The following is a 47648-nucleotide window of genomic DNA, read 5'->3' on the forward strand; positions in this document are numbered from 1 at the left end:
AAAAATAGAGTGGTGAAGTTTTCATATCATATATGAAGACCTTAGTGACGAGAAAAAAGAGGAGAAAAGTCTTCATAGCCGAGATGAATAGCTCATTGAGCAGAAAAAAGTAGTAGCGAAGGTTTCAAAGCCGATATGAAGACCTCATAGACGAGAAAAAAAGAGTAGCGAAGTCTTCTCCGCAGATACGAAGACATCAGTGACGAGAAAAAAAGAGTAGCGAAGTCTTCATATCCGAGATGAAAACCTCAGTGACGAGAAAAAAAGAGTAGCGAAGTCTTCATAGCCGAGATGAAGACCTCAGTGACGAGAAAAAAGAGTAGAGAAGACTTCATAGCCGAGATGAAGACCTCAGTGACCAGAAAAAAGTAGTAGCGAAGTCTTCATAGCCGAGATGAAGACCTCATAGACGAGAAAAAAAGAATAGCGAAGTCTTCATAGCCGAGATGAAGACCTCAGTGACGAGAAAAAAAGAGTAGAGAAGACTTCATAGACGAGATGAAGACCTCAGTGACGAGAAAAAAAGAGTAGCGAAGTCTTCATAGCCAAGATGAAGACCTCAGTGACCAGAAAAAAGTAGTAGCGAAGTCTTCATAGACGAGATGAAGACCTCAGTGACGAGAAAAAAAGAGTAGCGAAGTCTTCATAGACGAGATGAAGACCTCAGTGACGAGAAAAAAGTAGTAGCGAAGTCTTCTCCACAGATACGAAGACCTTCAATCAACAGCGGAGCATAACCAAGCAACTAAATATCCATATAAATAATGAAACCTTCCCTCCCCTCATACGTATAACTTATGGAGAACATAAAAAGGGGAGAAGACAACTTTGATGAGTTTAAAGCGAATTTACACGACCGTTTTTCTTGTAATACTTGCTGCTGTCATAGGGTCAGTTGCTTTAACGTCATGGTACACGGTAGATCAATCAGAACAAGCTGTGATTATGACATTTGGAAAAGTAGAAGAAGGAATCAGTGAACCAGGACTGCACTTTAAGATGCCTTGGCCTATACAAACAGTAGAAACAATGTCCAAGGAGACCTTCAGTTTACAGTTTGGCTATCAAGAAAAAGATGGAGAGATAGTTGAATACACAAATGATACAAAAATGATAACAGGTGATGAAAATATCGTATTGGCAGATATGGTAGTCATGTGGAAGATAACCGATCCAGGAAAATACTTATTCAATAGTGATGATCCTCAGGCTGTCCTTTATAATGCTACATCCGCTTCGCTACGAAGTATTATCGGTAGCACTAAGATAGATGAAGCATTGACTTCAGGTAAAGCACAAATTGAAGTGGAGGTCTATGACTTACTTACTTCCTTAATGGAAACCTATGATATTGGTATTTCCATTACATCTGTCAATCTTCAGGATGTGGAATTACCCAATGATGAGGTTCGTAAAGCTTTTACAGATGTAACAGATGCACGTGAAATGGAAAACACGAAGAACAATGAAGCGAAAAGGTATCAAAACCAACGTCTAAATGAAGCAGAAGGCGAGAAAGACGCCATTATTTCTAAAGCAGAAGGGGAAAAGGCTGCAAGAATTGAGCGTGCTCGTGGAGACGTAGCTAAATTCAATTCCTTGTACAACGAATATGTGAATGCTCCGGAATTAACGAAAAAGCGTCTTATTTTAGAGACAATGGAAGAAGTCTTACCGTATGCCGAGATCTACATTATGAATGATGATGGCAATACGATGAAATATTTCCCGCTCCGAACCGAAAATTCAGCTCCAAAACCACCAGCGAACCCGGAAGGAAGTGGGAACAATGAGTGATCAAAACATTATCAATTTAGAAAAGAAAAAACCTGACTTGCAATGGAAAACCATCATTCGCGGAGGAATATTTGGAGCGGTGATGCTTATCGTTCTTGGTGTAATCCTTGCAAATGTATTTGTCGTAAAAGAAGGCGAATATAAGGTTGTTAGACAGTTTGGAGAAGTAGTAAAGATAGTGGAAGAGCCTGGTTTGAATTTCAAAACTCCATTCATTCAATCCGTAACGACTGTTCCCAAATATCAAATGCTATATGATGAAGCCGGTGCTGAAATAAACACTCGCGACAAAAAGCGGATGCTAATTGATAATTATGTGGTATGGCGAGTGGAAGATCCTGAATTGATGATCAGTAACCTAGCGAGTCTTGTGAATGCAGAAACCAAGATGTCCGAGTTTGTATTCTCTGTTGTCAGAACAGAACTTGGACAACTGAATTATGATGATATTATCAATGATGAAAAGTCATCAAGAGGAAGCTTGAATGACAGAGTAACAGATAGAGTAAATGAACTTTTGGCAAGAGATAATTACGGAATTGTCGTGACGGATGTGCGTATGAGAAGAACGGACCTGCCACCTGAAAATGAAGCTGCCGTGTTCACACGGATGATTTCAGAGCGTCAATCAACTGCTCAAGAATACCTTTCTCGTGGAGATGCCGATAAAAACAGAATCATGGCAGATACAGATCGAGCAGTGAAAGAAATACTGGCGAAAGCCGAAGCGGATGCAGATACAATACGCGGTAAAGGAGAAGGAGAAGCGGCTAAAGTCTACAATGAAGCATTCTCTAAAGATGCTGAATTCTATGAGCTTTACCGCACACTTGAGTCCTATAAAAAGACCATTGATGGAGAAACCGTCATCGTCCTTCCTTCCGACTCCCCATACGCCAAACTCCTAATGGGTGGAATGGAATAAAAGAGTAAAGTTTTAATGTTATAAGATGAGTGAATTGGAGCGAAAGGCACTCGACTGCAGCGGAAAGGAACTTCCAACTTTAAAGTAAACCTCCAGTCATAATAACAAAGCCACAATTTTTGTTTCTGTTCTTATCCATGATAGAATAGAAGAAGAATTGTGGCTTTTTATAGTTGGGATTTTACATAAGAAATATGAAAAAGAAACAAAGGAGGAGTTAGGAATATGGCAAAAAACAAACTAGTATTGATTGATGGAAACTCCATCGCCTATCGTGCTTTCTTTGCACTTCCGCTATTAAGCAATGAAAAAGGAATACATACCAATGCTATCTATGGATTTACCATGATGCTGATGCGCATTTTAGAAGAAGAAAAACCTACCCATATGCTTGTGGCATTTGATGCAGGCAAAACAACATTCCGCCATAAAACGTTCGGAGAATACAAAGGGGGACGCCAAAAAACTCCGCCTGAACTGTCCGAACAATTCTCCTTCCTTAGAGAGCTACTGGACGCATACAACATAAAAAGATACGAACTGCCTGAATATGAGGCGGATGACATTATTGGGACATTGGCTCAGCAAGCTGCAAAAGATGATTATGAAGTGAAAATCATTTCAGGTGACAAAGATTTAACACAGCTAGCCACAGATAAAATCACGGTGGATATCACAAAAAAAGGTATTACAGATGTAGATTCCTACACACCTGCATTTATTGAAGAAAAATATGGATTGAATGTGGACCAGATCATCGACATGAAAGGTCTTATGGGAGATTCTTCGGATAACATCCCAGGTGTACCTGGAGTGGGAGAAAAAACAGCCATCAAACTGTTAAAGGAATTTGGCACAATCGAAACACTTCTTGAGTCCATTGACCAGGTCAGTGGGAAAAAGCTGAAAGAAAAGCTGGAAGATAATAAAGAACAGGCAATCATGAGCAAGCAGCTCGCAACTATCATGACGGAAGCACCAGTAGAAGTTACCGTGGAAGAGCTAATTTATGAAGGTTACGATAAAAAGAAAGTGGTCGATATCTTTAAAGAACTTAGTTTCAACTCTCTGCTGGACAAGCTCGGAGAAGAAGGAGAAACGGTAACAGAGGATTTAGAGGATATTTCCTTTGAAATACTGGATGAAGTAAAAGAGGCGCATTTTGCAAAAGAAAACTTCTTCATGGTAGAAGTGTTAGATGAAAATTATCACCGTGCAGACATTCAAGGAATTGCACTCGTGAATGAGACCGGGAACTATTTTATCCCTACAGATGTAGCTTTGCAGTCAGAAGAATTTGCAGCATTTGCTTCAGATCATAAAAGAAAAAAGACAGTTTTTGACGCGAAAAGAGCAATCGTAGCACTAAAGTGGAAGGGGATTGAACTGAACGGGATTGACTTTGACTTTATCATTGCATCTTATATCGTGAATCCGTCTGAGACTTCTACGGACCTTGCGGAAATTGCCCGCAAAAAAGGCTATTATCAGATTGAAACAGATGAAGCTGTCTACGGCAAAGGTGCCAAGCGTGCTATACCGGATCAACAGAAGGTTGCAGACCATCTGGTGAGAAAGACTTTCGCCATGCAGGAAATGAAAGAGTCCTTCATTCATGAATTGAAGGATAATGAGCAGTTGGAATTATTCGAGGAACTGGAAATGCCATTGACATTGGTACTGGCCGAAATGGAAGCGCTCGGTATTAAAGTGGATAAGGCACGATTGGAAGAAATGGGAACAGACCTTGGTGAGAAGCTAGAGAAAATAGAAGAGAAAATTTTTGACCTGGCAGGCGAAAAATTCAATATTAACTCTCCAAAGCAGCTTGGTGTCATTCTTTTTGAAAAGCTTGGACTACCGCCTGTAAAGAAGACAAAAACAGGGTATTCGACTTCTGCTGACGTGTTGGAAAAATTAGCAGAAAAGCACGAGATCATTCAACAAATCTTACACTATCGTCAATTAGGCAAACTGAAATCAACCTACATTGAAGGGTTATTAAAAGTGATTCATGAGGATTCGCATAAAATACACACACGCTTTAATCAAGCGTTAACACAGACTGGGCGCTTGAGTTCTATTGATCCAAACCTGCAGAATATACCTGTTCGCCTAGAGGAAGGTAGAAAGATAAGGGAGGCATTTATCCCATCCCATGAAGATTGGGTTATCTTTGCTGCCGACTATTCCCAAATTGAACTAAGGGTTCTTGCCCACATTGCTAATGACGAAAAGCTGATTGAAGCATTTAAAGAAGATGCGGACATTCATACAAAAACTGCAATGGATGTATTCCATGTTTCAGAAGAAGAAGTCACTTCGAATATGCGCCGTCAGGCCAAAGCCGTAAACTTTGGAATTGTCTATGGCATTAGCGACTACGGCCTTTCGCAGAGCTTGGGGATTACAAGAAAAGATGCCAAGACATTTATCGACCGGTACTTGGAAAGCTTCCCTGGAGTGAAAGAATACATGGAAGATAGCGTCCTTGATGCAAAGGATAAGGGATACGTTACAACCCTTTTGCATCGCCGCCGTTACCTGCCAGAGATAACAAGCAGCAACTTTAACTTGAGAAGTTTTGCAGAAAGAACCGCGATGAACACCCCGATTCAAGGTAGTGCCGCTGATATCATAAAAAAAGCAATGATTGATATGGCAAATAAACTGGAAGAAGAAAATATGAAATCTAAAGTCCTACTTCAAGTACATGATGAACTTGTATTTGAGGCTCCTAAAGATGAAATCGAAAAGTTAAAGAAAATTGTACCAGAAGTGATGGAGCAAGCAGTGGAATTAAAGGTCCCGTTGAAAGTGGATTACTCTTATGGCTCTACATGGTACGACGCGAAATAATTGTTTTTATGAGGATGTGTTACCATGCCAGAACTTCCTGAGGTTGAAACGGTTAGAAAAACACTGGTTCAGCTTGTACAAGGTAAAAAAATTAAACAGGTGAAAGTCCTATGGCCAAAAATGATTAAAGAGCCGGATGATGCTGCTCTTTTTGAGGAGATGCTGATTGGCCAAGAGATTGTGGAAATAGGAAGAAGAGGGAAGTTTCTCCTCTTCTACCTTAATGATTATTGTATGGTCTCTCACTTGAGAATGGAAGGCAAATATGGCCTCTATCAAAAAGATGAACCAGCAAATAAGCATACACATGTTTTTTTCTATTTTGAAGACGGTACCGAACTTCGCTATCAGGACGTTCGCAAGTTCGGCACGCTTCATCTTTATAAAAAAGGGGAGGAAATTGGAGCGAAATCGCTTGCGAGTTTAGGACCAGAGCCTTTTGAGGACGAGTTCAACCTTGACCTCCTTAAAGAGAGACTCGCTAAAACTAATCGAAACATCAAAGCGGTCCTTTTGGATCAAACAGTTGTTGTCGGTCTTGGGAATATTTATGTAGACGAGGCTTTATTCAGAGCGGGAATACACCCCGAAAGAGTCGCAAGCAGTTTGAACGAGGAAGAGCTGATCGAGCTGCAACGTGAAATAGTTCTGACCCTTCAAGAAGCCGTCGACAAGGGTGGGAGTACTATCCGTTCCTATGTAAATTCACAAGGTCAGATTGGCATGTTTCAGCTCGAGCTTTTCGTCTACGGCCGAAAAGGAGAACCTTGCAGAAAATGCGGCCAGGAAATCGAAAAAACAGTCGTAGCCGGCAGAGGCACCCACACCTGCCCAAATTGCCAGCCAAAGCCACAGGAGTTGAGTAAACTCAAAATCCCCCCTTTTTGCCTAAAGAGGAGGGAATGAGGCTCCTTAAGCGTTGAGTTGCCACTTAAATATCTTGTACTTAGTGATTTCTAGCTGTGGATTGGAGCAAAGGCGAAGACTCCTGAGGGAGATAGCGCTAGGTGGAGACCCCGCAGGCTAAGCCGAGGAGGCTCCACCAGCGCCCCTAGGAAAGCAAAGCCATTTGCGGAAATCCACAGCGGAGTCTAAACAATATCTAAACTCGAAGACTTTTTCAATAGCCTTCAACGAACACATTGTAAGGCAAAAGAAAGTTAGAGCAAAAAATAAATAGAACACATCGAATGGGCTCCTGCCATATACTATCGTAGTGATAGTTAGGGAGGAGCTCTTAATGATTCCATACATCTCACTTATCCTACTAGCCTTTGCCGTTAGTCTGGATAGCTTCAGTGTTGGCTTGACATATGGCCTAAGAAAAATGCATATGCCGCTTAAATCAATCACTATCATTGCGTGTTGTTCGGCCGTCTCGCTTTTGCTTGCCATGTTAGTAGGCACCATACTTATGAAATTTCTCTCCCCTGCTTTTGCAGAGACAGTTGGTGGAAGTATTCTCATTCTTTTAGGAATGTGGGTTCTCTACCAGTTTTTCCGTGCCAGTACAGCCGAAGATAGTACTTCTTTTGCAGACGAACGCATACTGTTCAATCTTGAAATCAAATCCCTAGGTGTAGTCATCAACATTTTGAGAAAGCCAACAGAAGCTGATTTTGACCGTTCCGGATCCATCACTGGATTAGAGGCTTTTTTTCTAGGTATTGCTCTTTCCCTTGATGCTTTTGGTGCCGGTATCGGTGCAGCTTTGCTTGGGTACTCTCCCGGGGTAATGGCGGTTTCAGTAGCCGTGATGAGTTCGTTATTTGTAATTACCGGAATAAAATTAGGAAGGGTGTTTTCCACCGTTTCGTGGATTAACAAATTCTCCTTTTTACCGGGAGTATTACTTATCGTTATCGGGATTATTAAAATGTAAAAAGAAACACCAGAGGTTGTCTAGCACAGCCTCTCTTTTAAAAAAGGAGGAGTGGACATGCCTTTGATTATAGGACTTACCGGTGGAATTGCTAGTGGTAAAAGCACAGTGGCCAATATGCTGAGGGATAAAAACATACCGATTGTGGATGCTGACGTGGTGGCTAGGGAAGTAGTTGAAATTGGTACGGATACATATAAGAAACTAGTAACTGAGTTTGGAACTGACATACTTAACGATGACAAAACGTTGAACAGACCAAAGCTCGGCAGCATTATTTTTCAAGATGAAACGAAGCGGCAAAATTTGAACAACATCATGCACCCAAGCATCAGGACAAGCATGAAAGAAAAGACAAAAAACTACATAGAAGAGGGACATGATGTGGTAGTCATGGATATCCCCTTACTTTTCGAAAGCAAGCTAACCCATCTTGTAGATAAAACATTACTCGTTTATGTAACGGAAAAAACACAATTGAAACGGTTAATGGAGAGAAACGACTTAACTGAAAAGGAAGCGACAGACAGAATTCAATCACAAATGCCTCTTTCTGAAAAAGTAAAACTCTCCCATGCTGTCATTGACAACAACGGCTCCCTCGGCAAAACAGAGCAACAATTAAACCAAATACTAAAACAATGGCATATCCAGTAACCCGGTTGATCAAAGCGCCTCGAACGGAGATCAACTGAAATTCCAAAAACTTACTAGGTTAATAGTACTAAGGGCATATCCAAAAATAGGGAAATGCCCTTTTTTTATTTTTCACATGACATATAGATTTTAATTATGTTATACTAATTGCAGGATAACAGATTAATAAGTATAACATATATACAGAAATGGGGAATTTTCATGAAGGCAAAGGTTGCAATTAACGGGTTTGGACGAATAGGGAGAATGGTATTCAGACGCGCCATCCAAGAAGAAGGCTTAAATATCGTTGCAATCAATGCGAGCTATCCAGCGGAAACGCTAGCTCACCTTATTAAATACGACACAAACCATGGACGTTTCGATGCGGATGTTTACGCAGAAGACAATGCCTTAATCGTAAATGGTAAGCGCATTCAATTAGTAAGCAACCGTAACCCAGAAGAGCTTCCTTGGAAAGAAATGAATATAGATATCGTTATTGAAGCAACAGGGAAATTTAACTCTCGCGATAAAGCGGCACTTCATCTTCAAGCAGGTGCTAAGCGGGTAGTACTGACAGCTCCTGGAAAAAATGAAGATGTAACGATTGTCATGGGCGTAAATGAAGAAGTACTAGATATGAATGAGCATTTTGTCATCTCTAACGCTTCTTGTACGACCAACTGCCTAGCTCCAGTTGTGAAAGTGTTAGATCAACAATTTGGAATTGAAAACGGACTAATGACTACCGTTCATGCTTATACAAATGATCAAAAAAATATTGACAACCCGCATAAAGATCTTCGCAGAGCAAGAGCTTGCGGTCAGTCCATCATCCCAACATCTACAGGTGCGGCAAAAGCATTATCTCTCGTTCTTCCACACTTAAAGGGGAAACTTCATGGAATGGCGCTACGTGTTCCAACACCTAACGTATCGCTTGTTGACTTAGTGGTAGACTTAAAGAAACCGGTAACGGTAGAAGACGTGAATGATGCGTTCCAAAGTGCTTCCATCGGTTCTATGGATGGTATATTAGGGGTTACAATGGAGCCGCTTGTATCTGTGGACTTCAACACTAACCCGCATTCTGCTATCATCGATGGATTATCCACAATGGTGATGGGCGATACAAAGGTAAAAGTATTGGCTTGGTACGATAATGAGTGGGGTTATTCTTGCCGAGTGGTTGATCTTGTTCAATTCGTGGCTGAAAAAATGGTAGAAGCTAAAGAAGTAATGGCTGGTTAATTTTGACCTGAAACCATATTATAATAAAATAAATGTAAGCGGTTAACATTTTGTGTTAACCGCTTTTTTGCATGTGTCGGAAAATGGAATTATTTTTACCTTTTTCCTAAATTAATAGATTTCAAGAAAAAAAGTCTTAAATGCCTGTTGCAAATCTAAAATAAAAGCATTATACTATTTTTCGTGAACTTCTTGAAACGATTATGTGGCTACTTAAAGGGTTAGGACCTCTCTGGACTAACTTTCCCCCGTGGTAGTAATACATCAATCACTCTTCACCTTTGAGGAATTCATGTATTTTAAAAAATGAAAAGGGGGAACGTGAGATGGAAACAGTAGGTCGTCACGTTATTTCAGAATTATGGGGTTGCGATTTTGACAAATTGAATGATATGGATTACATCGAAAGAACTTTTGTCGATGCTGCATTAAAATCAGGTGCAGAAGTAAGAGAGGTAGCTTTTCATAAATTTGCTCCTCAAGGGGTAAGCGGAGTTGTTATTATATCCGAATCCCACTTAACAATTCATAGTTTCCCAGAGCACGGATATGCAAGTATCGATGTTTATACATGCGGAGAATTAGATCCTAATATTTCAGCTGACTATATTGCAACTGCTTTAAATGCTCAGACGCGTGAAACAATCGAACTTCCACGTGGAATGGGTCCTGTTCAAGTAAACAAAGCAAAAGCTCTTTAAAATTATAACTAAATGCATTAAAATAAAAAGAGGTGTATAGCATGCACCTCTTTTTATTATACTCAAAAATATATCATACATAAAAAACACAAGTTAAGGGGTTGTCAGGCTAAAGTGGGAGCGATGCAAAAGCTGAAAGGTATATTGACCAATCACTCGGAAACACGGGAAAATCATACAGAAGAATCCCTGCGTAGCCGGTATTATAAAACTACCAATAAAAACGCAATGAAGGCTTTACAAGAATTGTTTAACAAGATGGAAGGCGTAACGGTAAAGTCTGTTTCTGAAGAGCACGGGGAAATTGCATTGCAAGTGAACAAAGGCAGAAAAGCATTTGTCATTGTCACGGTAATATCTGTCCGACCTTTTGAAACGGCAGTTGATTTTTCCGTTACAACAGAAACCAAGCTACCTTTCGATTTTGGATACAGTCGTCAGCTGATCAAACAGATGTATGAACGGATTGATAAATCGATGATCTATATTGGATCCGGGCTGAATTCGGGGAAAAAGTAGATTGGAAACGGAGTGGAAACCATCATGAAATGTCCTGCCTGTCACCATAATGGGACGAAGGTGCTAGATTCACGCCCTGTAGAAGAGGGAAAATCCATTAGAAGAAGAAGAGAATGCGAGTCATGTTCCTACCGTTTTACGACATTTGAAAAAGTGGAAGAAATGCCGCTTATCGTTGTGAAAAAAGAAGGAATACGCGAAGAGTTCAGCAGAGAAAAAGTGCTGAGAGGCTTAATACGAGCATGCGAAAAAAGACCAGTTGCCCTAAAGCAACTCGAAGACATTGTGATGGAAGTAGAAAAAGAATTAAGAAATATCGGCATATCTGAAGTGAAAAGCGATATGGTCGGTGAAATGGTAATGGAAAGATTGTCAAAAATAGATGAAGTGGCATATGTACGATTTGCTTCTGTTTACCGTCAATTTAAGGATATCAATGTCTTCTTGGATGAATTAAAGGAAATTATTGATAAGGAAAGAAAATAAGCAACCCTAAGTGAGAGAGGAAACATATGCCTCTCTTTTTCGATTATTTCTTTAAAAGAAAGGTTTGGATGTATCATGTCTGATCGCCATTGGAAAGAGCTGGTCCCTGTAGACCGGTATATTGTCCGTTCAAATGGAGTGCTCCAGCAGTTTGACCGAAAAATTCTTACCATGCTTTATCAGCCGTTGCTTGGTTTCAGGGGATTCAGTTTATACATGACCCTTTGGAGTGAACTGGACCAAGATCGCTTATGGGGCGGAGAGACTACGCATCATGGCATCATGACAACGATGCAATGCAATTTAAAAGATATTCATCAGGAAAGAATAAAACTTGAAGGCATCGGTCTTTTAAAAACGTGGGTCAAGGAAGATGATCAGCTTCGCACTTTCATTTATGAACTTCAACCTCCACTTTCCCCAGAAGCATTCTTTTCAGAACCAATGCTAACTATTTACTTATATAATCGACTTGGCAAGAATAAATACGCAAGTGTAAAGAAATACTTTTCGGACAAGGTACTCCCTGTAGATGAATACCAGGAAGTGACACGAAGTTTCAGTGATGTCTTCCAATCTGTTCAGTCAGAAAATATGGCATATGCAGCGAACGAGGAGATGATGGAAGAACTGCCGTTGGCTGAAGGCGAAGAGTGGATGGACCGTAAAAAAGGAAGCGAGCCAAAGGTAACCCAAGAAACTTTTGACTTTGATCTGTTTTTTGCTGGACTGTCTGAGGTGGTCATCCCGAAGAAATCCATCACTGCTAAAGTGAAGGAAGCGATTGTCAAGCTATCCTTCATCTATACCATTGATCCAATATCTATGCGCGACCTAATGATGAATGTGATTGATGTAGAGGAAAAAGTAGATCTAGAAAAACTCCGCAAGGCGGCAAGGGATTGGTATCAGCTGGAATATCAAGATACATTGCCAGGACTTGTGGAGAAAACACAGCCGCTGAACTTAAGGCAGTTTACGGACAAAAAGCCTGCCACAAAGGATGAACAGCTCATTCAACAGTTGGAAAATGTTTCTCCAAAGCAAATGCTAACGGATCTCTCCGGCGGATCGGAACCGTCTGCCTCTGACCTTCGAATTGTCGAGGACGTCCTGTTCAAACAACAACTGACACCTGGAGTCGTAAATGTGTTGCTTTATTATGTGTTGTTGAAAACAGATATGAAGCTTAACCGTAAATACGTCGAAAAGATAGCAAGTCACTGGGCACGGAAACAGGTGAAAACCGTCAGTGAAGCCATGGAACTTGCAAAAGAAGAGCACCGTCAGTACCAGAATTGGGCGGATACAAAGCCAGCTTCTAACGGTACTGGTGGAGCTAGCTCCTCTAAAGCCCAAGCAGGGAAAGTAGTGCGCAATCGTTTTGTCAGTCCGGATGGAGCTGCGACTGAGTCGGATGCTACAAGTAGTCAGTCTGATAAGTTTAAGCAAGTAGAAGAAGACGAAAAGCAGAAGCTGATGGAACGTTTGGCGAAAATGAAAGAGAAAAAAATAAGGTTGGATCCATAAAAAAAGGCTGCATGTACCTTCTTGGGAGATGCGGCCTTCTTTTTTTGGTGCTATATGTTAAAAAGATGTTAATACTACCAAAAAAGGGTATCGTCTATTATAAGACTAAAGAAAAGGGGAAATAACCTTTGAAGAGAGTAGCGGTGATCGTTAATCCAAATGCCGGGAACAAGAAATTAATTAATTCCATCGAACAGATAGAAGAAATGTTATCGAGCACATTTGAGGAAGTCACCATCCATCCGACCGAAAAAGAAGGTGACGGTGCCAAACTCGTTGAGGAGCTGGCAGGGCACGTAGATCTTATTATTGGTGCTGGCGGGGACGGAACCATCTTTGAATTAATTAACGCATTGGCACCTCTTAATAAAAGACCGATATTTGCAATCATACCAGGCGGAACGTGTAATGATTTTTCTCGAACGCTAGGAATCACGCAACACCCGTTAAAAGCAGTGGAGCAAATACTAGAAAAGCGAACAGAAAAAGTGGACGTCGGCAAAAGTGACAATCAGTATTTCTTGAACTTCTGGGGAATCGGTTTAGTCTCCAAGGTTTCAGGCAACATCGACAGCGGAACAAAACAGCTTCTCGGAAAACTATCCTACTACATCAGTGCCGGACAAACGGTAATGGAAGAGGAACCGTTTCAGCTTACCTTAGAAAGTGAAACACAATCGTATGAAGGGGATGCTGTCATGCTGCTGATTGGTAATGGTTCTTTTCTGGGCGGTATTCAATCGTTTTTCCCTTCTTCAAGCGTACAGGACGGTGAACTGGATGTGTTGATCATAAAGCAAACCTCCATTGCCCAACTTTGGACATGGATGCAGACCAGGCTTCAAAAAGAATTCCCAACAGAGGGAAACGACGACCTTGTCTACTTCCGTGCAAAAGAATTGAGAATACAAGCAGCTCCAAATCAGGAAATCGATACAGACGGTGAAAAAACCTACCATACACCTTCTACTGTCTCCATTCTTCCCAATCATTTGGAAGTCATTGTAGGTGATTATCCATTTTCATAAGAGTTATGAGATGCGCTATTCCTGTCTATAGGGGGGATGGCGCATATTTTTTTATATTTATTCATTTTTCCATCCCCCTTCCCATATACATTGAATTAGGTGTACCAAAGGGGGGACAAACTTGTTTGAGATTTCCTTTCGAAATGAATCGGACGCAACTGCGATATATATGAATGTACTAGAGAAAAATCCTGAGAGTGATTCTATCCTTTCTTTACATAAAGAAAAAATCGTCGTGGAATCAAAGGATGTTCATTTTTACAGAAATACCATTGTCCCGGTGCTGAAGTATTACATTCACCGTACCAAAGAGAAGGAATGGATATTGTCGGTATTGGAAAATACGTTTTACTATAAAGAGGAAGAAGAACAGGAACAGATTCTCTGTATTCTGCAATCCATTTTGCTCGGAGAACGGTCTGATATTCCCAATCTCCCGGCTGTAGAACAGCGTGATGCCCAGTTGGAATCTGTCATGCAGTCCTTTTTTCAAAAACCCATATCGTTTTCATTTGACTCCTTTATTACGTTCCGGTTGAAAGAATATTTTGAAGGATTGCAAGTATTTGTGGAAGCGGCAATCGATGAGTATAAGCTGGAACAGGAATATCAATCGTTTGTCCATCAACTACGGGAACTACTGACGACGACAGATTCAAAGCTGGACGAATTGCACCTTGTTTATCAATATCAATTCGATTTTTATGATAAGTCTTTCTCGCATATCCCAAAAAATCAGCTCATCAAGTTTATGAACCGCACTCATTTTAACAATTATTCGTATTATATAGACTCAGTCGTTCTTGCTCCACTGGTATCTATCGCACCTAAAAAACTGTTTCTTTACACGGATAATACAGAGCATCAGCTTGTGGAGACAATCCGAAATATATTTGAAGAGCGTGCCGTTGTTTTACCTTTTCACTATTTTGGGCAAAATAAAAGTAAAATTGATTAAAGTGACCACTTGATTTTCCTGTAACAGGAGAATATAATAACCTACATAATCAATTTTAACTTCATAGCTCAAAAAGTATCGATGAGGACATGAGTGTTTTAAAAACGGATTTTAGAGAGGGAAGTCACCGGCTGTAAGCTTCCTATCACGATTAAAACCCTAACCACCTCTGAACTTCAACGGTGAACATAGCAGTAGCTGTTGACGGGGAAAACCCTCGTTATCCAATAATGAAGCCGTCTTTTAGTATTTTTAAAAGATGGGAACTTGGGTGGAAACACGGATATTAAACTCGTCCCTTATTTTATATAAGGGGCGGGTTTTTTTATTTTGGTTCAGTTAATCTCTAGCTGTTGATTGGAGCAAAAGGCGAAGACTCCTGAGGGAGATAGCGCTAGGTGGAGACCCCGCAGGCGAAGCCGAGGAGGCTCTCGTCAGCCCCTAGGAAAGCGAAGCCATTTGCGGAAATCAACAGCAGTGTCTAACAGAACCTAAAAAATTCTAAAGAAGAGGTGACAGAGATGTCGGAATTAATGAAGATCACATTTCCAGACGGAGCGGTAAAGGAGTTTGAACGTGGTACGACAACAGAAGATATCGCTGCATCCATCAGTCCGGGTCTGAAAAAGAAAGCAATCGCTGGAAAGCTAAACGGAGAACTCATTGACCTGCGTTCCCCGATTAATATAGACGGAGAGATCAGCATCATCATGCAAGACTCCGACGAAGCGCTTGGAATCATGCGACACAGTACTGCCCACTTGATGGCACAAGCGATCAAACGCCTATACGGCAACGTGAAACTAGGAATCGGTCCTGTAATCGAGAACGGGTTCTACTATGATATTGACATGGAAGAATCTTTAACTCCAGAAGACCTTCAAAAAATCGAAAAAGAAATGAAAAAAATCGTTAGCGAAAACTTGGATGTTGTTCGTGTGGAAGTGAGCAGAGAAGAAGCATTGCGCCGCTACGAAGAACTGAATGATGAGCTGAAGCTAGAATTGATTCGTGAATTACCTGATGGGGAAACTATCTCCATCTACGAACAAGGAGAATTCTTCGACCTTTGCCGTGGAACTCACGTACCATCCACTGGAAAAATTAAAGAATTCAAATTATTAAGCATCGCCGGAGCATATTGGAGAGGCGACAGCAAAAACAAAATGCTTCAACGTATTTACGGAACTGCCTTTTTCAAAAAAGCAGAGCTTGATGAGCATCTCCGCCTGCTAGAAGAGGCAAAAGAACGTGATCACCGTAAAATCGGAAAAGAGCTTGACCTTTTCTTCAACTCACAAAAAGTTGGGCAAGGCTTGCCGCTATGGTTACCAAAGGGTGCAACAATCCGCCGCGTAATCGAACGCTATATCGTGGACAAAGAAGTGGAGCTTGGTTATGACCATGTGTACACTCCTGTAATGGGTAGCGTGGAGCTATATAAGACTTCCGGTCACTGGGACCACTATCAAGACGGTATGTTCCCTCCAATGGAAATGGATAACGAGCAACTTGTTCTTCGTCCGATGAACTGTCCGCACCATATGATGGTGTACAAAAACAGCATCCACAGTTACCGTCAGCTTCCTGTACGTATTGCTGAACTTGGGACTATGCACCGTTATGAAATGTCTGGTGCGCTTGCAGGACTACAGCGTGTACGTGGAATGACTCTGAACGATGCCCACATCTTCGTTCGTCCTGATCAAATCAAAGATGAACTGAAGCGTGTTGTTAACCTAGTTCTTGAAGTATATAAAGATTTCGGCCTGGATGACTATTCTTTCCGTCTATCCTACCGTGATCCTGAAAATAAAGAAAAATATTTTGATGACGATGCAATGTGGGAAAAAGCACAAGGCATGTTGAAGGAAGCGATGGATGAGCTTGGTCTTGATTATTTTGAAGCAATCGACGAAGCAGCATTCTACGGTCCTAAGTTAGACGTTCAAGTGCGTACTGCCCTTGGAAAAGAAGAGACATTATCTACAGTGCAACTTGACTTCTTATTACCAGAGAAATTCGACCTAACTTATGTTGGGGAAGACGGCAAACAGCACCGTCCGGTTGTTATCCACCGTGGAGTAGTTTCTACTATGGAACGCTTTGTGGCATTCCTGATCGAAGAGTACAAAGGTGCGTTCCCTACTTGGTTGGCACCAGTACAAGTCCAAGTGATCCCTGTATCACCTGACGCACATTTCGACTATGCTAAAGAAGTGCAAGACCTTCTGAAATCTAAAGGTATCCGCGTGGAAATGGACGAAAGAAACGAAAAGATCGGCTACAAAATCCGTGAAGCACAAATGCAAAAGATCCCATACATGCTAGTGCTAGGAGACAATGAAATCCAAGAACGCGCAGTAAATGTCCGCAAATACGGCGAACAAAAATCCGAAACAATCTCACTAGAGAAATTTGTGGATGAATTGGTGAAAGAAGCGAAGAGATAAGTATTTTGTGATACGGAGGGAATGCTTTGGCTAAGGCATTCCTTTCTTTTTTTGTAGGGGTTGATATCAAAAATTGACTGTGTTTGTCGTTTAGCATGTACTTCAGATAGTTTGGACAGTAAATGCCTCACTTTCGCTCGTATTCTTAAATTTTGGACAGTATTACCCTCCGAATGGACAGTAAATGACTAGTTTCCGACAGTAAGCTGAGTGAAAATGTTTATACAAACTCCCCTTGTCGACTGGAGTGCAAGGTGTGAGACTCCGGAGGGAGATAGCGGTAGACTTGAGACCCCGCAACGCAGTGAGGAGGCTCAAGCACCGCCCCTCGGAAAGCGAACACCTGGAACGAAAGGAGACAAGGAGTTAACCCAAACACCGATCTTTTATACCCCTTTAAAAAAACTATTGCACAATCTCAATTTATCTGATATCATTTAAAACGTTGTTTCATTTGATACGAATTCTTGACAATCAATCATCATTAATGATATATTATACAAGGTCAAATTGAATACTTGTTTGAGGACAAGAAGAAGCACCCGCTTCTCACCTGATTGACGCATCACATGCAGTTGGCAGGTTTTACGAGAAAGATTTTATCTTTTACTTATGTAATCGTAAAGTGTGGGTGTATGTGTACATCCACACTTTTTTGTTTGTACAAAAGAGTAAATTGTTCGTCAAACGGTGTTCGGAATAAACCTTGGAGGTGGCTAATTATTAGCAAGGACATGATGGTAAACGATGGCATTCGTGCCCGTGAAGTACGTCTAATCGGTCAAAATGGAGACCAGCTAGGAATCAAGTCAAAAGTCGAAGCTCTAGAAATAGCAGCACGTGCTAACCTTGACTTAGTAATGGTTGCGCCTAATGCGAAACCTCCTGTATGCCGAATCATGGACTACGGAAAGTTCCGTTTCGAGCAACAGAAGAAAGAAAAAGAAGCGCGTAAAAACCAAAAAGTAATCAGCTTAAAGGAAGTTCGTTTAAGCCCTACAATTGATGAGCATGACTTCAACACGAAGCTTCGCAATGCAATCAAATTCCTTGAAAAAGGAGACAAAGTAAAAGCATCGATCCGATTCAAAGGACGTGCGATTACGCATAAAGAAATCGGTCAGCGTGTACTAGATCGTTTCTCTGCTGCATGTGCAGAAGTATCAACAGTTGAATCCCATCCTAAAATGGATGGACGTAGCATGTTCTTAATTTTGGCACCTAAAAACGAAAAGTAATTCATATGAGGAGGAACTCCAATGCCTAAAATGAAAACTCATCGCGGATCAGCGAAAAGATTCAAGAAAACTGGATCTGGTAGCTTAAAGCGTTCTCACGCATACACAAGTCACTTATTCGCTAACAAGTCTCAAAAGCAAAAGCGTAAATTGCGTAAATCAGCTATGGTCAGCAAAGGTGATTTCAAACGCATCCGTCACATGTTAGACAACTTAAGATAATATTTTTTATAGGAGGTATTCATAATGCCAAGAGTTAAAGGCGGTACAGTAACACGCCAACGTCGTAAAAAAGTCATTAAATTAGCCAAAGGTTATTACGGTTCTAAACACACTTTATATAAAGTAGCTAACCAACAAGTAATGAAATCCCTAATGTACGCTTATCGCGATCGTCGCCAGAAGAAGCGCGACTTCCGTAAGCTTTGGATCGCTCGTATCAACGCAGCGGCTCGCATGAACGGTCTTTCTTACAGCCGTCTAATGCACGGTTTGAAAGTAGCTGGTATCGAAGTAAACCGCAAAATGTTAGCTGAGCTAGCAGTTAGCGACGAAAAAGCATTTGCTGAATTGGCAACTGCTGCGAAAAACAGCTTAAATAAATAATTACCCAAACAAAAGAGGCTAACATTTGGTAGCCTCTTTTGTGTTTTGATAGAATATTGATGAGACTGAGAGTAAAGTCAGTCTACAAAATGTGTGCACACATTCGAACGTCGGAGGATATGATGGAAGTACTCGTCGGTTATTATATCTTTATCAACATTGTAGGCTTTATTATTATGAAAGTAGATAAACAAAGGGCCATCGAGCATCGCTGGAGAGTGCCAGAATTACACCTTTGGGGAATTGCGCTGTTAGGCGGTGCACTTGGTGCTTGGATGGGGATGCAAACCTTCCGTCATAAAACAAAGCGTCTGTTATTCCGGATAGGTCTACCATTCATAACGTTGTTACATATCGGGTTTTGGGGATATTTCCTGATAGCCTGATAAGTTAACATAATTTATTGATAGGTGAATAAGCTTTATTAAAAACTAGGAGGCAAGCCAAAATGGACGAAAAAATGAACGTACTCTTTGTCGTGATTGAAAGTCACTGGTGGCTGGCTTCTCTTGGTTTTATTCTTTTTCATATATTAAGACAAGTTTTATTTATTCCGGTGGTCATTATCTGCATTGCCGGAGGAGCCCTGTTTGGTGGAGTAATCGGCAGCATTTACTCTGTCGCAGGCTTAACCTTATCCAGTTTATTTTTCTACTTTTTGTATCAACAGTTTCCCGGCATATTTGGGAAAATACTAAAAATGAAAGAAAGGCTCTTTGGCAACCGCGCAAACTTTTCGGTTGGACAGATCACTGTCATGCGTCTGGTTCCATTCATCCATTTCCACTTACTTTCTCTCTGCTTGATTGAAACGACAAAAAGCTTTTCCAACTATGCAAAAGCTTCTCTCCTGACTAATATTCCTCTCGCAATTATCTATACCATTTTTGGCCAATTTATCACGGAATTTTCTCCAACTGCCATGGTTGCAGTGCTCATTGGACTCTTGCTTCTCATGCTGGTAATGAGACAAAAAGTCGTCGTTATGAAATGGGAACAATTCTTTCATAAAGAAAAGCAATATAAAAGAGGATAACGCATAATAGCGTTATCCTCTTTCATCTTTTAAACTCTTTAATTGGACTTTTTCAACAGACCCTGTACACAACCCAAAGGAAGTACGAAAACCGAACCGTATGCGTGGTCTCCATGAAACTTAGTTTAACCCTCAATAATCGTTGAAAGGTCTCTTCCGGCACCGATTTCTTTTGGTTATTTATTTAATGTGCATTTTAATTAACTTAATTTTCTCCTTTGCTGCTGGATGTGACACCGAGAGTTGCTGTGTGGTCACTAGAAATGATGGGATTGTTTGTGATTTTTATTGTTTAGTGAATACAATTAATGCCCAAATGGCAATGAAGAGAAAAACAATCAACAGATAATGCTTCTTACTCATCAAAAAGTTACCACGTTAAAGCCCATAAGGAGCACAAGTAATAGCACCAAGAATAATAGGAGTAAGATTCCTCCATTTTTCTGTCCCTTCTTTCTTCTTACAAGAAGGACTTCCATTAGGGACACTAAGATAACAGCCAGTAAACCTTTTAGAATATAGTTGAACGGATAGCCCATCAAATTGAGCATAGAAATGCCAGTACCTAACATCACAATGTAAAAAAGTCGTAAAACCATGTGAGCTATTTTCTTTTTGTTAATAAAATAGGTGATAAAAAAACTTATGACAAGTAACAGCCAAACACTGGCATGAATGGAATATAGAGTTTGAAACATCAATGAATTCTCCTTTGTTTATCATTTTGAGGTAACATGGTTGTATGTGCTGAGCGTATTTTCTCAAAATAAACCATGATTAAAATACTAAAAAACGTGATGATACTTAACACAATGAATGTCGTGACAGCATGTATGTCCAATAGGAATGTAAAAGCTAATGGTCCAATAATTCTACCGAGACTGTCCAAGGAATAACTGATACCCGAAGCCAGACCTTGTTGATGCTTAGCCTGCAGGGTAATTAAGGAAATGGTGCACGTACGCACTAGTGCGTTACCGGCCGAGAATAATGCTAATGCTGCCCCAGCTATCCACAGTTCTTGGGTAAAGGGGATTAATAATAAGGCCGCACCGGATGCTATTTGCCCAGCAATTATCCACCTAGCCTCCTGTCCACGCTTTATAAATGGAATGATTGCGCCTTGGACGATGGCATCAGCGAAACCGCTAATCATAAAAAGAAGTCCTATCTGAACAGGCGTGATACCAATATTCTTAATTTCGAAAAGTTGGAAGGTAGACTCAAGTCCTGCCATCAATAAGGTAGCGATGAAGGTAAAGTTTAATAAGGCAATCATTTGGTTACTGCGAAGCATCCCCCATTGCTTCTTGGACAGGAACCTGTGCTTCATAGCGTTTTCTCCTTTTCTTATTGAATCTGGGAGAAGCAGCCATGTGAGAAAAAATAGGAGAAGAAGCAGGCCAGCTGAGGAATAAAAAGGAGCCGTCAGACTAAGGGTGCTGAGAAACCCTCCAATGGATGGGCCCAAAATAAAGCCAACCCCAATACTGATTCCAATAAACCCCATGTATTTCGTTCGGTTATCTTCATTTGTATTGTCGGCAACATAGGATATGGTCGCAGAATACAGGGCACCCGAAAATATTCCACCCAATACCCTTGATGCATAAAGTCCGGCTAAGCTATTAAGGAATAAACCGAATAGGACAAAGGAAAAAGAATAGCCCATTAATCCAATAAGTATCATGCTTTTTCTTCCAAATCGATCGGACAGACCTCCCCAGAAGGGTGCTGTGATAAATGAGGAAAGTGAATAGATTGCCAGGAGCCCCCCTAAATGAACCGAGCTTGTGTCTAGCTTGCTAACAATCTCTGGTATGACAGGGATAATAATTCCAAATCCTAAATAAATAAAGACTTGTATCAACATGAGTAATACGATACGTTTATTCATATGTCACCTCCTCCTAAATAGATATATGTCATTATTGACATATTAATCTTAAAGGGGTCTTTGATTTTACACAATACATAACAGGTATCTGTAACAAACTGTTCATAGATGGAAAGGAAGATGCTACATGAGCTTAAAATATGCATTGCTTGGTCTACTCTCACAAAATCCACAGACTGGTTACGAAATATATAAAACATTTAAAGAAAAAATGGTTTATTTTTGGAGCTCCACACATTCTCAAATTTATACAGAGCTAAACAAAATGGAGAAGGACGAATTGATTGAGTCGGAGTATATTTATCAAGAAGGAAGCCCTAATAAGAAGCTGTACTCCATTACCAACCATGGAAAGAAAATGTTAGTGGACTGGCTAGTAAACGAAGCTCATAAACCAGCGAAGATTAAGGATGAATTTCTTATAAAGGCGAGCGCTTTTCACCTCCTTACAAAAAAGGAAATTCTCACGCTGTTAGATTCCATCATCTCGAGGGAGAAACAAGTTTTAGATGGTACCTTGGCATGGCAAAAAGAACATCTGGAAAATTCTATTGGTATGATAGGAGATTTTGCCACTTCTGAATATGGGGTCATGTATGCAAAAATGTATATAGAGTGGTGTGAGAAGGTGAAAGATGAGGTAATTACCCGTATGAAAGACTAGTAAAAGTACCCTTTTGGCACAAGTCCCTTAATGAAGTGTATTAAGGTGAGGATGATTTTGTACAGAAGAGGATAACTCCAGGAAGCGTTATCCTCTTTCATCTTTTAAAAACTCTTTTATGGGACTTTTCCAATCAATCAAAGCATCTGGGTATTGCTTTCGTACCTCTTTTTGCATAAATTCAAAGTCATGCTTCTTTAATCCTTGCAACTTTTCGGGGTTCTTCGGCCAGATGAAAATGGAAATGACCTCAAATGCTCTGTCAGTCGTCCCCAAATATTTTTCCCCTTCAAACATGACCCCTTTGTAGGTCAGAAGAAAGTTTTTCCGTACATTGCTTTTCTGATCTAGAAGATAGAAGTTCTTCTGTTCATGCGCAATCTCGAGCTTCCTTTTCGGATTCAGGAGATACTTGAAAATGGAATAAATAATAAAAGCAAAAAGTGCAAGTAAAGCAAGACGAATGAGAATCATAAACATATTTGCTACTCCTTCGCAAAAATACAGTTTGTGTTATAAAATACCTTATATACGGGTGTAGGTATCAAAAGGTTTCATTTTTTATAAATTTTTTTAAAAAGAAGGCGATATTTTTGAATTTAAGACGTTTATACGACATGCAAAGAGAGCTTGATGCAAAAATCGAATCACAACATGGGTTGCGGAAAGAAGATTTGGTTGAAGAAAAGATATTGGCCTTGCTTGTAGAGATTGGTGAATTGGCCAATGAAACTCGTTGCTTTAAATTTTGGAGTGTAAAGCCACCGGCAGCACGCGGAGTAATACTTGAAGAGTATGTGGACGGGGTGCATTTTATTTTATCCCTTGGGCTGACGTTTGGGTATGACGGTCCGGAAACTTCTAGAGGACTTGCGGAAGAAGCAGCCACGCTAACTGAGCAATTTAATAGAGTTTATCAGTTGGTTTCTACTTTTAAAGACGATCTTTCTGAGGGAAATTATTATCTATTACTGGATTCCTATACACAATTAGGTGAAATGCTTGGTTTTGAATGGGAGGAAGTAGAGCAGGCCTACTTGGAAAAAAATCAGATCAATCATGAAAGGCAACAGCAAGGTTACTAATCCTTTTTACATTAATAAGAGTTTTCTGTATAATAATTGTTGGATTGATATTTATTAAGGGGGTCGAAATACATGACAAAGCTAGATGAAACATTAACAATGTTGAAAGATCTAACAGATGCCAAGGGTATTCCCGGCAACGAAAAAGAACCACGCGACGTAATGAAAAAATACATAACGCCATTCGCTGATGAAGTATTCACAGACGGATTGGGAAGCTTAATTGCTAAAAAAGTCGGGAAAGCGGACGGACCAAAAGTAATGGTAGCAGGTCACTTGGACGAAGTGGGCTTCATGATTACACATATCGATGACCGCGGATTCCTTCGCTTCCAAACGGTTGGCGGCTGGTGGTCCCAAGTAATGCTAGCACAACGCGTTACAATCGTAACTTCTAAGGGCGACGTTACAGGTGTAATTGGTTCTAAACCACCACACATCCTGCCTCCGGAAGCACGCAAAAAACCGGTAGACATCAAAGACATGTTCATCGACGTCGGTGCATCCAGCCGTGAAGAAGCACAAGAGTGGGGAGTTCGCCCAGGCGACCAGGTTGTTCCTTACTTCGAATTCACGGTAATGAACAATGAAAAAATGCTGCTTGCAAAAGCATGGGATAACCGCATCGGCTGTGCCATCGCCATCGACGTGATGAAGCAGTTAAAAGACGCTGACCATCCAAACGTGGTGTACGGAGTAGGAACAGTGCAAGAGGAAGTTGGCCTTCGTGGTGCGAAAACTTCCGCTAACCTAATCCAACCTGACATCGGATTCGGTGTGGACGTAGGTATCGCAGGAGACACTCCAGGCGTAACCGAAAAAGAAGCACTAAGCAAAATGGGGAAAGGCCCGCAAATCATCCTTTATGATGCATCCATGGTCTCCCACAAAGGTTTACGCGACTTTGTAACAGGTGTAGCTGACGAAATGGAGATTCCATATCAGTTCGACTCTGTAGCAGGAGGCGGAACAGATTCCGGTGCTATCCACCTGACAGCTCAAGGTGTACCAGCACTATCTATCACGATTGCAACACGCTACATCCACTCTCACGCAGCAATGTTGCACCGCGATGACTATGAGAACGCGGTGAAGTTGATTGCAGAGGTTATTAAGAAGTTAGATGCTGATACTGTAAGCAGATTGACGTTTGATTGATATTTATTTTGAAGGCCTGCCGTAGCGGGCCTTTTGTTTTTAAATTGGAAATTAGGGGTTATCTGTCTCTTTTTTTATATATTTTTGGTATAAATTAGGTGGAGAATCTTTTTGGCACGAACTCAGTGTGTTTTGGCACGAACTCAAGTAATTTTGGCACGAACTTGGTCCATTTCCGCACGAACTCACAATAAAACGGCACCAACTCGGGTAGATTCCCTGCACTTCATTGTTATATGATGGTAACGTTAACTCGATTAAACTTTTTGGAGGGAAAAATGATAATAAAACCACTCGAAAAACCGTTAACAATCCGAAAGTTAGAAGCATTGTTGAGAAGAATTGATAAAAATCATCCAAAAAGACCGAAAATTGAGCAAGATCTTGCCAAAAGAATAGCAGGCTACAAAGGTGAGGAGTCCATGGAGTATCATTTATCGTTTTTGGATGAGCGCAAATACTATATCTTTCATGCATTAAGACTAAAATCAGCTAGTAACTTCTGCTTTCAAATGGATGTCCTCCTCTTAACCTCAAAATATTTCCTCATCATTGAAATTAAAAACATCATTGGCCAAGTCACATTTGAAAATCATTTCGCTCAATTCATTCGGACATTAAATGGCATAGAAGAAGGTTTCTATAATCCGTTAGATCAAGTGAAAAAACAGAAACTAAGACTAGATTCTTTTATAGAAAGTCAAAAGATGAAGCGTCCTCCAATAAAATCCCTTGTTTGTTTTACTAATCCTCAAACCATTATCAGATCAGATTCACGAGTGAAAGCTTCACAATCTGTCATGCATGCACATAATCTTTTTTCAAAACTAGAGGAGTTAAATCAACAATTCGACTCGTCCATATTTACTGAAAAAGAACTACTAAAGATTTCGCGAAAATTATTAAAGCAGCATTGCGAGGAAGATGTTAACATCCTTGAACGATATGATATAAAGCCTGAGGTTATTATTAAAGGAGTAGCATGCCCTGGTTGCTTGAACTTTACCATGAACAGGAAGAGTGGATCGTGGCTTTGTGAAAAATGCAATTTGAAATCTAAAGATGCCCATTTAGGAAACCTGGAAGAATACCGCTTACTTTTCGGTCAAAACATCACCCATCAAGAGTTAAAAGAATTTCTAGGGCTAGCAACGAATTCAACCACGTCTAAAATTATCTACTCTCTAGGACTAACACACTGCGGCTCAAAATACAGGAGAACCTACAAACTGAAATAAAAAAAACAGCCCCCTCAAAAAGGAGCTGTCTTTGGTCCAATACTATTTCAATCCATCCTCTAAAGTTGAGAGCATTTCAGCTTTGTCCTGCTCAGAAGAATTCTCCCAAATTACTTCAAACAACACGCCTAAACCTGGAAGCATTTTTTCTTCGCCTTTATTAATGGCATCTAAGATTGTCTCTCTAAGCTGGTCTTGAGAATTTCCTTCCACATTCTGACGGATCGCATGACGTAAATTCAAATTCATCCTTATCACCTCGTAGGGAAAATAGTATCAACACCTAGCATGTCCAATAGATGGTTTAATTATGTGAATAAAATGCGTATAATAACAGTAATGAGTAGCGGAAAAGGAGAAACAAGTATTGAAACATATAGAATCCATCAAGAATAATAAAGTGAAACAGTGGAAAAAGCTGCAGAAAAAGAAAGAACGTGAACAATCCGGAACTTTCATCATTGAAGGATTTCACCTGGTTGAAGAGGCCTTGAAAGTGGACAATCTTGTGGAAGAAATCATCATTTCAGAAGATCGCACCATCCCGAATGAGTGGGACCTTAACCATGTGGAACTAATATATGCCGTTCCCAATGTCTTAAAAGAAATTAGTGAAACAGAAACACCACAAGGAGTCGCAGCGATTTGCCGCATTCCGGAGCAAAACGCACTTACACTGCAACCTAACCAAAAAATTCTTTTGCTAGATAATGTTCAAGACCCGGGAAATGTGGGCACAATGATAAGAACTGCGGATGCTGCCGGAATGGACATGGTTATTTTAGGAGAAGGTTGCGCTGATCTATATAGCTCAAAAGTGATTCGTTCCACACAAGGATCGATATTTCACCTGCCGATAGCAAGAGGTGATCTCAAGAGCTATATTCAACAATGTAAAGAACTCAACACACCTGTTTACGGAACCTCCCTGCAAAATGGATTGCCGTTCCAACAAGTACAACCATCCCAATCTTTCGCGCTGATACTTGGCAATGAAGGAAAAGGGATGGCCAAAGAACATCTCGATATGACAAACCAGAACCTTTACATCCCTATCCATGGACAAAGTGAATCCTTGAATGTAGGTGTAGCAGCGGGAATTTTAATGTATTATTTACGTGGATAGAGTTGCATCTGCCACATGTTTTCAATATAATATAAAAATAGTTACATACTGAACAAAGCAATGAGAGAGGCAAGTAGCTCGTTTCAGACCTTATCAGGGAAAAGGTGCCGCAGACTGAAAGCATCTTAAAGGAAGAAAGAGTGAACATTTCACCTCTTGAGTGACACTTGGACCAGCAGGCATAAGCGATGCTGTAAAGGTGGACCGGTTAGATAGCCGTTATCTGGAATAGAGCGAACAAAGAGTAATTATGTCTTTGTTAACTAGGGTGGTACCGCGAATATCTCGTCCCTTTTTGAGGGGCGAGTTTTTTTGTTTATTTCTGTTATAAGAGAGTGATTAGAATTTAGAACCTCTTAGCTGTTGATTGGAGCACAGGGCGAAGACTCCGGAGGGAGGTAGCGGTAGACTTGAGACCCCTGAAGCGTTGTGAGGAGGCTAAAGCACCGCCCCTCGGAAAGCGAAGCCCAGTGCGGAAATCTACAGCGGCGTTAAATCGTTAAACAGGATATGAATTTTATAAAAATTGAACCAAGGAGGAATAGATGTGGAACAACGATTGAAGGAATTAGAGACACTTGCCATTGAGCAAGTAGAACAAGCGCAAGACTTAAAAGCACTAAATGAAGTCCGTGTGGCGTACCTTGGAAAAAAAGGTCCTATCACGGAAATTTTAAAAGGAATGGGTAAGCTTTCAGCAGAAGAGCGCCCGAAAATGGGAGCACTGGCTAATGTTGTCCGTGGAAATGTTGCGGAGAAAATTGAAGCAAAGCAGGCTGAACTCGAAAAGGCAGAAGTAGCGAAAAAGCTTGCATCTGAAACAATTGATGTAACATTACCTGGCCGCCCGGCTCCAACAGGTAATCCTCATCCATTAACAAAAGTTATCGAAGAAATCGAAGACCTGTTCCTTGGAATGGGCTACACGATTACAGAAGGACCGGAAGTTGAAACGGACTATTACAACTTCGAAGCATTAAACTTGCCAAAGGATCACCCTGCTCGCGATATGCAGGATTCTTTCTATATTACAGATGAAGTACTTTTAAGAACGCAAACTTCCCCTGTTCAAGCAAGAACTATGGAAGCGAATAAGGAAAAGGGACCTATTAAAATTATCTGTCCTGGTAAAGTGTATCGCCGTGATGACGACGATGCGACCCACTCCCACCAGTTCACGCAAATTGAAGGGCTTGTGATTGACGAGAACATCAGCATGAGTGACCTTAAGGGGACACTTGAAACATTTGCGAAAAAGATGTTCGGTGAAGACCGTGAAATCCGTCTGCGTCCTAGCTTCTTCCCTTTCACAGAGCCGTCTGTTGAGATTGACGTAACATGTGCGAAATGTGGAGGCAAAGGCTGCAGCATGTGTAAAGGAACTGGCTGGATTGAAATTCTTGGAGCTGGTATGGTTCATCCGCGTGTGCTTGAAATGTCTGGTTATGATCCGAAAAAATATCAAGGATTTGCTTTTGGGATGGGACCTGAGCGTATTGCGATGCTTCGTTACGGCATTGACGATATCCGCCATTTCTACACAAACGATCAACGTTTCGTGAAGCAATTCAATCGAGTTTAAGAGGAGGGGAAACCATGTTAGTATCTTACAATTGGTTAAAAGATTACGTAAATATAGATGATATTACTGCTGAAGACTTGGCAGAGAAGATTACAAGAAGCGGTATTGAAGTAGAAGGCGTGGAAGTGCTGAACGACGGAATCAAAGGTGTCGTTGTTGGTCACGTTTTAGAAAAGGAACAACATCCAAATGCGGATAAATTGAACGTATGCCAAGTGGACCTTGGAAACGGAGAAACTGTACAAATTGTCTGCGGTGCCAAAAATGTAGACAAAGGCCAGAAAGTGGCAGTTGCAACCGTTGGGGCAGTGCTTCCTGGAAATTTTAAAATAAAGCGTGCAAAGCTTCGCGGGGAAGAATCCAACGGGATGATCTGTTCATTGCAAGAGTTGGGAATTGGTTCTAAGCTTGTGGCAAAAGAATTCTCTGAAGGGATTTTTGTATTCCCAAATGATGTGGAAGTGGGTACAGATGCACTTGAATACCTAAACCGCAATGATAAAGTTATGGAACTAGGGCTTACACCAAACCGTTCAGATGCTTTAAGTATGCTGGGTGTGGCATATGAAGTTGGCGCAATCCTTGGCCGTGAAGTAAAATGGCCATCTACTGAATATGAAGCGAACAATGAAGAAGCTTCTAATTATATTTCCGTAAATGTGGACGCTTCTGAAGACAACCCGTTATATGTAGCAAAAGTAGTGAAAAACGTGAAAATTGGTCCTTCACCGCTTTGGATGCAAGGTCGTCTGATGGCAGCTGGAATCCGCCCACACAACAATGTGGTCGACATCACAAACTACATTTTATTAGAATACGGTCAGCCATTGCATGCGTTCGATTATGATCGTCTTGGTAGCAAGGAAATTCTTGTACGCCGTGCTCGCAAGGATGAGAAAATTACAACCCTTGACGATGCAGAGCGTACGTTAACAGAAGATCACCTTGTAATCACAAACGGAACAGAGCCTGTCGCTCTTGCCGGAGTAATGGGTGGTGCGAATTCAGAGGTTCAATCTGATACAACGACAATCCTGCTTGAGTCCGCATACTTCAATGGAGTGACTGTACGTAAAGCTTCAAAAGACCATGGTCTTCGAAGTGAGGCAAGTGCCCGCTACGAAAAAGGAATTGATCCGAACCGTACACATGAGGCGGCAGAAAGAGCAGTTGCCCTTATGGCAGAATATGCTGGCGGTGAAGTGGTCGGCGGTTCCGTGGAAGTAAACACATTGAGAGTAGAACCTGCAGTGGTCAGCACTACTGTCGAAAAAATTAATAGCGTGCTTGGAACTTCCATCACTGCTGCGGAAGTGAAAGATATTTTCACGAAGCTGCAATTTGAGGTATCTGAAGACAACGGCAGCTTTACCGTTACCGTTCCAACTCGTCGTGGGGATATCACGATTGAAGAGGATCTTGTTGAGGAAGTGGCACGTCTTTACGGATATGACAATATCCCAACTACACTGCCTGTAAGTGCTGCAACACCTGGCGTGTTGACTCCATATCAAGCGAAGCGTCGTAAAGTTCGCCGTTACCTGGAGGGTGCTGGTCTAATCCAAAACATTACGTACTCCCTGACAAGCGATGAGCGCGCGAAGCAATTCGCCCTTGAAGATGGAAAAGCAATTCGCCTTGCGATGCCAATGAGTGAAGAGAGAAGCACGCTGCGTCTAAGCCTTGTGCCGCATCTTCTAGAAGCACTACAACACAATATCGCTCGTTCCTTGCAAGCGAACGCAGTATATGAAATCGGGTCTGTATTCATTGGGAAAGAAGAAGCTGTATTGCCGGAAGAAAAAGAACGTCTTGCTGGTGCGCTAACAGGTCTATGGCAGCAACATCCATGGCAGGGAGAGAAAAAAGCAGTTGATTTCTTTGTAGCCAAAGGAATTTTGGAAGGCGTGTTCTCTATGCTAGGAGTGAGTGAAACAATCACTTACACTCGTTCTGAAAAAGATGGCTTACACCCTGGACGTACAGCTGAAATCTTACTGAACGGTGAGAGCATCGGTTTCATTGGTCAGCTTCATCCAGAGAAATTAAATGAGCTAGATTTACCAGAAACATATGTATTCGAGCTTTCCTTAACAGCACTACTTGGAGAAAGCATCGGAGAAATCCAATACGAAGCAATTCCGCGCTTCCCATCCATCAGCCGTGATATCGCACTTGTGGTAGATCGTGAAACTCCAGCAGGTGAGTTGGAAGCAGTGATCAAAACAACAGGTGGTTCTTTATTGAAAGAGGTTCAGGTATTCGACGTGTACGAAGGTGACAAAATCGACTCATCCAAAAAATCAGTCGCTTTCGCATTACGCTACTACCACCCAGAACACACACTGACTGACGAAGAAGTAACAAAAGTCCACACAAAAGTGCTTCAAGCAGTCGAAGAAAAATTCAACGCAGTATTAAGAAGCTAAAAAAACAAAAAAGGGATTCCAAATGGGATCCCTTTTTTGTGCTTTTTTAATGAATAAAAAAGCATAAAACACAGTTGCTTTCAATTACCTAAAGGATAACAAAAGCTATCTAATCGAGTTAATGGCAAAACCAGTAAACCGTCTCGAAGCCGGAAACTCCTCCAGAAAAACAAAAACGGTAACAGAGAAGCCACATCAATACCCAAAGCTCTTCCAGAAAAAAAAACGGTAACAGAGAAGCCGTCTCAAAGCCCGAAACTCCATCAGAATAGCAAAAACGGTAACAGAGAAGCCGTCTCAAAGCCCGAAACTCCATCAGAATAGCAAAAAAGGTAACAGAGAAGCCGTCTCAAAGCCCGAAACCCCATCAGAAAAGTAAAAACGGTAACAGAGAAGCTGTCTCAAAGCCTAAAACCCCCCCATCAGAAAGTAACAGAGCAGGGAAGCGGCAATGTTGAGACCACGTAGGCGAAACTACACTGACGAGGAGGCTTAAGGTGCGGAAAGAAATAGCTGCGGTTAGCGATTAACCAAACTCAAATTCTTATAATTAAAAAAGGCCAAGCTATTTTGCCTGTTTCTCTTAAGGAAAAACCTAGGTATTTCGAATGATTTATAAGAACGTGTGTTCTGTTTTTCTGATAGAATGGTATAATAGAGTGGACAGTATAATAGGAACGGGTGGTGCGGTGAATCCCTGTGGAGAACGGGGGTGACCGTATGAGCGAGATGCAGCTATTCCTCACATCAGGACTATTCCTCTTTGCGTTTGTAAATCTAGTAATCGTGCTAATAAAAGAAATGACAAAAAAATAACCCACCCGTGACTTCTAATTCGCTGTTAGGCAGTCGGGTGAGTTACTTATTACGTTCGACTCCACAGTAGCCGTGCTTCTGCGGAACTTATACTGTTAAGTCAAAGTGCGTCCAACACTTTGGCTTCTTCAATCATGTGTATACACAAATTATAGCACAAGACAACCAACTGTAAACGAACTTTCCATTGGTAAAGTTATCTGACCAGTTTTTTTGCCTTCAGCGTGTTGGCAAAATGGACTTTTGCCACCTTGTTTAAAAAGCCTTCTCCATGCTTTTCGATCACCCTTGCAGCTGCACTATCCACTTTAGAACCCGCACCTTTTGGTATGGTAATTCCTGCTAATTCGCTCAGCTTATCCATCTCTTTCAAAAAAGAATATCTCGCAATGATGGAGGCCGCTGCCACGGAAAGGTGCAGGCCTTCCGCTTTGGTATGAAAATAAACATTTTCACGAACAATTTTCTTCTGCTGAGCCACATGGCGATAGTAAATCCCAGATTCAGCAAACTGGTCAATGAGGATCGCATCGGGTTTCTCTGGGGCGATTTTATCTAATACATGTTGCAATGCTTTATTATGGAGCAAAGCCTTGATTTTTCCTTGGCTCATACCACTCTGTTGCAGTTCATTATATTTTTCATTATGTAAAACTAATAGGCTGTAAGGAACATGCGGCAAGATTGCTTTTGCTATCCGCACAATCTTTTCATCATTTAATGCCTTCGAATCCTGCACACCCAGCTCTTTTAATTTATCCATGTGCTCTTTTTTTACATATGCAGCACAAACAGTAATCGGCCCAAAATAATCTCCTGTCCCTACTTCATCAGATCCGATGACAGAAAGGGATGCAAACCCTGTAGGCAAGGAGGATTTCACTTTGCTTCCCGCAGATGATACAGTAGTTGCTTTTTTGCTAGATTTAGCTTGAGCATCCGTTGCCCCAAACCCCTTCCATATGTTCGCTTCCTCTTCCGCCCCTTTTCCTTGGAACAGCACTTTTCCCGACTTGTATGCGGTAATATTACAAGTAGGCGATTTGGCGACAAAAACAGCACCTGCTGGAAGTTTATCTATTTTATGTTCTTTATAGAAACTTTCGATTTTGTTTAAAATAGTTCCAGATACCTGGATGACTTGATATGACAATTAATTCACTCCTACTACAAATTTTTACATTTTTCCATGTTTCTTTTCCACTTTACAATGTTTCGTGGTATTATAAAGATTAGGATTTTAATGAATGGGGGCATACACGTTGTCAGAGCATAAAACTCGCACAACTGTCGACATATATGGACAACAATACTCGATTGTTGGTACGGAAAGTATAAGTCACATACGACTTGTTGCTTCCATTGTCGATGAAAAAATGAGAGAAATCAATAGCAAAAATTCAAACTTGGACATCAGTAAACTGGCAGTTCTTACTGCGGTGAATGTTGTACATGATTATATCAAATTAAAAGACGAATACGATATGCTTGAGAGAGAATTAAAGAAAAAGGGTTGAGTACGATGTTAGACTTGATTATTATCTTTCTATTTATTATGGGACTGATTGTTGGGATCCGCAGGGGATTCATTATGCAGATTGTCCATCTTTCCGGCTTTATAGCAGCCTTTGTGGTTGCATATATGTTTTATGCTGACTTAGCACCGAAATTAAAACTTTGGGTGCCGATGCCGAGTTTTGGCAATGCAGAGTTTTCCATGTTCTTTGAGACGATAAGTCTCGATACGGCTTATTACAGGGCTGTTGCTTTTGCGATTCTTTTCTTTGGAACAAGGGTTGCTGCGCAGATTATCGGATCTATGTTGGATTTCCTTTCCCACTTGCCGATCTTGAAACAGGTGAACAGCTGGGCAGGTGCAGTGTTAGGCTTTGTGGAAGTTTACTTGATTGTATTTATTTTCTTATATATAGGAGCATTGGTTCCTTTGGAGATGGTGCAGTCCTCAATCAGTGATTCGTCCATGGCAAAGGGAATTGTGGAAAATACACCGATATTCTCAGAAAAGCTACAAGAATTATGGACCGGGTATATGGCAAGTAAGCAATAATTTTACACGATAAAACAGGCCTTCTTTGGGCCTGTTTTTTTGTGGATCTAGTTTGTTCGATTGTACATTTGCCTCATTTATTTGTATGATTTAATAAGATAAGTCTACATAAGGTCAGGTGAAGTAACGTGAATAAAAAACAAATCGTAAAATGGCTTGAAACGATTGCGACATATATGGAGTTAAAGGGCGAAAACGGCTTTAAAGTTTCAGCATTCAGAAAAGCTGCACTGGCACTTGAAAATGATGAAAGAAGCTTAAGTCAAATAGAGGATTTCACAAAAATAAGTGGCATAGGAAAAGGGACTGCAGCTGTTATCCATGAAATCTTGGAAACAGGGAAATCCTCCGTTTTAGAGGAGCTGCAACAGGAAGTTCCAGAAGGATTGATTCCGTTATTAAAATTGCCTGGGCTTGGCGGCAAAAAAATAGCGAAACTTTATCAAGAGCTAGACGTAGTAGATATGACAAGCTTAAAAGAAGCGTGTGAAGCAGAAAAAGTGCAGGCGCTTGCAGGCTTTGGAAAAAAGACAGAGGAGAAAATCCTTGCTGCAATTGAGGAAGTTGGAAAACGTCCAGATCGTTTGCCAATCTCCTTTATGACGCCGATTGCAGAGCAAATCGAACAATTCCTTGCCACCGTGGATGGAATAGAGGAATACTCCCGTGCAGGCAGCCTGCGCAGATACAGGGAAACCATTAAAGATTTGGACTTTATCATTTCCACAACAGAACCTACCAAAGTACGGGAGCAGCTTGTGAAAATGGATAGGGTGATAGAAATTATTGCAAATGGTGATACAAAAGTGTCCATCATTTTAAAATATGATTATGATGTGTCCGTTGATTTCCGCATGGTGGAACCTTTAAGCTTCCCTACAACTTTGCATCATTTTACCGGATCAAAAGACCATAACGTCCGTATGCGCCAGCTTGCAAAAGACCGCGGAGAGAAAATCAGTGAGTACGGTGTGGAAAATGTGGAAACAGGAGAAATGAAACATTTCAAAACGGAAGAAGCGTTCTTCCGTCATTTTAACCTGCCTTTCATTCCGCCTGAGATAAGAGAAGATGGGACAGAAGTGGATTATGCATTAGAGCATGGAGAGATACCATTATTGTCACTAGATGACATAAGAGGAGATCTTCATATGCACTCCACCTATAGCGATGGTGCCTACACAATCGAAGAGATGATAGAAGCAAACCGTGCAAAAGGGTATAAATATATGGCGATTACCGATCATTCTCAATATTTAAAAGTAGCAAACGGATTGACGCCAGAACGCCTTCGACAACAAAAGGAAGAAATTAAGAAGCTGAATGAAAAGTATAATGATATAACAATATTATCAGGTGTGGAAATGGACATTCTCCCAGACGGCTCTCTTGATTATGATGATGAGTTAATGGAGGAGATGGATATTGTCATCGCATCGATTCATTCAAGCTTTTCACAAAAAAGAGAAGTGATCATGGACCGCTTGAGAAAAGCGTTGGAAAATAATCATGTAGATATTATCGCACATCCTACAGGACGCCTGATTGGACGCAGGGAAGGATATGATGTGGATGTGGAAATGTTGATTCAGCTAGCAAAAGAAACGGATACTGCGCTTGAGCTCAATGCCAATCCGAACCGTTTGGATCTTGCTAGCCATTATGTTCGACTCGCACAAGATGCTGGAGTGAAGCTAGTCATAAATACAGACGCCCATAGCATCGACATGCTGGATCATATGGAAGTGGGAGTGGCAGCGGCAAGAAAAGGCTGGATCAAAAAAGACAATGTTATCAATACATGGTCACTGGACGAGTTAAAGAAATTTTTAACACGACACCATACGTAATGTAAAGACAGAAGGGAGTTATGGTACCGTGCAACCTAGGGTTTTAAAGGTATTGGAATTTAATAAAGTAAAAGATAAATTGGCTACTTTTTCGGCATCCTCATTAGGAAAAGAAAAAGTGGCCCAGCTGACGCCTGCCACCAGTTATGAAGAAGTGGTAAACAGACAGCTGCAAACAGATGAGGCGGCAACTGTCCTTCGATTAAAAGGGGAAGTTCCACTTGGTGGAATCACCGATATTCGAGCGCATGTAAAACGTGCAGATATAGGCGGGACATTGAACACACATGAATTGTTGGATATCGCAGGAACCATTTATGCGGCGCGAAAGCTAGACCGTTTTGTGGAATCTGTATTGGAAGAAGATATATCCATTCCTCTTCTAAAAGAATATATGGATCAGTTAATCATCTATCCTGAACTTGAGCGCAATATTAAAAATTGTATAGACGAATATGGGGAAGTTCTGGACGGAGCGAGTGATAAGCTAAGAGGTATCCGTCAGCAATTAAGGTCCACAGAGTCTAGAGTGCGAGAAAAACTGGAGAGCATGATTCGTTCTTCCAACGCACAGAAGATGTTGTCAGATGCCATCATCACTATTCGTAATGAGCGTTATGTTATACCGGTTAAACAAGAATACCGCGGTTCTTATGGTGGGATCGTACACGATCAATCCTCCTCAGGAGCAACATTGTTCATCGAGCCTCAGCAGGTGGTAGATCTCAACAATGTTCTTCAAGAAGCAAAGGTGAAAGAAAAGCTGGAAATAGATCGTATACTAGCCGAGCTTTCAGCCGAAGTAGCAGAAGTGGCCCGTGATCTTCTTGAAAATGTTCATATTCTGGCGGAAATAGATTTTATGTTTGCTAAAGCGAAGTATGGAAAGCATATCCGCGGAACAAAACCAGAAATAAATAATGATAAATATATAAGACTAGTTCAGGCAAGACACCCTCTCATCAATGAGGAAGAAGTTGTGCCAAATACGATTGAGCTTGGAAAAGACTATACCTCCATTGTTATTACCGGTCCTAATACAGGCGGTAAAACCGTAACGTTGAAAACACTTGGATTATTGACGATCATGGCTCAATCAGGACTCCATGTACCAGCTCAAGACGGGTCGGAAGTGGGAGTCTTCTCTGCTGTTTATGCAGATATAGGGGATGAACAATCCATCGAGCAAAGCTTAAGTACATTCTCTTCGCATATGGTCAATATTGTGGATATTCTTAAAAAAGTGGACCACGACAGTCTGGTTCTTTTTGATGAACTTGGCGCTGGTACAGACCCACAAGAAGGGGCAGCACTTGCTATTTCGATTTTGGATGAAGTATATCAACGAGGTGCCTGTGTGATTGCGACTACCCATTACCCAGAGTTAAAAGCATATGGGTATAACCGTGATGGGGTAGTCAACGCAAGTGTCGAATTTGATGTGGATACACTAAGTCCTACTTATCGTTTACTTATCGGGGTACCTGGTAGAAGTAATGCGTTTGAAATTTCTAAACGTCTAGGATTGAGCATGGAAGTCATCGACCGGGCGAAAGGCTTTGTCAGTGAGGATAGCAACAAAGTGGAGAATATGATCGCTTCTTTGGAAGCTTCCCAAAAAAGAGCGGAAGAAGAATGGAAAGAAGCAGAAAAAATAAGAAAAACATCACAGCAACTGCACGAAGATCTTGAACAGCAAATGCAGGAGCTGAACGAACAACGTGATAAACTGTACGAAAAAGCAGCCGAAAAAGCCGAGAAGATGGTGGAGGATGCAAAGGAAGAAGCAGAAAAGGTTATTCGTGAATTGCGCAAGATGCGAATGGAACAGCATGCCAATGTAAAAGAGCACGAGTTAATCGATGCCAAAAAACGATTGGAAGGTGCTGTGCCTACTGTAAAAAAATCTGCAGCTACGAAAAAACAGGAAGCTAGCAATCAAACGCTGGAGCCTGGTGACGAAGTGAAGGTATTGAGCCTAAACCAAAAAGGACATCTTGTGGAAAAAACGGGAGCCAAGGAATGGCAGGTTCAAATAGGCATCATGAAAATGAAAGTGAAAACAAAGGACATTCAATATGTGAGCAGGCCAAAGCCTGTGGAAACGAAGCCACTGGCTACCATCAAAGGGAAAGACTATCATGTAAGCTTAGAGCTGGACCTGCGTGGCGAACGGTTTGAGAATGCACTCATGAGAGTGGAAAAATACTTGGATGATGCTACATTAGCAGGTTATCACCGTGTTTCTATCATTCATGGTAAAGGGACTGGAGCGCTGCGTGTTGGGGTGCAAAATTACTTGAAGAACCACCGTTCCGTTAAAAATTATCGATTTGGTGAGGCGTCTGAAGGTGGCACTGGTGTTACCGTCGTCGAACTGAAATAAGAAGGGAGCCTGATATGTCTGCTTTTTGGGAAAATGAATTAGTCAGAACGGCTGCCAATTTTAGTGTGGTGGTACTATGTCTTGTTCTGTTTCTGGCTATTTTTGAACTAGTTACAAAGTATAAAAACATGGAAGAAATTAAAAAAGGTAATTTTGCTGTAGCGATGGCAACAGGCGGTAAAATACTAGGCATCGCCAACATTTTCAGGTACTCTATCAGCGATCATGATACGTTGTTGACGATGATTGGCTGGGGAGCGGTCGGATTTGTCTTGTTGTTGTTTGCCTATTTTATCTTTGAGTTTTTGACACCAAGCTTTAACATTGATAAGGAAATAGAAAAAGGGAATTGGGCTGTAGGGTTTATTTCCTTTGTCATTTCTGTAGGGTTGTCTTTTATTATTGGGGCAAGTATTGGATAAGGAGTAGGGAATTTTGGAAACTTTAGCAAAAGTGTTGATTGGATGTTGTATCGTGTTTGTCATAATTGGAATCATTTATCTTTTTATTGCATAAAGAGTTAATAACAGTGAGGAAGAAGAAGCAAGTTTCACATTGCTGATTCTTCCTTTTTTTAAAGGACAATAAAGTAGAATATACTGTTGATCTCCGTTCCAGGCGCTTCGCTTGCCTGCGGGCGGTCCGTGAGCCTCCTCAGGCTTCGCCTTCCGGGGTCTCACCTGTCCCTTCCTCCCGCGGGCGTCTGCGCGCCTTCCACTACAATCAACTTGGCTATTTCATTCACCAATTGTATTACAAGAAGAGTTGTAAACGAGTTACCGGAAAAAGGGTCAACTATAAGTCTAGCTGTGGATTGGAGCAAATGACGGAGACTCCAGCGGGGGAGTAACGGTAGGTTGAGACCCCTGAAGCGTTGTGAGGAGGCTCAAGCACCGTCCCGCGGAAAGCGAAGTCATTTGCGGAAAGGAACAGCGGTAATTAACCAATTTTTCAAATTAGTACTGGGCGAGTTTCTTTCCCAGTTTTTCTTACCTTAAAAAATTGTTCAGCAGGGAGAAAGGGTAGAGTCGGAGAATATAGGTGGTATGGGAGGGGTTGTTGGTATGCAATTTAAAACGACAGAACTACCGGGGATTGGGAAAAAGCTATCATTTGTTACGGCTGAGGGGAATATGGTGGTCTTGGTTGTTCACCATTCAGGAAAACGGGAAATGTATTTTTTTGAAGACCCAGACAATGATGAAGCAGATTTCTCCATTTCTTTGACCTCAGATGAAACAAGGGAACTTGGTGCTCAACTGCTGGGTGCTATGTATCAACCTGTAGATATGGATAAGATGAAAATATTTAAGAAACAAATTATTATTGAGTGGATTGAAGTAAAAAAAGCTTCCTCCTTAATTGGAAAATCGATAGGAGAATCGAAAATAAGAACCAAGACAGGTGCATCCATTATTGGAATTGTAAAAGGAGAAGATAACATCGCCGTGCCAGATGTCGATGTAAAGCTCCATGAAAAGGATATATTGATGGTTTGTGGCAAACAAGCCCAAATTGAAAAACTGACCAAGCTTTGCGAGGGAGGGACTGCTACCTGATGCATGAAGGTACTCCAATACTTGTAAGCATAGGAGTCATATTACTCGTTCTATTTGTTATGGGATATGTCGGAGGGAAAATGAAGATCCCCGGCGTCATACTATATATATTTCTAGGACTTGGCATCGGAACATTTATAACAGAAAACGAATTATTGTATACAGCTAGTGAAATAGGAATTGTACTATTATTTTTTCTACTTGGATTGGAATTCCCCCTGAAAAAATTAAAAAATATGGCGTTCAAGGTATGGAAACCTGGGTTATTGGATGTAGCCTTAAACTTTGGAATGTCTACTGTCATTTGTCTCTTCTTTGGTCTAGATCTTCTAACTTCCTTCTTAATAGGCGGTGTCCTATATGCCACAAGTTCCTCGATTTCTGCCAAGCTATTGGAGAGTACGAAACGATTGGCCAATGCAGAGTCGGAATACATACTTGCGATTCTCATCTTCGAAGATGTTGTGGCACCAATCATTGTTGCAGTCCTAATTGGATTGGCCTCGGACAGCGGGATAACAGGAATGGACTTTGTGATTCTTTTAGGTAAGATCATGTTGTTAACCACAGGTGCGATGGTCATTGGTCGATATGGCTTCATCCGTTTGGAGAAATTTTTTGAGAGATTGGTCGGAAGTGATATTTTCATCATGCTTACAGTCGGCATTGCCCTTAGTTATGCCGGCATTGCATTGTTACTTGGGCTGTCAGAAGTATTAGGGGCATTTTTAGCAGGTATCATGCTTGCCGAGACGAAGCGTTCAGAAGATATCGAGCAGGTTACCTTACCTGTGAGAGATTTACTTTTACCTATATTTTTTATGCATTTCGGCACGACGATAGACCTTGGAGAAGGAGTGCCTTATGTAGGATTATTGCTTACATTGATTGGGTGGGCTTTGCTTGGAAAAATCTTGGTCGGAATGCTTGGTGGTAGATGGTATGGGCTCACAAAGAGGGTTGCTTTACGAGCTGGTTTCTCACTCACACCAAGAGGAGAATTCTCTGTGGTTATTGCATCGATTGCCACTGGAGCTACGAAATTATTTAGTAGCGTGTTCATCCTAGTTTCTGCGATACTCGGAATCTTGCTCTTTATTTTAGCGCCGAAATTAACGAATATATTTTATGAAAAGAAGAGGATGAAAAAGAACATAAAGCTGAAGGTTCCTGGTTAAGGGTGTCATATTTCATCATTTTTCGCAAAAATCAAAAAAATGTTATAATTTTTATGGAATTGCTGATATACTATAACAAACAGATATGGGCCTTTTGTAGTAGTACAGGCCGATAAAGAGGAGGGAATGGAATGGAGCAAATAGTGAACAAGCCATGGCTATCACTTTATCCTGAAGAAATACCTCATGAGATCAACTTCGAAGAGCGAACACTGCAGTCTTACTTAAAACAAGCGGCGGAAGAATATCCAACAAAAACGGCTATTAGCTTCCTCGGCAAAAAATTAACATTTGAAGAAGTTTATGATCAATCTTTAAAACTGGCAAACTATTTAAAAGGACTTGGAATTGAAAAAGGAGACAGAGTGTCTATCATGCTCCCAAACTGCCCTCAAGCTGTCATCAGCTATTATGGCGTTCTATTCGCCGGCGGTATTGTTGTGCAGACAAATCCACTATACATGGAACGTGAACTGGAATACCAAGTCAACGATTCCGGATCCGAAATCATCATCACGTTAGATATTCTCTACCCTAGAGTATCAAAAGTGAAAGCGCTAACAAACCTGAAACATGTTATCGTTACGGGAATAAAGGACTATCTACCGTTTCCAAAAAATATGCTTTATCCATTTGTTCAGAAAAAACAGTACGGAATAGTAGTAAAGGTGGAGCATAGTGGACAAAACCATTTGTTTACTGAAATCATTAAACAATCGGAAGCTCAAACTATCGATGTACTGATCAACCCTAACGATGACCTCGCGTTACTGCAATATACCGGAGGCACAACAGGATTCCCCAAAGGTGTTATGTTAACACATATGAACCTTGTCTCCAATTCAATTATGAGTGTCAACTGGATGTACAGATGCAAAAAGGGACAGGAAAAGGTTATTGGAATTCTACCGTTCTTCCATGTATACGGGATGACGGCAGTAATGAACCTTTCCATCATGCAGGCATACGAAATGATACTACTACCGAAGTTTGACCCGGAAACAACATTGAAAACCATTCAGAAGGAAAAGCCGACACTTTTCCCTGGAGCACCAACAATTTATATTGCCCTGTTAAATCATCCTGATATCAAAAAATATGATTTATCTTCCATAGATTCATGTATCAGTGGATCGGCAGCTCTGCCTGTTGAAGTACAAGAACAGTTTGAACGTGTTACGGGAGGAAAACTGGTTGAAGGTTACGGGCTCTCCGAAGCATCACCGGTTACCCACGCTAATTTCCTATGGAATGAAAGGGTGTCAGGAAGCATTGGAATTCCTTGGCCAAATACAGAATCCGTCATTCTTTCCATGGAAAATGGAGAACTGGCTCCGACAGGGGAAATTGGAGAGATTGCTGTAAGAGGTCCACAAATCATGAAAGGATATTGGAACCGAAAAGAAGAAACCGAAGCTGTCTTGAAAGATGGCTGGCTCTTAACGGGAGATTTAGGTTATATGGATGAGCGCGGATATTTCTATGTGGTTGATCGCAAAAAAGATATGATTATTGCCGGCGGCTTCAATATTTACCCAAGAGAAATCGAGGAAGTATTATATGAACACGAGGAAATTCAGGAAGTGGTTGTCGCTGGAATTCCTGATCCATATCGCGGTGAAACCGTTAAGGCATACATCGTGAAAAAGGCTGGCTCTAACCTTACTGAAGAAGAACTGGACCAATATACAAGAAAACACCTTGCTGCCTACAAGGTACCAAGATACTATGAATTCAGAGACGAACTACCTAAGACCGCCGTTGGAAAAATCCTCAGAAGAGCATTGGTGGAAGAAGAAAAGCAGAAAATAGCGAAGTGATAAATATAGAGAGGGAGATGTAAAAAACCTCTCTCTCTTTTTTATAGTAACTTGCACGAAAATTATGATAAGATAATGATTGACAGTTCATTCATGGTACAGTATCATGAAAATATGAATGATTATTCATTCATTTTTAAAAGGGAGCGAAAAGGTTGAAACAACAAAAACCTAAATATAAACAAATAATAGATGCTGCAGTCATTGTCATTGCGGAAAATGGCTACCATCAAGCACAGGTTTCCAAAATTGCCAAACAGGCCGGAGTAGCAGACGGGACCATCTATCTATATTTTAAAAATAAGGAAGACATCCTGATCTCACTGTTTCAAGAGAAAATGGGACTCTTCGTCGAAAAGATTCGTCAAGAAATTGCAGGAAAATCGACATCAACAGAGAAATTATTAACGTTGATAGAAAAACATTTTTCCATGCTAGCTGAAGATCACTATCTGGCCATTGTAACCCAGTTGGAGTTAAGACAATCCAACTTAGAGCTTCGACTGAAGATTAACGAGGTGTTAAAAGGGTATTTACATGTTGTAGATGAAATTTTACTGGCTGGTACCAAAAACGGTGAGCTTCGTTCCGACTTAGATGTCCGCCTAGCAAGGCAAATGGTGTTTGGTACGATTGATGAAACGATTACTACTTGGGTCATGAATGATCAAAAGTACGACCTGACAGCCGTCGCACCAAGAGTACATGAACTATTAATCAAGGGGTTTGGAGCTACCCCTTAACTAGCTCTGTGTTCTATACATAAGGAGGGGATTATTAATGGAATTTTTGCAAATGAAAGTAGAAGAACGTATTGCTCTCATCACCATCAACAAAGCCCCCGCGAATGCTTTGTCATCCGCAGTTTTGAAAGAGCTTTCATTATTGATGGATGATTTAGAAAAGCAAGAAGAGGTAAGGGTCGTTCTGATTCACGGAGAAGGAAGATTTTTCTCTGCAGGTGCGGATATCAAAGAGTTCACCACGGTGGAAACCGGTGAGGAATTTGCCGAACTTGCGAAATTTGGTCAGGATCTTTTTGAAAGAATGGAGAACTTTCCAAAACCGATTATCGCAGCCATCCATGGTGCAGCTCTAGGCGGAGGCCTTGAACTAGCAATGGGTTGCCATATCCGCTTAGTGACGAAAACAGCTAAACTTGGTCTGCCTGAATTGCAGTTGGGGCTGATCCCTGGTTTTGCTGGGACTCAGCGTTTACCTAAATTAGTTGGTTCCGCCAAGGCATTTGAAATGCTTTTCACGAGTGACACACTGACAGGGGAAGAAGCTGTTCAATGGGGACTTGCAAACAAAGCCGTCGATGAAGAAGTTTTAATGGATGAAGCTTTTAAGATGGCGAAAAAGATTGCACAAAAAGGACCAATCTCGGTTGCTTCTGTCATTGAGTTGTCCCGTTTTGCAAAGCATGAAGAATTTTATCAAGGCGTAGAAAGAGAAGCGCAATTATTTGGGAGAGTCTTCACATCAGAAGATGGCAAGGAAGGTATTACAGCGTTTATGGAAAAAAGAGCTCCCGAATTTAAAGGGAAGTAATTTTTTTTATAATATAAAATCTGAATATTACTAATAAAATTAATGTTTAAACAGGAGGTACTGTGATGAATATTTTTGTTTTATTAAAAAGAACATTTGATACTGAGGAAAGACTAACCGTTTCAAATGGCAGCATAAATGAAGATGGTGCAGAATTCATTATCAACCCATATGACGAGTACGCGGTAGAAGAAGCGATTCAAGTAAGAGACACACATGGCGGAGAAGTAACTGTTGTGACAGTCGGTTCTGAAGAGGCAGAAAAAGAGCTTCGTACGGCACTTGCGATGGGTGCTGATAAAGCGGTACTGATCAACACAGAAGATGACGTAGAAAATGGAGATCAATTTACAACAGCGAAAATCTTGGCTGAATTCTTAAAAGATAAAGATGCAGACTTAATTATCGGTGGTAACGTAGCAATTGACGGTGGTTCCGGACAAGTTGGGCCTCGTGTAGCGGAGTTATTGGATATTCCTTACGTAACAACAATCACAAAGCTAGAAATCGAAGGCGGAAAAGCTACTATCGTGCGCGATGTTGAAGGAGATTCCGAAGTTATTGAAACATCCCTTCCATTGCTTGTAACAGCACAACAAGGGTTGAACGATCCGCGCTATCCATCTCTACCTGGGATCATGAAGGCAAAGAAAAAGCCTCTTGAAGAATTAGAATTAGATGATTTAGACCTTGATGAGGATGATGTAGAAGCGAAGACAAAAACGCTTGAAATCTACCTTCCACCGAAAAAAGAAGCAGGTCGAGTGCTTCAAGGTGAGTTGGATGCACAAGTAAAAGAATTGGTTTCCGCATTAAGAAACGAAGCAAAAGTAATCTAATAAGTGATATAAACTTTTAGCGTTTGATTGGAGCAGATGGCGTAGACTCCGGCGGGAGGTAGCACTTAGGTGATACCCCGCAGGAGGCCTGAGGAGGCTCAACAAGTGCCCCGCGGAAAGAGAGCCAGCTGTGGAAATCAATAGCGTCATTTAACAGGGATTAAAGATAGATACATGGACAGGAGGAGACAAACATGGCAAGAAAAGTATTAACATTAGCAGAAGTGCGTGATTCCGCATTACGTAATGTATCATTTGAAGCAATTGCAGCAGGAAAAACAGTAGCAGAAGGTGGCGAAGTAGTTTCTGTACTAGTTGGGGAAGGTGTAGGATCACTTGCTCAAGAACTGATTGCTTACGGTGCAGACCGTGTTGTAACAATTGAACACACTAACTTGAAAGCGTACACATCTGACGGATACTCTCAAGCTTTAATGGCAGTCATTGATTCCGAAAACCCAGAAGGAATTATTTTTGGACATACAGCTTTAGGAAAAGACTTGTCCCCTAAATTGGCTTCCAAATTAAATTCCGGCTTGATTTCTGATGCAACTGAAGTGGAAGAGGTTGGTGGAAACTTAGTCTTCACAAGACCAATCTACTCTGGAAAAGCATTTGAAAAGAAAATCGTAACAGACGGCGTCATTTTTGCAACTGTACGTCCAAACAACATTGCATCTCTTGATAAAGATGAGTCACGTACAGGTGACGTTTCTTCTCTTGATGTTGATGTTAAGGATCTTCGCACAATCATTAAAGAAGTTGTTCGCAAAGCTACAGAGGGTGTAGACCTTTCCGAGGCGAAAGTAGTAGTAGCTGGTGGCCGTGGAGTAAAATCTGAAGAAGGCTTCGAGCCACTAAAAGAATTGGCAGACGTACTTGGAGCGGCAGTTGGTGCTTCCCGTGGAGCGTGTGACGCAGACTATTGCGATTACTCTCTGCAAATTGGTCAAACTGGTAAAGTCGTAACGCCAGACCTTTACATTGCATGCGGTATCTCTGGAGCTATTCAGCATCTTGCTGGTATGTCCAACTCCAAAGTGATCGTAGCAATTAACAAAGACCCAGAAGCAAACATTTTCAAAGTAGCTGACTATGGTATCGTAGGTGACCTGTTTGAAGTGGTTCCGATGTTAACAGCGGAATTCAAAAAGCTATTGGTGACGAACTAAGTTTATATCAACAAACAGCCAGGCACGTGAGGTGCTTGGCTGTTTTAATGTGATGGATTGAATAAGGGATAACCTAGCTGGTGATTGGAGCACAGGGCGAAGACTCCTGAGGGAGATAGCGCTAGCTGGAGACCCCGCAGGATTACCGAGGAGGCTCTCGTCAGCCCCTAGGAAAGCGAAGCCCAGTGCGTAAATTACCAGCGGTGGTTCGGGAAACCTTAGTGTGAAATAAAATGGCCGAAAACGGGTAAACCTATAACGAAGCAAATAATTAGCAACACTATGTGGTAAATGCTATACTTTAGCTATAGTAAAACTCTGAAAGATTTTCCATCTGTCAGAGAACACATTAACAGCATATATTGTTAACTGTGATATAAAAGGCTTAGGAGGAATTTATTATGGCAATTACAAATGCAACTGACCAAAACTTTACACAAGAAACTAGCGATGGCCTAGTTCTTGCTGATTTCTGGGCGCCTTGGTGCGGACCTTGTAAAATGATCGCTCCAGTTCTTGAAGAATTAGATCAAGACATGGGTGACAAAGTGAAAATTGTTAAAGTTGATGTGGATGAGAACCAAGAAACTGCTGGAAAATTCGGCGTAATGAGCATCCCAACTTTACTTGTTATCAAAAATGGTGAAGTAGTAGACAAAGCAGTAGGTTTCCAACCGAAAGAAGCTTTGGCTGAACTATTAAACAAGCACGCTTAATGCATTTTGCAAAAAGCCCGGTCCTGTGACCGGGCTTTTTGCGTGTAAAGGGACCTGAAAAAGTATCCAACTCGGCACTTTTTGAGAAAAACTGGGATAAATCAAGAAATATGCGATTATATCAAGAAAAATTGAGATATATCAAGAAAACTGAGGGGGATATCAAGAAAAAATAGGATATATCAAGAAAACTCAGGATATATCAATAAAATCGCTTTAATCGTAACCGTCACCTCATCTCAACTGAAAAAGCTTAGGCTGAACTATTAAACGTAAACAAACAAGCTTAATTGCTTGTTTCGTGCCAAAGGAACTAACAAGGTAGCCAACTCGGCACCTTTTGAGAAAAACTGGGATATATGAAGAAAATCGCGATTATATCAAGAAAAAATGGGATATATCAAGATAACTCAGGGGGATATCAAGAAAAATTGAGATATATCAAGAAAACTCAGGGGGATATCAAGAAAAATTGAGATATATCAAGAAAACTCAGGGGGATATCAAGAAAAATTGAGATATATCAAGAAAACTCAGGGGGATATCAAGAAATTCAAGGATATATCAAGAAAACTCAGGATATATCAATAAAATCGCAACCGT

General features: G+C 41.0%; 44 protein-coding genes and 3 other annotated features. Of the genes, 39 read left to right on the forward strand and 5 right to left on the reverse strand.

All coding sequences use genetic code 11. The annotated features are described in order from the left end of the window. Positions 1-831: 831 nt before the first annotated feature. The 19 genes from hflK to HC179_RS03495 all read left to right on the forward strand — a co-directional run bounded on the left by hflK (position 832) and on the right by HC179_RS03495 (position 19908). Positions 832-1797 (forward strand): FtsH protease activity modulator HflK, encoded by a 966-nt coding sequence (hflK, locus tag HC179_RS03405; RefSeq protein WP_481747953.1) that lies wholly within the window; start codon positions 832-834, stop codon positions 1795-1797. Continuing rightward, the gene (hflC, locus tag HC179_RS03410; RefSeq protein ID WP_168863067.1) at positions 1790-2722 is read left to right on the forward strand and encodes a protease modulator HflC; all 933 of its coding nucleotides are present in this window, start codon (positions 1790-1792) and stop codon (positions 2720-2722) included. The genes hflK and hflC overlap by 8 nt, the downstream gene beginning before the upstream one ends. A gap of 225 nt (positions 2723-2947) precedes the next feature. Then, on the forward strand, positions 2948-5581 hold the full coding sequence (polA, locus tag HC179_RS03415; protein WP_168863068.1) for a DNA polymerase I: 2634 nt from the start codon (positions 2948-2950) through the stop codon (positions 5579-5581). A gap of 24 nt (positions 5582-5605) precedes the next feature. Beyond that, on the forward strand, positions 5606-6487 hold the full coding sequence (mutM, locus tag HC179_RS03420) for a DNA-formamidopyrimidine glycosylase (RefSeq protein WP_168863069.1): 882 nt from the start codon (positions 5606-5608) through the stop codon (positions 6485-6487). A 334-nt stretch (positions 6488-6821) separates the two neighbouring features. Further along, positions 6822-7463, forward strand: a complete 642-nt coding sequence (gene ytaF / locus HC179_RS03425) for a sporulation membrane protein YtaF (RefSeq protein ID WP_148987858.1) — start codon at positions 6822-6824, stop codon at positions 7461-7463. A 57-nt stretch (positions 7464-7520) separates the two neighbouring features. Beyond that, positions 7521-8120, forward strand: a complete 600-nt coding sequence (gene coaE, locus HC179_RS03430) for a dephospho-CoA kinase (protein ID WP_168863070.1) — start codon at positions 7521-7523, stop codon at positions 8118-8120. A gap of 201 nt (positions 8121-8321) precedes the next feature. Then, entirely contained in the window at positions 8322-9353 is a 1032-nt protein-coding gene (locus HC179_RS03435) for a glyceraldehyde-3-phosphate dehydrogenase (protein WP_168863071.1), read from the forward strand. Between the two features lie 326 nt (positions 9354-9679). Then, positions 9680-10054, forward strand: a complete 375-nt coding sequence (speD, locus tag HC179_RS03440) for an adenosylmethionine decarboxylase (protein WP_168863072.1) — start codon at positions 9680-9682, stop codon at positions 10052-10054. Positions 10055-10168: 114 nt separating this feature from the next. Further along, positions 10169-10573, forward strand: coding sequence for a cytosolic protein (locus HC179_RS03445; protein WP_481747952.1), 405 nt, complete (start codon positions 10169-10171; stop codon positions 10571-10573). 24 nt (positions 10574-10597) lie between these two features. Next, on the forward strand, positions 10598-11059 hold the full coding sequence (gene nrdR, locus HC179_RS03450) for a transcriptional regulator NrdR (protein ID WP_060664819.1): 462 nt from the start codon (positions 10598-10600) through the stop codon (positions 11057-11059). A 75-nt stretch (positions 11060-11134) separates the two neighbouring features. Continuing rightward, entirely contained in the window at positions 11135-12589 is a 1455-nt protein-coding gene (locus tag HC179_RS03455; RefSeq protein ID WP_168863074.1) for a replication initiation and membrane attachment family protein, read from the forward strand. A gap of 128 nt (positions 12590-12717) precedes the next feature. Beyond that, entirely contained in the window at positions 12718-13617 is a 900-nt protein-coding gene (locus HC179_RS03460; protein WP_168863075.1) for a diacylglycerol/lipid kinase family protein, read from the forward strand. Between the two features lie 121 nt (positions 13618-13738). Then, entirely contained in the window at positions 13739-14575 is an 837-nt protein-coding gene (gene ytxC / locus HC179_RS03465) for a sporulation protein YtxC (RefSeq protein ID WP_168863076.1), read from the forward strand. A 69-nt stretch (positions 14576-14644) separates the two neighbouring features. Further along, positions 14645-14878, forward strand: a binding site (T-box leader). Between the two features lie 218 nt (positions 14879-15096). Next, entirely contained in the window at positions 15097-17028 is a 1932-nt protein-coding gene (thrS, locus tag HC179_RS03470) for a threonine--tRNA ligase (protein WP_168863077.1), read from the forward strand. A gap of 524 nt (positions 17029-17552) precedes the next feature. Beyond that, positions 17553-17691 (forward strand) — a sequence feature (ribosomal protein L20 leader region). Between the two features lie 56 nt (positions 17692-17747). Next, a complete protein-coding gene (gene infC / locus HC179_RS03475; RefSeq protein WP_082380810.1) occupies positions 17748-18266 on the forward strand; it encodes a translation initiation factor IF-3 in 519 nt (172 codons plus the stop codon). A gap of 21 nt (positions 18267-18287) precedes the next feature. After that, a complete protein-coding gene (rpmI, locus tag HC179_RS03480) occupies positions 18288-18488 on the forward strand; it encodes a 50S ribosomal protein L35 (protein WP_010195692.1) in 201 nt (66 codons plus the stop codon). Positions 18489-18512: 24 nt separating this feature from the next. Beyond that, positions 18513-18872 carry a 50S ribosomal protein L20 gene (gene rplT / locus HC179_RS03485; RefSeq protein WP_010195693.1) on the forward strand — a complete coding sequence of 120 codons (360 nt, stop codon included), beginning with the start codon at positions 18513-18515 and terminating at the stop codon, positions 18870-18872. 119 nt (positions 18873-18991) lie between these two features. Further along, positions 18992-19258 carry a DUF1294 domain-containing protein gene (locus HC179_RS03490; RefSeq protein ID WP_168863078.1) on the forward strand — a complete coding sequence of 89 codons (267 nt, stop codon included), beginning with the start codon at positions 18992-18994 and terminating at the stop codon, positions 19256-19258. Between the two features lie 62 nt (positions 19259-19320). After that, on the forward strand, positions 19321-19908 hold the full coding sequence (locus HC179_RS03495; protein WP_168863079.1) for a TVP38/TMEM64 family protein: 588 nt from the start codon (positions 19321-19323) through the stop codon (positions 19906-19908). Between the two features lie 362 nt (positions 19909-20270). Here the strand turns inward: HC179_RS03495 and HC179_RS03500 are convergent, their stop codons facing one another. Both HC179_RS03500 and HC179_RS03505 read right to left on the reverse strand, forming a co-directional pair. Beyond that, the gene (locus HC179_RS03500; RefSeq protein ID WP_168863080.1) at positions 20271-20606 is read right to left on the reverse strand and encodes a YisL family protein; all 336 of its coding nucleotides are present in this window, start codon (positions 20604-20606) and stop codon (positions 20271-20273) included. Continuing rightward, a complete protein-coding gene (locus tag HC179_RS03505; protein WP_168863081.1) occupies positions 20606-21805 on the reverse strand; it encodes an MFS transporter in 1200 nt (399 codons plus the stop codon). The genes HC179_RS03500 and HC179_RS03505 overlap by 1 nt, the downstream gene beginning before the upstream one ends. A gap of 127 nt (positions 21806-21932) precedes the next feature. Between HC179_RS03505 and HC179_RS03510 the strand changes: the two genes are divergently transcribed. Then, a complete protein-coding gene (locus tag HC179_RS03510) occupies positions 21933-22469 on the forward strand; it encodes a PadR family transcriptional regulator (protein ID WP_168863082.1) in 537 nt (178 codons plus the stop codon). Between the two features lie 87 nt (positions 22470-22556). Here the strand turns inward: HC179_RS03510 and HC179_RS03515 are convergent, their stop codons facing one another. Beyond that, a complete protein-coding gene (locus HC179_RS03515; protein WP_168863083.1) occupies positions 22557-22949 on the reverse strand; it encodes a sigma-w pathway protein ysdB in 393 nt (130 codons plus the stop codon). 113 nt (positions 22950-23062) lie between these two features. Between HC179_RS03515 and HC179_RS03520 the strand changes: the two genes are divergently transcribed. The 3 genes from HC179_RS03520 (at position 23063) to HC179_RS03530 (ending at position 25950) form a co-directional block, all read left to right on the forward strand. Then, the gene (locus HC179_RS03520; protein ID WP_168863084.1) at positions 23063-23554 is read left to right on the forward strand and encodes a dUTP diphosphatase; all 492 of its coding nucleotides are present in this window, start codon (positions 23063-23065) and stop codon (positions 23552-23554) included. A gap of 72 nt (positions 23555-23626) precedes the next feature. After that, on the forward strand, positions 23627-24712 hold the full coding sequence (locus tag HC179_RS03525; protein WP_168863085.1) for a M42 family metallopeptidase: 1086 nt from the start codon (positions 23627-23629) through the stop codon (positions 24710-24712). 278 nt (positions 24713-24990) lie between these two features. Then, positions 24991-25950, forward strand: coding sequence for a nuclease-related domain-containing protein (locus tag HC179_RS03530; RefSeq protein WP_168863086.1), 960 nt, complete (start codon positions 24991-24993; stop codon positions 25948-25950). Between the two features lie 42 nt (positions 25951-25992). Here the strand turns inward: HC179_RS03530 and sspI are convergent, their stop codons facing one another. Continuing rightward, complete coding sequence (gene sspI, locus HC179_RS03535) at positions 25993-26199, reverse strand: small acid-soluble spore protein SspI (protein ID WP_010195705.1); 207 nt, start codon at positions 26197-26199, stop codon at positions 25993-25995. Between the two features lie 118 nt (positions 26200-26317). On the opposite strand from sspI, the gene HC179_RS03540 reads away from it, so the two are divergent. From HC179_RS03540 to pheT, 3 genes are all read left to right on the forward strand, one after another. Further along, complete coding sequence (locus HC179_RS03540) at positions 26318-27076, forward strand: TrmH family RNA methyltransferase (RefSeq protein WP_168863087.1); 759 nt, start codon at positions 26318-26320, stop codon at positions 27074-27076. A 51-nt stretch (positions 27077-27127) separates the two neighbouring features. Then, positions 27128-27372: a binding site (T-box leader), on the forward strand. A 251-nt stretch (positions 27373-27623) separates the two neighbouring features. After that, positions 27624-28658: a phenylalanine--tRNA ligase subunit alpha gene (gene pheS, locus HC179_RS03545; RefSeq protein WP_148987843.1), complete on the forward strand. Its 1035-nt coding sequence runs from the start codon at positions 27624-27626 to the stop codon at positions 28656-28658. A 14-nt stretch (positions 28659-28672) separates the two neighbouring features. Next, complete coding sequence (gene pheT / locus HC179_RS03550; RefSeq protein WP_168863088.1) at positions 28673-31087, forward strand: phenylalanine--tRNA ligase subunit beta; 2415 nt, start codon at positions 28673-28675, stop codon at positions 31085-31087. Between the two features lie 1012 nt (positions 31088-32099). Here the strand turns inward: pheT and rnhC are convergent. Further along, a complete protein-coding gene (gene rnhC, locus HC179_RS03555) occupies positions 32100-33056 on the reverse strand; it encodes a ribonuclease HIII (protein WP_168863089.1) in 957 nt (318 codons plus the stop codon). A gap of 94 nt (positions 33057-33150) precedes the next feature. Here rnhC and zapA point away from each other — a divergent pair, with 94 nt between their 5' ends. The 13 genes from zapA (at position 33151) to trxA (ending at position 47045) form a co-directional block, all read left to right on the forward strand. Continuing rightward, positions 33151-33420: a cell division protein ZapA gene (gene zapA, locus HC179_RS03560; RefSeq protein ID WP_060664833.1), complete on the forward strand. Its 270-nt coding sequence runs from the start codon at positions 33151-33153 to the stop codon at positions 33418-33420. 5 nt (positions 33421-33425) lie between these two features. Further along, positions 33426-33971, forward strand: a complete 546-nt coding sequence (locus HC179_RS03565; RefSeq protein ID WP_168863090.1) for a CvpA family protein — start codon at positions 33426-33428, stop codon at positions 33969-33971. A 128-nt stretch (positions 33972-34099) separates the two neighbouring features. Further along, positions 34100-35821: a DNA polymerase/3'-5' exonuclease PolX gene (gene polX / locus HC179_RS03570; RefSeq protein ID WP_168863091.1), complete on the forward strand. Its 1722-nt coding sequence runs from the start codon at positions 34100-34102 to the stop codon at positions 35819-35821. Positions 35822-35849: 28 nt separating this feature from the next. Further along, entirely contained in the window at positions 35850-38207 is a 2358-nt protein-coding gene (locus HC179_RS03575; RefSeq protein ID WP_168863092.1) for an endonuclease MutS2, read from the forward strand. 14 nt (positions 38208-38221) lie between these two features. After that, entirely contained in the window at positions 38222-38629 is a 408-nt protein-coding gene (locus HC179_RS03580) for a DUF350 domain-containing protein (protein ID WP_148987837.1), read from the forward strand. A 642-nt stretch (positions 38630-39271) separates the two neighbouring features. Then, positions 39272-39766: a cation:proton antiporter regulatory subunit gene (locus tag HC179_RS03585; protein WP_168863093.1), complete on the forward strand. Its 495-nt coding sequence runs from the start codon at positions 39272-39274 to the stop codon at positions 39764-39766. Continuing rightward, positions 39766-40944 carry a cation:proton antiporter gene (locus HC179_RS03590; RefSeq protein ID WP_168863094.1) on the forward strand — a complete coding sequence of 393 codons (1179 nt, stop codon included), beginning with the start codon at positions 39766-39768 and terminating at the stop codon, positions 40942-40944. The genes HC179_RS03585 and HC179_RS03590 overlap by 1 nt, the downstream gene beginning before the upstream one ends. A gap of 131 nt (positions 40945-41075) precedes the next feature. After that, positions 41076-42764: a long-chain-fatty-acid--CoA ligase gene (locus HC179_RS03595; protein WP_168863095.1), complete on the forward strand. Its 1689-nt coding sequence runs from the start codon at positions 41076-41078 to the stop codon at positions 42762-42764. Between the two features lie 155 nt (positions 42765-42919). Continuing rightward, complete coding sequence (locus tag HC179_RS03600) at positions 42920-43507, forward strand: TetR/AcrR family transcriptional regulator (protein ID WP_168863096.1); 588 nt, start codon at positions 42920-42922, stop codon at positions 43505-43507. Positions 43508-43544: 37 nt separating this feature from the next. Further along, on the forward strand, positions 43545-44318 hold the full coding sequence (locus tag HC179_RS03605) for an enoyl-CoA hydratase (protein ID WP_168863097.1): 774 nt from the start codon (positions 43545-43547) through the stop codon (positions 44316-44318). Between the two features lie 65 nt (positions 44319-44383). Beyond that, the gene (locus HC179_RS03610) at positions 44384-45157 is read left to right on the forward strand and encodes an electron transfer flavoprotein subunit beta/FixA family protein (protein ID WP_010195739.1); all 774 of its coding nucleotides are present in this window, start codon (positions 44384-44386) and stop codon (positions 45155-45157) included. A gap of 194 nt (positions 45158-45351) precedes the next feature. Beyond that, complete coding sequence (locus HC179_RS03615) at positions 45352-46329, forward strand: electron transfer flavoprotein subunit alpha/FixB family protein (protein ID WP_168863098.1); 978 nt, start codon at positions 45352-45354, stop codon at positions 46327-46329. Between the two features lie 401 nt (positions 46330-46730). Further along, on the forward strand, positions 46731-47045 hold the full coding sequence (gene trxA, locus HC179_RS03620; RefSeq protein ID WP_047972068.1) for a thioredoxin: 315 nt from the start codon (positions 46731-46733) through the stop codon (positions 47043-47045). Positions 47046-47648 lie beyond the last annotated feature (603 nt).

This window comes from Bacillus sp. RO1, assembly GCF_012524115.1.
Taxonomy (GTDB): Bacteria; Bacillota; Bacilli; order Bacillales; family Bacillaceae_I; genus Sutcliffiella_A.

Excerpts from the sequence above, each read along its gene's own strand:
- zapA (WP_060664833.1), top strand. The coding sequence starts at position 33,151 with ATGGGGGCATACACGTTGTCAGAGCATAAAACTCGCACAACTGTCGAC.
- thrS (WP_168863077.1), top strand. The coding sequence starts at position 15,097 with ATGTCGGAATTAATGAAGATCACATTTCCAGACGGAGCGGTAAAGGAG.
- HC179_RS03605 (WP_168863097.1), top strand. The coding sequence starts at position 43,545 with ATGGAATTTTTGCAAATGAAAGTAGAAGAACGTATTGCTCTCATCACC.
- speD (WP_168863072.1), top strand. The coding sequence starts at position 9,680 with ATGGAAACAGTAGGTCGTCACGTTATTTCAGAATTATGGGGTTGCGAT.
- HC179_RS03525 (WP_168863085.1), top strand. The coding sequence starts at position 23,627 with ATGACAAAGCTAGATGAAACATTAACAATGTTGAAAGATCTAACAGAT.
- polA (WP_168863068.1), top strand. The coding sequence starts at position 2,948 with ATGGCAAAAAACAAACTAGTATTGATTGATGGAAACTCCATCGCCTAT.
- HC179_RS03515 (WP_168863083.1), bottom strand. The coding sequence starts at position 22,949 with ATGTTTATGATTCTCATTCGTCTTGCTTTACTTGCACTTTTTGCTTTT.
- HC179_RS03595 (WP_168863095.1), top strand. The coding sequence starts at position 41,076 with ATGGAGCAAATAGTGAACAAGCCATGGCTATCACTTTATCCTGAAGAA.
- nrdR (WP_060664819.1), top strand. The coding sequence starts at position 10,598 with ATGAAATGTCCTGCCTGTCACCATAATGGGACGAAGGTGCTAGATTCA.
- HC179_RS03615 (WP_168863098.1), top strand. The coding sequence starts at position 45,352 with ATGGCAAGAAAAGTATTAACATTAGCAGAAGTGCGTGATTCCGCATTA.
- pheT (WP_168863088.1), top strand. The coding sequence starts at position 28,673 with ATGTTAGTATCTTACAATTGGTTAAAAGATTACGTAAATATAGATGAT.
- HC179_RS03565 (WP_168863090.1), top strand. The coding sequence starts at position 33,426 with ATGTTAGACTTGATTATTATCTTTCTATTTATTATGGGACTGATTGTT.
- trxA (WP_047972068.1), top strand. The coding sequence starts at position 46,731 with ATGGCAATTACAAATGCAACTGACCAAAACTTTACACAAGAAACTAGC.
- HC179_RS03490 (WP_168863078.1), top strand. The coding sequence starts at position 18,992 with ATGATGGAAGTACTCGTCGGTTATTATATCTTTATCAACATTGTAGGC.
- HC179_RS03585 (WP_168863093.1), top strand. The coding sequence starts at position 39,272 with ATGCAATTTAAAACGACAGAACTACCGGGGATTGGGAAAAAGCTATCA.
- HC179_RS03510 (WP_168863082.1), top strand. The coding sequence starts at position 21,933 with ATGAGCTTAAAATATGCATTGCTTGGTCTACTCTCACAAAATCCACAG.
- hflC (WP_168863067.1), top strand. The coding sequence starts at position 1,790 with ATGAGTGATCAAAACATTATCAATTTAGAAAAGAAAAAACCTGACTTG.
- HC179_RS03455 (WP_168863074.1), top strand. The coding sequence starts at position 11,135 with ATGTCTGATCGCCATTGGAAAGAGCTGGTCCCTGTAGACCGGTATATT.
- rplT (WP_010195693.1), top strand. The coding sequence starts at position 18,513 with ATGCCAAGAGTTAAAGGCGGTACAGTAACACGCCAACGTCGTAAAAAA.
- rpmI (WP_010195692.1), top strand. The coding sequence starts at position 18,288 with ATGCCTAAAATGAAAACTCATCGCGGATCAGCGAAAAGATTCAAGAAA.
- HC179_RS03495 (WP_168863079.1), top strand. The coding sequence starts at position 19,321 with ATGGACGAAAAAATGAACGTACTCTTTGTCGTGATTGAAAGTCACTGG.
- HC179_RS03590 (WP_168863094.1), top strand. The coding sequence starts at position 39,766 with ATGCATGAAGGTACTCCAATACTTGTAAGCATAGGAGTCATATTACTC.
- HC179_RS03500 (WP_168863080.1), bottom strand. The coding sequence starts at position 20,606 with ATGTTTCAAACTCTATATTCCATTCATGCCAGTGTTTGGCTGTTACTT.
- HC179_RS03435 (WP_168863071.1), top strand. The coding sequence starts at position 8,322 with ATGAAGGCAAAGGTTGCAATTAACGGGTTTGGACGAATAGGGAGAATG.
- HC179_RS03610 (WP_010195739.1), top strand. The coding sequence starts at position 44,384 with ATGAATATTTTTGTTTTATTAAAAAGAACATTTGATACTGAGGAAAGA.
- HC179_RS03530 (WP_168863086.1), top strand. The coding sequence starts at position 24,991 with ATGATAATAAAACCACTCGAAAAACCGTTAACAATCCGAAAGTTAGAA.
- sspI (WP_010195705.1), bottom strand. The coding sequence starts at position 26,199 with ATGAATTTGAATTTACGTCATGCGATCCGTCAGAATGTGGAAGGAAAT.
- mutM (WP_168863069.1), top strand. The coding sequence starts at position 5,606 with ATGCCAGAACTTCCTGAGGTTGAAACGGTTAGAAAAACACTGGTTCAG.
- HC179_RS03505 (WP_168863081.1), bottom strand. The coding sequence starts at position 21,805 with ATGAATAAACGTATCGTATTACTCATGTTGATACAAGTCTTTATTTAT.
- ytaF (WP_148987858.1), top strand. The coding sequence starts at position 6,822 with ATGATTCCATACATCTCACTTATCCTACTAGCCTTTGCCGTTAGTCTG.
- coaE (WP_168863070.1), top strand. The coding sequence starts at position 7,521 with ATGCCTTTGATTATAGGACTTACCGGTGGAATTGCTAGTGGTAAAAGC.
- hflK (WP_481747953.1), top strand. The coding sequence starts at position 832 with ATGAGTTTAAAGCGAATTTACACGACCGTTTTTCTTGTAATACTTGCT.
- HC179_RS03580 (WP_148987837.1), top strand. The coding sequence starts at position 38,222 with ATGTCTGCTTTTTGGGAAAATGAATTAGTCAGAACGGCTGCCAATTTT.